This is a genomic window from Comamonas piscis, assembly GCF_014109725.1.
Classification (GTDB): domain Bacteria; phylum Pseudomonadota; class Gammaproteobacteria; order Burkholderiales; family Burkholderiaceae_C; genus Comamonas; species Comamonas piscis.
Window position 1 is genome coordinate 2,727,190 of sequence record NZ_CP058554.1, and the last position, 55,799, is coordinate 2,782,988.

At 62.9% G+C, this 55,799-nt stretch carries 54 protein-coding genes and 1 tRNA gene (2 of these 55 only partly in view); 25 read left to right on the forward strand and 30 right to left on the reverse strand.

Features of this window, described 5'->3' with window-relative positions; all coding sequences use genetic code 11:
- A protein-coding gene (locus HS961_RS12195; RefSeq protein WP_182322303.1) for a type I restriction endonuclease subunit R crosses the window boundary here: on the forward strand, positions 1-652 show its 3' end. It extends 2,657 nt beyond the left edge of the window; only the last 652 of its 3,309 coding nucleotides appear in the window; its start codon lies off the left edge, out of view; the stop codon is at positions 650-652.
- Between the two features lie 483 nt (positions 653-1,135).
- Here HS961_RS12195 and HS961_RS12200 read toward each other — a convergent pair.
- The 8 genes from HS961_RS12200 to HS961_RS12235 all read right to left on the reverse strand — a co-directional run bounded on the left by HS961_RS12200 (position 1,136) and on the right by HS961_RS12235 (position 9,541).
- A tRNA-Thr gene (locus HS961_RS12200) sits at positions 1,136-1,211 on the reverse strand.
- A 53-nt stretch (positions 1,212-1,264) separates the two neighbouring features.
- Positions 1,265-2,272, reverse strand: a complete 1,008-nt coding sequence (locus HS961_RS12205; RefSeq protein WP_182322305.1) for a class 1 fructose-bisphosphatase — start codon at positions 2,270-2,272, stop codon at positions 1,265-1,267.
- Between the two features lie 38 nt (positions 2,273-2,310).
- Positions 2,311-3,408, reverse strand: coding sequence for a hypothetical protein (locus HS961_RS12210; RefSeq protein ID WP_182322308.1), 1,098 nt, complete (start codon positions 3,406-3,408; stop codon positions 2,311-2,313).
- A gap of 11 nt (positions 3,409-3,419) precedes the next feature.
- Positions 3,420-6,158, reverse strand: a complete 2,739-nt coding sequence (gene pepN / locus HS961_RS12215) for an aminopeptidase N (protein WP_182322310.1) — start codon at positions 6,156-6,158, stop codon at positions 3,420-3,422.
- Positions 6,148-6,819, reverse strand: coding sequence for an HAD family hydrolase (locus HS961_RS12220; protein WP_182322312.1), 672 nt, complete (start codon positions 6,817-6,819; stop codon positions 6,148-6,150). The genes pepN and HS961_RS12220 overlap by 11 nt, the downstream gene beginning before the upstream one ends.
- A gap of 112 nt (positions 6,820-6,931) precedes the next feature.
- Positions 6,932-8,036, reverse strand: a protein-coding gene (prfB, locus tag HS961_RS12225; RefSeq protein ID WP_182322314.1) for a peptide chain release factor 2 whose coding sequence is annotated in 2 segments (ribosomal slippage) — positions 6,932-7,954 and positions 7,956-8,036 — 1,104 coding nt in all. Because the reading frame shifts where the segments join, the coding sequence is not laid out codon by codon here.
- Positions 8,037-8,183: 147 nt separating this feature from the next.
- A complete protein-coding gene (locus HS961_RS12230) occupies positions 8,184-8,855 on the reverse strand; it encodes an NUDIX hydrolase (protein WP_182322316.1) in 672 nt (223 codons plus the stop codon).
- Between the two features lie 158 nt (positions 8,856-9,013).
- Positions 9,014-9,541: a hypothetical protein gene (locus tag HS961_RS12235; protein ID WP_182322318.1), complete on the reverse strand. Its 528-nt coding sequence runs from the start codon at positions 9,539-9,541 to the stop codon at positions 9,014-9,016.
- A gap of 274 nt (positions 9,542-9,815) precedes the next feature.
- On the opposite strand from HS961_RS12235, the gene HS961_RS12240 reads away from it, so the two are divergent.
- The 3 genes from HS961_RS12240 (at position 9,816) to plsY (ending at position 12,236) form a co-directional block, all read left to right on the forward strand.
- A complete protein-coding gene (locus HS961_RS12240; protein ID WP_182322320.1) occupies positions 9,816-10,877 on the forward strand; it encodes an aldo/keto reductase in 1,062 nt (353 codons plus the stop codon).
- Positions 10,878-11,044: 167 nt separating this feature from the next.
- A complete protein-coding gene (gene ybaK, locus HS961_RS12245) occupies positions 11,045-11,536 on the forward strand; it encodes a Cys-tRNA(Pro) deacylase (protein ID WP_182322322.1) in 492 nt (163 codons plus the stop codon).
- Between the two features lie 67 nt (positions 11,537-11,603).
- Positions 11,604-12,236 carry a glycerol-3-phosphate 1-O-acyltransferase PlsY gene (plsY, locus tag HS961_RS12250; protein ID WP_182322324.1) on the forward strand — a complete coding sequence of 211 codons (633 nt, stop codon included), beginning with the start codon at positions 11,604-11,606 and terminating at the stop codon, positions 12,234-12,236.
- 101 nt (positions 12,237-12,337) lie between these two features.
- Here the strand turns inward: plsY and HS961_RS12255 are convergent, their stop codons facing one another.
- On the reverse strand, positions 12,338-13,027 hold the full coding sequence (locus HS961_RS12255) for a retropepsin-like aspartic protease family protein (protein WP_238347584.1): 690 nt from the start codon (positions 13,025-13,027) through the stop codon (positions 12,338-12,340).
- A gap of 462 nt (positions 13,028-13,489) precedes the next feature.
- Here HS961_RS12255 and HS961_RS12260 point away from each other — a divergent pair, with 462 nt between their 5' ends.
- Positions 13,490-15,631 carry a TonB-dependent siderophore receptor gene (locus HS961_RS12260; RefSeq protein ID WP_182322326.1) on the forward strand — a complete coding sequence of 714 codons (2,142 nt, stop codon included), beginning with the start codon at positions 13,490-13,492 and terminating at the stop codon, positions 15,629-15,631.
- A gap of 75 nt (positions 15,632-15,706) precedes the next feature.
- Here the strand turns inward: HS961_RS12260 and HS961_RS12265 are convergent, their stop codons facing one another.
- Positions 15,707-16,192, reverse strand: coding sequence for a YajQ family cyclic di-GMP-binding protein (locus HS961_RS12265; protein WP_182322328.1), 486 nt, complete (start codon positions 16,190-16,192; stop codon positions 15,707-15,709).
- Positions 16,193-16,257: 65 nt separating this feature from the next.
- On the opposite strand from HS961_RS12265, the gene murB reads away from it, so the two are divergent.
- Entirely contained in the window at positions 16,258-17,358 is a 1,101-nt protein-coding gene (gene murB, locus HS961_RS12270) for a UDP-N-acetylmuramate dehydrogenase (protein ID WP_182322330.1), read from the forward strand.
- Positions 17,359-17,395: 37 nt separating this feature from the next.
- Here the strand turns inward: murB and HS961_RS12275 are convergent, their stop codons facing one another.
- The 6 genes from HS961_RS12275 to HS961_RS12300 form a co-directional block, all read right to left on the reverse strand.
- Complete coding sequence (locus HS961_RS12275; RefSeq protein ID WP_182322333.1) at positions 17,396-18,625, reverse strand: MFS transporter; 1,230 nt, start codon at positions 18,623-18,625, stop codon at positions 17,396-17,398.
- A gap of 158 nt (positions 18,626-18,783) precedes the next feature.
- Entirely contained in the window at positions 18,784-19,560 is a 777-nt protein-coding gene (locus HS961_RS12280; protein WP_182322335.1) for an ABC transporter ATP-binding protein, read from the reverse strand.
- Between the two features lie 19 nt (positions 19,561-19,579).
- Positions 19,580-20,293 (reverse strand): ABC transporter permease, encoded by a 714-nt coding sequence (locus tag HS961_RS12285; protein WP_182322337.1) that lies wholly within the window; start codon positions 20,291-20,293, stop codon positions 19,580-19,582.
- Positions 20,290-20,976 (reverse strand): ABC transporter permease, encoded by a 687-nt coding sequence (locus HS961_RS12290; RefSeq protein ID WP_182322340.1) that lies wholly within the window; start codon positions 20,974-20,976, stop codon positions 20,290-20,292. The genes HS961_RS12285 and HS961_RS12290 overlap by 4 nt, the downstream gene beginning before the upstream one ends.
- Before the next feature lie 208 nt (positions 20,977-21,184).
- Positions 21,185-21,946 (reverse strand): transporter substrate-binding domain-containing protein, encoded by a 762-nt coding sequence (locus tag HS961_RS12295; RefSeq protein ID WP_182322342.1) that lies wholly within the window; start codon positions 21,944-21,946, stop codon positions 21,185-21,187.
- Between the two features lie 299 nt (positions 21,947-22,245).
- The gene (locus HS961_RS12300) at positions 22,246-22,725 is read right to left on the reverse strand and encodes a hypothetical protein (RefSeq protein ID WP_182322344.1); all 480 of its coding nucleotides are present in this window, start codon (positions 22,723-22,725) and stop codon (positions 22,246-22,248) included.
- 397 nt (positions 22,726-23,122) lie between these two features.
- Between HS961_RS12300 and HS961_RS12305 the strand changes: the two genes are divergently transcribed.
- The 3 genes from HS961_RS12305 to HS961_RS12315 all read left to right on the forward strand — a co-directional run bounded on the left by HS961_RS12305 (position 23,123) and on the right by HS961_RS12315 (position 27,539).
- The gene (locus tag HS961_RS12305) at positions 23,123-24,667 is read left to right on the forward strand and encodes an acetolactate synthase large subunit (protein WP_182322346.1); all 1,545 of its coding nucleotides are present in this window, start codon (positions 23,123-23,125) and stop codon (positions 24,665-24,667) included.
- A 49-nt stretch (positions 24,668-24,716) separates the two neighbouring features.
- Positions 24,717-25,145 carry a DUF2946 family protein gene (locus HS961_RS12310; RefSeq protein WP_182322348.1) on the forward strand — a complete coding sequence of 143 codons (429 nt, stop codon included), beginning with the start codon at positions 24,717-24,719 and terminating at the stop codon, positions 25,143-25,145.
- A gap of 219 nt (positions 25,146-25,364) precedes the next feature.
- Positions 25,365-27,539 (forward strand): TonB-dependent copper receptor, encoded by a 2,175-nt coding sequence (locus tag HS961_RS12315; protein WP_182322350.1) that lies wholly within the window; start codon positions 25,365-25,367, stop codon positions 27,537-27,539.
- 57 nt (positions 27,540-27,596) lie between these two features.
- Here the strand turns inward: HS961_RS12315 and HS961_RS12320 are convergent, their stop codons facing one another.
- Both HS961_RS12320 and HS961_RS12325 read right to left on the reverse strand, forming a co-directional pair.
- Entirely contained in the window at positions 27,597-28,067 is a 471-nt protein-coding gene (locus HS961_RS12320; protein ID WP_182322352.1) for a CopD family protein, read from the reverse strand.
- Positions 28,068-28,132: 65 nt separating this feature from the next.
- Positions 28,133-28,630 carry a flavodoxin family protein gene (locus tag HS961_RS12325; protein ID WP_182328248.1) on the reverse strand — a complete coding sequence of 166 codons (498 nt, stop codon included), beginning with the start codon at positions 28,628-28,630 and terminating at the stop codon, positions 28,133-28,135.
- A 117-nt stretch (positions 28,631-28,747) separates the two neighbouring features.
- Here HS961_RS12325 and HS961_RS12330 point away from each other — a divergent pair, with 117 nt between their 5' ends.
- Positions 28,748-29,173: a PaaI family thioesterase gene (locus HS961_RS12330; protein WP_182322354.1), complete on the forward strand. Its 426-nt coding sequence runs from the start codon at positions 28,748-28,750 to the stop codon at positions 29,171-29,173.
- Between the two features lie 19 nt (positions 29,174-29,192).
- Here HS961_RS12330 and HS961_RS12335 read toward each other — a convergent pair whose 3' ends face one another.
- Together HS961_RS12335 and HS961_RS12340 are read right to left on the reverse strand one after the other, a co-directional pair.
- A complete protein-coding gene (locus HS961_RS12335; protein ID WP_182322356.1) occupies positions 29,193-29,981 on the reverse strand; it encodes an enoyl-CoA hydratase/isomerase family protein in 789 nt (262 codons plus the stop codon).
- 51 nt (positions 29,982-30,032) lie between these two features.
- The gene (locus HS961_RS12340) at positions 30,033-31,022 is read right to left on the reverse strand and encodes a Bug family tripartite tricarboxylate transporter substrate binding protein (RefSeq protein ID WP_182322358.1); all 990 of its coding nucleotides are present in this window, start codon (positions 31,020-31,022) and stop codon (positions 30,033-30,035) included.
- Positions 31,023-31,231: 209 nt separating this feature from the next.
- Between HS961_RS12340 and HS961_RS12345 the strand changes: the two genes are divergently transcribed.
- Positions 31,232-32,026 carry a crotonase/enoyl-CoA hydratase family protein gene (locus tag HS961_RS12345; protein ID WP_182322360.1) on the forward strand — a complete coding sequence of 265 codons (795 nt, stop codon included), beginning with the start codon at positions 31,232-31,234 and terminating at the stop codon, positions 32,024-32,026.
- A gap of 15 nt (positions 32,027-32,041) precedes the next feature.
- Here the strand turns inward: HS961_RS12345 and HS961_RS12350 are convergent, their stop codons facing one another.
- Positions 32,042-33,490 (reverse strand): PLP-dependent aminotransferase family protein, encoded by a 1,449-nt coding sequence (locus HS961_RS12350; protein ID WP_182322362.1) that lies wholly within the window; start codon positions 33,488-33,490, stop codon positions 32,042-32,044.
- Positions 33,491-33,613: 123 nt separating this feature from the next.
- Here HS961_RS12350 and HS961_RS12355 point away from each other — a divergent pair, with 123 nt between their 5' ends.
- From HS961_RS12355 to HS961_RS12365, 3 genes are all read left to right on the forward strand, one after another.
- Positions 33,614-34,051, forward strand: coding sequence for a carboxymuconolactone decarboxylase family protein (locus tag HS961_RS12355; RefSeq protein WP_133857187.1), 438 nt, complete (start codon positions 33,614-33,616; stop codon positions 34,049-34,051).
- Between the two features lie 33 nt (positions 34,052-34,084).
- A complete protein-coding gene (locus HS961_RS12360) occupies positions 34,085-34,810 on the forward strand; it encodes an SDR family oxidoreductase (RefSeq protein ID WP_182322364.1) in 726 nt (241 codons plus the stop codon).
- Between the two features lie 61 nt (positions 34,811-34,871).
- Positions 34,872-35,507 carry an FMN-dependent NADH-azoreductase gene (locus HS961_RS12365; protein WP_182322366.1) on the forward strand — a complete coding sequence of 212 codons (636 nt, stop codon included), beginning with the start codon at positions 34,872-34,874 and terminating at the stop codon, positions 35,505-35,507.
- Positions 35,508-35,752: 245 nt separating this feature from the next.
- On the opposite strand, the gene HS961_RS12370 is transcribed toward HS961_RS12365, so the two are convergent.
- Both HS961_RS12370 and lexA read right to left on the reverse strand, forming a co-directional pair.
- Positions 35,753-36,295, reverse strand: coding sequence for a hypothetical protein (locus HS961_RS12370; protein ID WP_182322368.1), 543 nt, complete (start codon positions 36,293-36,295; stop codon positions 35,753-35,755).
- Positions 36,296-36,421: 126 nt separating this feature from the next.
- Positions 36,422-37,138 carry a transcriptional repressor LexA gene (lexA, locus tag HS961_RS12375; protein WP_182322370.1) on the reverse strand — a complete coding sequence of 239 codons (717 nt, stop codon included), beginning with the start codon at positions 37,136-37,138 and terminating at the stop codon, positions 36,422-36,424.
- A 114-nt stretch (positions 37,139-37,252) separates the two neighbouring features.
- Between lexA and HS961_RS12380 the strand changes: the two genes are divergently transcribed.
- Positions 37,253-38,272, forward strand: coding sequence for an asparaginase (locus HS961_RS12380; protein ID WP_238347585.1), 1,020 nt, complete (start codon positions 37,253-37,255; stop codon positions 38,270-38,272).
- 107 nt (positions 38,273-38,379) lie between these two features.
- Here the strand turns inward: HS961_RS12380 and adk are convergent, their stop codons facing one another.
- The 7 genes from adk to HS961_RS12415 form a co-directional block, all read right to left on the reverse strand.
- On the reverse strand, positions 38,380-39,036 hold the full coding sequence (adk, locus tag HS961_RS12385) for an adenylate kinase (RefSeq protein ID WP_182322372.1): 657 nt from the start codon (positions 39,034-39,036) through the stop codon (positions 38,380-38,382).
- A gap of 216 nt (positions 39,037-39,252) precedes the next feature.
- Positions 39,253-40,047, reverse strand: a complete 795-nt coding sequence (gene kdsB, locus HS961_RS12390) for a 3-deoxy-manno-octulosonate cytidylyltransferase (protein ID WP_182322374.1) — start codon at positions 40,045-40,047, stop codon at positions 39,253-39,255.
- Positions 40,048-40,191: 144 nt separating this feature from the next.
- Entirely contained in the window at positions 40,192-40,758 is a 567-nt protein-coding gene (locus HS961_RS12395; RefSeq protein WP_182322376.1) for a hypothetical protein, read from the reverse strand.
- A 189-nt stretch (positions 40,759-40,947) separates the two neighbouring features.
- Entirely contained in the window at positions 40,948-41,145 is a 198-nt protein-coding gene (locus tag HS961_RS12400; RefSeq protein ID WP_182322378.1) for a Trm112 family protein, read from the reverse strand.
- 8 nt (positions 41,146-41,153) lie between these two features.
- Positions 41,154-42,272, reverse strand: a complete 1,119-nt coding sequence (lpxK, locus tag HS961_RS12405; protein ID WP_182322380.1) for a tetraacyldisaccharide 4'-kinase — start codon at positions 42,270-42,272, stop codon at positions 41,154-41,156.
- 42 nt (positions 42,273-42,314) lie between these two features.
- Complete coding sequence (locus HS961_RS12410; RefSeq protein WP_182322381.1) at positions 42,315-42,731, reverse strand: ExbD/TolR family protein; 417 nt, start codon at positions 42,729-42,731, stop codon at positions 42,315-42,317.
- A 19-nt stretch (positions 42,732-42,750) separates the two neighbouring features.
- Positions 42,751-43,371 carry a MotA/TolQ/ExbB proton channel family protein gene (locus tag HS961_RS12415; protein WP_182322382.1) on the reverse strand — a complete coding sequence of 207 codons (621 nt, stop codon included), beginning with the start codon at positions 43,369-43,371 and terminating at the stop codon, positions 42,751-42,753.
- 625 nt (positions 43,372-43,996) lie between these two features.
- Between HS961_RS12415 and xseA the strand changes: the two genes are divergently transcribed.
- From xseA to HS961_RS12465, 10 genes are all read left to right on the forward strand, one after another.
- A complete protein-coding gene (gene xseA, locus HS961_RS12420) occupies positions 43,997-45,358 on the forward strand; it encodes an exodeoxyribonuclease VII large subunit (protein WP_182322383.1) in 1,362 nt (453 codons plus the stop codon).
- 218 nt (positions 45,359-45,576) lie between these two features.
- On the forward strand, positions 45,577-46,158 hold the full coding sequence (locus HS961_RS12425) for a superoxide dismutase (protein WP_182322384.1): 582 nt from the start codon (positions 45,577-45,579) through the stop codon (positions 46,156-46,158).
- Positions 46,159-46,387: 229 nt separating this feature from the next.
- Positions 46,388-48,640, forward strand: a complete 2,253-nt coding sequence (locus HS961_RS12430; protein WP_182322385.1) for a TonB-dependent receptor — start codon at positions 46,388-46,390, stop codon at positions 48,638-48,640.
- 28 nt (positions 48,641-48,668) lie between these two features.
- The gene (locus HS961_RS12435) at positions 48,669-49,235 is read left to right on the forward strand and encodes a sigma-70 family RNA polymerase sigma factor (protein WP_182322386.1); all 567 of its coding nucleotides are present in this window, start codon (positions 48,669-48,671) and stop codon (positions 49,233-49,235) included.
- Positions 49,236-49,245: 10 nt separating this feature from the next.
- A complete protein-coding gene (locus HS961_RS12440) occupies positions 49,246-50,229 on the forward strand; it encodes a FecR domain-containing protein (protein WP_238347586.1) in 984 nt (327 codons plus the stop codon).
- Positions 50,230-50,345: 116 nt separating this feature from the next.
- Positions 50,346-52,871: a TonB-dependent siderophore receptor gene (locus tag HS961_RS12445; RefSeq protein WP_238347587.1), complete on the forward strand. Its 2,526-nt coding sequence runs from the start codon at positions 50,346-50,348 to the stop codon at positions 52,869-52,871.
- A gap of 124 nt (positions 52,872-52,995) precedes the next feature.
- Positions 52,996-53,184 (forward strand): TonB-dependent receptor, encoded by a 189-nt coding sequence (locus tag HS961_RS23760; RefSeq protein WP_238347588.1) that lies wholly within the window; start codon positions 52,996-52,998, stop codon positions 53,182-53,184.
- A gap of 568 nt (positions 53,185-53,752) precedes the next feature.
- Positions 53,753-54,358: a hypothetical protein gene (locus HS961_RS12455; RefSeq protein WP_182322390.1), complete on the forward strand. Its 606-nt coding sequence runs from the start codon at positions 53,753-53,755 to the stop codon at positions 54,356-54,358.
- A gap of 289 nt (positions 54,359-54,647) precedes the next feature.
- Positions 54,648-55,628 (forward strand): protein-methionine-sulfoxide reductase catalytic subunit MsrP, encoded by a 981-nt coding sequence (msrP, locus tag HS961_RS12460; RefSeq protein WP_182322392.1) that lies wholly within the window; start codon positions 54,648-54,650, stop codon positions 55,626-55,628.
- 9 nt (positions 55,629-55,637) lie between these two features.
- Positions 55,638-55,799, forward strand: partial view of a sulfite oxidase heme-binding subunit YedZ gene (locus tag HS961_RS12465; protein ID WP_182322394.1) — the start only. 477 nt of this gene lie beyond the right edge of the window; only the first 162 of its 639 coding nucleotides appear in the window; the start codon lies at positions 55,638-55,640; the stop codon falls past the right edge of the window.

A 55,799-nucleotide genomic window follows, 5' to 3' on the forward strand; every position in this document is an offset into this window, starting at 1 on the left:
CGCACTGACCACGGATGGTCAGCCGCCTGCATTTGTGGCGAATCAGGCTCCAAAGCGCTATAACTTGTCGAAAATCAACTTTGAGCGGCTGAAGGCTGAATTCGCAAAAACAAAGCACAAGGCTGTGGCAGTGCTGAATCTGCAGGAGCAACTGGAGAAGCGTTTGGCAGCGATGCTCGCTGTTAACCCGATGCGGGTTGACCTGTATGAGCGCTACCAAAATATCATTGCTGAATACAACCGGGACAAGAGTGCGGTTGAGGTTCAGAAGGTCATGGATGACCTGTTTGCACTTAATGACAAGCTCAATGACGAAGAGAAGCGTTATTTGCGCGAAGGGCTTGATAACGACGCCCAACTGGCTGTGTTCGATTTACTGCAAAAGGACGATTTGACCAAGAGTGATCGCGACAAGATTAAGAAAGTGGCTAAAGACTTGTTGGACACGCTGGCCAACGGAAAGCTGCAAATTGACCACTGGCGGGAGAAGGCAGCAGCCCAAGCGCAGGTGAAGGCCGAGATCATCAAGCATTTATGGGCCAACTTGCCTGGTGGCGCTTATGAGGCTGAGGAGATTGATGCGAAGGCGGGCGCTTTGTTTGCCCATATCTTCACAACCTCGGGCGAGGGTGGCGCGCCTTTTTATCACTGATTCAGCGTTGAAAGCCAAATGGCGGTGCACGTTCCCGCAGCGTAGAGCATAAAGTCTTGGGCCCATAGCCCGTTTGAACATTAGTTGCGAGTGGCTGCTTTTGTCTGCTTTTGGCGTTCGCGATCTTGCGCGGAGTGCCCGTTAATTCACGCTTTCGAACTTTTCGCGTTGATCGCGCGCTGTTGTGAGTTGTCGGGATTCGGTGCATGTGCACCAGATTGAGCAGTCATCTATCGCATTCTGAAGTCCACGAAGGGGTCAGCCTCAAGGTACTGGGTGGGTAAGAGGGCATGCGGGTTTGTTTAACCCTCATGCATTCCATAGTTGCAAACTTTGGAAATGAGTTTGCCAAATTTGCAAACTGCTTTCACCACGCTGTGAAGACAGCCCGATGGAACGGAAAACTGAGGAAAAGTGGCTACATGGTGGCTACTAGTAAAAGAAAAACCCCGCTATCTTTAAATAGCGGGGCTTCTTTACTGTTGGTGCCGGAGAGATGAATCGAACACCCGACCTTCTCATTACGAATGAGCTGCTCTACCGACTGAGCTACACCGGCGTTAGAGAGAAATTATAGCGTGAAATTTCAGCCCTAAGATCAAGTTGCGGAATTTATGCTTCCGTGTGGTAGCGGGTGACGCGTTCGACCTCGTTCTTCGAGCCCAGGACCACGCTGACGCGCTCGTGCAGCTTGGTGGGTTGGATGTCGAGGATGCGGTCGCGGCCGTTGGTGGCGGCGCCGCCGGCTTGTTCTACCAGCCAGGCCATGGGGTTGGCTTCGTACATCAGGCGCAGCTTGCCGGGCTTGTTGGGTTCGCGCTTGTCCCAGGGGTACATGAAGACGCCGCCACGGGTGAGGATGCGGTGTACGTCAGCGACCATGGAGGCGATCCAGCGCATGTTGAAGTCCTTGTTGCGGGGGCCTTCCACACCGGCCAGGCATTCGTCCACATAGCGCTTGACGGGGGCATCCCAGTGGCGCATGTTGCTCATGTTGATCGCGAATTCCTTGGTGTCCTCAGGGATGCGCACGTTCTCCTGGGTCAGCACAAAGCTGCCTTGCTCGCGATCCAGGGTGAACATGGCCACGCCGTCGCCAAAGGTCAGCACCAGGGTGGTTTGTGGGCCGTAGACGCAGTAGCCGGCGGCCACTTGCTGGGCGCCGGCTTGCAGAAAGTCGTTCTCCGTCACGCCAGGGTGGCCTTCGGGCTTTTTGAGCACGCTGAAAATGGTGCCAATGGACACGTTCACGTCGATGTTGGACGAGCCGTCGAGCGGGTCGAACATCAGCAGGTATTCGCCTTGCGGGTAGCGGTTGGGCACCAGGTAGATGCTGTCCATCTCTTCGGAGGCCATGGCGGCCAGGTGGCCACCCCATTCATTGGCTTCGATCAGCACTTCGTTGGCGATGATGTCGAGCTTTTTCTGCACTTCGCCTTGCACGTTCTCGCTACCGGCGGTGCCCAGCACATCGCCCAGCGCGCCTTTGTTGACGCTGTGGCTGATGCGCTTGCACGCGCGGGCCACCACTTCGATCAGCAGGCGCAGCTGGGCGGGGATGAGGCCGTCTACGCGTTGCTGCTCGACAAGGTAGCGGCTGAGGGTGATGTTTTTCTTCATGGGTTGAACTCCTTCAAACTTGGTCAATCTGGGTGGGCTCAGCGCTTGGGCTGGCGCGGGGGCTGTTGGGGTGGCTGCTGGGCTGGCTGTTGCGCTCGCTGTGGCGCTGGTGGCGCTGCCTCGCGGCCGTTCAGCTCGTCGCGCAGTTGTTGGGCGCGGGCCAGTTGGTCGCTGTGCCCTTGGGCGCGGGCATATTGCTCGTAGGTGCTCAGCCACTGATGCGCTTGCTGCGGGTCATTTTGTTCATGGGCCAGCACCATCAGCTGGAAGTAGCTGTCGTACACAGTGGCATGGTCGCCAGCGCCCAGGGCGATTTGCAGGCGCTCTTGCAGGTACTTGCGGGCGGCGTCCATCTGGCCGAGCTTGTAGCTGTTTTGTGCCAGGTTGGCCAGCAGGCCGCGCAGGCGCGGGGTCTCGCCCAGCGCTTGCAGCCGCTCGCGCGCTACCGGCAGCAGCCACTGGTTGGTCTGCAGGGCCTGGCGGTACTGGCCTTGCTCGTGCAGCACATAGCCCAGGTCTTCGTACACGCCCAGTATCTGCAGCTGGGTGGGGTAGTCGGCCGGCTGCGGGGTAGGGCCGCTGTTGTCCCAGCGCATTTGCGTGGGCAGTTTGGCGATTTGCGACAGCGGGTACTGCACGGCGAGGGCCTGTGCCGGTTTCAGCGCCGCCTCGTAGCGGCCGCTGTCCGCCAGCCAGCGGATGCTGGCGATGCTCAGCTCCAGGTGCTGGTAAGCCCATTGCGGATCGCTGGGCTTGGGCATTGCCACCAAGGCTTTTTGTGCAGCCTGGCCGGCGTCGTCGGTCATGCCACGGCGGTTGAAGATCGTGGCCTGGGTGTAGTACAGCCGGAAAAAATCCAGCGGCGGCGCCTTGGTGCGCTTGAGTATCGGTTCAAGCGCCTGCAAGTCGGCGCTCATCGCGCTGCCGCTAAAGCGACCGCCTTCGCTGAACACGGTAGCGTAGAGCGGCGCAAAGCGCTTTTCAAAATTGTTGCTGGCGGTGGTGGGCAGCGCATCAGCCGAGGATGAGGCGGCCGCTGGGGCATTGCGGCCCGTTTGCGCGTGGGCCACGATGGGCATGGCTGCAGCCAAGCCGGCCAGGGCAGCGATGCCCTGGGCCAGCAGCTGGTGGCGCATGCCGGGTCGCATCAGTCGGCCATGGCGCGGGTGATGACCTCGCGCACATCGTTGCTGAGCTTGGGCTTGGCGGCGACCTTGGCGATGGCGTCGCCTGCCGCTTGGCGGTAGGGCTCGGCCAGCTTTTTCCAGCGGTCCAGCGAACGGGCGAGGCGGGCAGCGACCTGTGGGTTGATGGCGTCGAGCGCAATCACCTGGTCGGCCCAGAAGGCGTAGCCAGCGCCATCGGCGCGGTGGAAGCCACCGGGGTTGCCGTTGCAGTAGCTGAAGATCACGCTGCGGGCGCGGTTGGGGTTTTTGATATTGAAGTCGGGCTGCTTCATCAGCGCGCGCACGGCGGGAAGGGCGCTGCCGTTGATGTCGGGTGCGCCGGCCTGCAGTGCAAACCACTTGTCCAGCACCAGCTCGTCGTTCTTGAACAGCTGGTGGAAGCTCTGGATCGCCGCGTCGGCCAGTGGGCTGCCGCTCACCACCAACGCGCTCAGGGCGTTGTAGCGGTCGGTCATGTTGCCTGCGTCCTTGTAGCGCTGCAGGGTCTTGCCAGGCCAGACCTGGTCGCCCGATGCACGTGCGGCCACGCAGAGCATCAGCAGCGCATGGCCGGCCAATGCGCGCTTGCCGGCGCTCACCGCATCGGGCACATAGGCGCCGGTGTTGCTGCATTCGTCATAGGCCCAGGCCCAGTCGGCTGCCAGCTCGGTGGCCAGTTGCTGGCGCATGGCTTCGCGCACGGCGTGCACGGTTTGCGGGTCTACCGGGTCGAGCTGCTCGGTGATGTAGGCCTCGGACGGCAGGGTGACTGCCAGGTCCTTGAAAGCGGCGTCCAGTTGCGGATCGCGCAGCACGTCGCGCATGGCTTGCACGAAGGAGGCGGGCAGCAGATTGGCTTGCAGTGCAGGCGCATCGGCACCGGCAGTGCTGCGTGCGGCAATGGCTTGCAGTGCAAAGCGCAGGCCCAGGCGTTGGCCGGCTTCCCAGCGGTTGAAGGCGTCTTCGTCGTGGGCCAGCAGGTGCAGGAGGGCGTCGTCGCTCTCTTCGATCTGCAGTACCACGGGCGCGCTGAAGTTGCGCAGCAGCGATGGGGCAGGGGCTTGCTCGACACCGTCGAAGACGATGGTGTGCGATGCCTCGGTCAGCACCACAGTGTGGTTGGTGGCGCTGTGGGCGATGCTGCTGAGCGCCTGGCTGGGGCGAATGGTCAAAGGCAGGCTGCGGCCGTCGTCTGCCAGCAGGCCCAGGGTGACGGGGATCACAAACGGCTCTTTGCCAGGCTGGCCCGGGGTGGCGGGGCAGGACTGGGTGAGGGTCAGGGTGTAGGTCTGCGCTTCTGCGTCGTATACGCCTTGTGCAGCCACGCGGGGCGTGCCCGATTGGCTGTACCAGCGCTTGAACTGCGGCAGGTGCTGGGCCAGCGGCGAGTCGGGGTTGGCATCGGCGATGGCCTGGGCAAAGTCGTCGCAGGTCACGGCCTGGCCGTCATGGCGCTCAAAGTAAAGCTTCATGCCCTTGGCAAAGCCTTCGCGGCCCACCAGGGTGGACTGCATGCGCACCACTTCCGAGCCTTTTTCGTAAATGGTGACGGTGTAGAAGTTGTTGATTTCGAGGTAGCTGTCCGGGCGCACCGGGTGGGCCATGGGGCCGGCGTCCTCGGGGAATTGCACCGTGCGCAGCACACGCACATCGTCAATGCGCTTGACGGCGCGGGCCGAGGCGCTGCCGGCCATGTCCATGCTGAACTCCTGGTCGCGGAAGACGGTGAGGCCTTCCTTGAGCGAGAGCTGGAACCAGTCGCGGCAGGTGACGCGGTCACCCGTCCAGTTGTGGAAGTATTCGTGGCCCACCACCGACTCAATATTGGCGTAGTCAGCATCGGTCGCGGTGGCCTGGCTGGCCAGCACGTACTTGGTGTTGAAGATGTTCAGGCCCTTGTTTTCCATCGCGCCCATGTTGAAGTCGCCGGTGGCGACGATCATGAAGCGGTCCAGATCCAGGCTCAGGCCAAAGCGGGCTTCGTCCCAGGCGATGGAGGCCATCAGCGAGTTCATCGCGTGCTCGGTCTTCTCCAGATCGCCGGGGCGCACAAAGACCTGCAGCAGGTGCTCATTGCCAGCGCGGCTTTTGATCTTTTGCTCGCGGGCGACCAGGTTGCCGGCCACCAGTGCAAACAGGTAGCAGGGCTTTTTGTGGGGATCGACCCACTTGGCAAAGTGGCGGCCTTCGTTGCCCGGGCCTTGCAGATCCCCTTGCTCAACCAGGTTGCCGTTGGACAGCAGCACCGGGAACTGGGCCTTGTTGGCGCGCAGGGTAACGGTGTACATGGCCATCACATCGGGACGGTCGAGGAAATAAGTGATGCGGCGGAAGCCCTCAGCCTCGCACTGCGTGAAGAACGAACCACTGCTGGTGTACAGGCCCATCAGCTTGGTGTTCTTCTCGGGCATGCAGGTGGTGAAGATCTCCAGGTCCACCGGGTCGCTGCCCTCGGGCAGGTTCTCCAGTACCAGGTCGGAGCCATCCATCTTGAACGAGGAGGCGGCGCCGTTGACCATCACGCGGGCCAGGTTCAGCTCATCGCCGTTCAGGTGCAGCGGCTGGGCTGGCACATCGGGGTTGCGGCGCACGCGCATCTTGTTGAGCACGCGTGTCTTGGCCGGGTCCAGATCGAATGTCAGGTCGACCGTATCAATCCACCATGCGGGTGCCTGGTAGTCGGCGCGGTACACGGTGTGTGCTTGTCCTTCACGCATCATGGAGCTTCTCCAAAAATTGGTTGTTGATCAGGGTCGAAAAATTGGGCGCCCATGCCAAGACATGGGGGCCGCTCAATTGCAGGGCATCGTGCGTGGTGCCAATGCCCACCGCACGCATGCCGGCGCGCCGCGCCGCTTCAATGCCGTGCGGCGCATCTTCAAACACGATGCAGGCAGCGGGGTCGATCGCCAGGCGCTCGGCTGCCTTCAGAAAAATATCGGGGTGGGGCTTGCCGGGCAGGCCCTCGTCACCACGGGCAATCGCCTGGGCGGGGGGCTGCATCTGCAGGTTGTCCAGCACAAAGCGCACGTTATCTTGGTCGCCTGCGGTGCCAATAGCCACTTTGAGGCTCATTGCTCGTGCCTGGGCCTGAAAGCTGGCAAAGCCATCGACCGCACTGAAGTTGGCGGCGAACAGCTCGCGGTAAATGCCTTCCTTCTCTGCGGTGATGCGCTCGCTCTCGTCGGCGCTCACCGTGCGGCCCATCAGCGCGCAGGCGCATTCAAAGGCATTCTTGCCGGTGGTTTGGGCCATAAAGGCCGGCACATCCAGATCCATGGCATGGCGGCGTGCGTATTCCACCCAGGCCTGCGTGTGCCAGGGCATGGAATCGACCATGGTGCCGTCCATGTCAAAAATCAGCGCTTCGATCGCGGGCATGGGCTTGTCTTCCGGTTCGGATCAGCTGGGAGGCCCAGCCCATCGACAGATTGGCTGTGGCCAACCGCATGCGCGGCTTGGAGGGCGCGCTGCATGGGGTGGGCCACAGGTTTTAAACGCCTTGCTTGAGCGAGGCTTCGATGAACACGTCCAGGTCGCCGTCCAGCACCTTTTGGGTGGCGGAGACTTCGACGTTGGTGCGCAGGTCCTTGATACGGCTGTTGTCCAGCACGTAGCTGCGGATCTGGTGGCCCCAGCCCACATCGGTCTTGGTGTCTTCCAGCTTTTGCTGCTCTTCCATGCGCTTGCGCATTTCGAAGTCATAGAGCTTGGAGCGCAGGCGCTGCCAGGCCACATCGCGGTTGCTGTGCTGGCTGCGGCCATCCTGGCACTGCACGACGATGCCGGTGGGCATGTGGGTCAGGCGCACGGCCGAGTCGGTCTTGTTGATGTGCTGACCACCCGCGCCGGAGGCACGGTAGGTGTCGGTACGCACATCCGAGGGGTTGATGTTGATCTCGATGGAGTCATCAATCTCGGGGTAGACAAACAGCGACGAGAAGCTGGTGTGGCGGCCACCCGACGAGTCAAACGGGCTCTTGCGCACGAGGCGGTGCACACCGGTTTCGGTGCGCAGCAGGCCAAAGGCGTATTCGCCTTCGATCTTGATCGTGGCGCTCTTGATGCCGGCGATGTCGCCCGGGGTTTCTTCTTCGACCGTGGCCTTGAAGCCCTTGCGCTCGGCGTACTTGAGGTACTGGCGCAGCAGCATGCTGGCCCAGTCGCAAGCCTCGGTGCCACCGGCGCCGGCCTGGATGTCGACAAAGCAGTTGAGCGGGTCGGCCTCATTGCGGAACATGCGGCGGAACTCGAGCTCCTCGATCAGCGGGCGCAGCTTGGCAGCCTCGGCCTCGATGGTCTCCAGGCCCGCTTCATCGCCTTCTTCCTTGCTCATCTCGAAGAGCTCGGTGTTGTCGGCCAGCTCGCTATTGAGCTTTTGCAAGGTCAGCACGACGGAGTCGAGTGCCTTCTTTTCCTTGCCCAGCTCCTGGGCCTTTTTAGGGTCGTTCCAGACGCTGGGGTCTTCCAGCGAGGCGTTTACTGTGCGCAGTCGTTCGTACTTTGCATCGTAGTCAAAGATACCTCCGAAGCTCTGCTGTCCGGACGGACAGGTCTTCGAGGGTGTTACCGATTTGGTTGATGCGTTCTGCTTCCATGTCACTGCGTCCTATTATTGGGGTCTAGCCCGCTATTGTCTCATGCGGGAAGGGGCTGCCCGGCCAGTGGTGCTTTAGGGCATATGCTTGATAAATAATGTTTTTGCTCCGGCTGCACCGCGTTTATGGCGCTGGTCGGGCCGGGGATTACTTCCAGGCAAACCGGGGCTGGTCAAAATGCGCCACGCGGGTGGGCTGCCCCCGCAGGCAAACCTCGCGAAACTGGTAGAGAAACGCCGCCGTCGGCGCCGCCACCCAACTCTGGCCCATGGGCATGCGCAGCACCGGGTGCGGCGAGGCGGGCGTTGTCTCCAGCATTGGGGCATCGGCGCGCAGCAGCTCGGTCAGCGGGATGCGGTGCACGCTGGCCACTTCATCAGGATTAGGTTGCAGCTGGGCGGTTGCGCCGGCCCACACCACGACCGGGGTGATGACAAAGCCTGATCGCGTCGCGTAATCATCCAGACAGCCCAGCACCTGGCTGGGCGGCAGCAGCAGGCCGGCTTCTTCATGCAACTCGCGCAGGGCCGCCTGCTCAGCCGTCTCGCCTGGCTCGATGCGGCCCCCGGGCAGCGCCCATTGGCCGGGGTGGTTGCGCATATGCAGCGCGCGGCGCGTCAGCAGCAGCGCCGCTGCATCACTCCACACGTCTGGTGCCTGCATGCCTTCCAGGCCCGCGCCCGGGCCTTCATCGAGCAGCACCAGCGCGACCGCAGCCCGGGCCTGGTCGCTAGGCGCCATGCGTTGCACATCAAAGTGCTGCAAGCGGTGGTGGATGCGCGAACGCAGCGCGTCGCTCAGGGTTAGGCGGTCGGTCATAAGGCTGCTGCATTGTAGAAGCGGCCCGGCAGCCGCAGGGGCACCGGCGAGACAGGGGTCAAAGGATCTTCTTCAAACCGCTCTTCAAGCGGGATGTATGCGGATTGCCCGAGTCCGCGTTCAGGCCACGGCAGGGTGTTTTGCAGAGGATCCCTGGATCAATTCGACCGGCTTTGTTGGCGTGCGCAGACCTGGAACATTAGGCCAAAAGCCGCATCCGGCCCGAACTGGGCGGGCAGGGGCTCGCCCTGCGCAAGCAGCAGCTGGCCGTGCATGACGCCAGCGCGGTTGGGCTGAGAGGTGACAAGGATCTGGGGGCCGGAGCCGCCCGGCAGCAGCACCCGCAGGATCTGGCCCTGGCGGTAGCGGCTGGGGCCCTGGATTTCAAAAATAAGCCGGACGGTGCCATGCGCATGGCCGCTGGTGTCGCAGAGCATGCAATCCACGATGCCGTAAGCAGCGGCTACGGCCTGGTGACGGGAACGTGCCGTGTCGCTGATTTGGTAGCCGCTCTGCCGCATTCCGCTGGAAGCCTGGGCAAGGCTGCCCGAGGGCGGGCACTGCTGGCAGTCGCTGCTGGTGCAGGGGGTCGGCGTACTTTTACCGATCTTCAGCGCGATATCGCGCAATTTATTGGGCCGGGGCAGCGGGGGAGGGTGGCTGTGGGGATTGGAGGGTTGGAACATCGGGGGATACAACGGTATTGAATGGATCGAAGATATCGATAGCTTTTTGCAAATGGTAAGCAGTGAAGCTTCGATAGAACTTACGGACCGTTGGCGACGAATGCAGATCGAAGACTGCGTAACTCGGCTTGACAGGCTTTGAAGCGCTCAATCAGCAATTGCCGCATCGGCTAGTTCAAGCTGTGGATGGAAGGCATATGGCGGCCATGGCCAGCGAGGTGTCAAAAAATGCTTTTACACTTGGTTTTTTGACCGACACCGCTGAATTTTTCTTATGCAAGACATCCTCCTTGGCCGCAGTGATTTGAAGGTTTCGCCCATTTGCCTGGGCACGATGACGTTTGGTGAGCAAGTGGGCGAAGCCGATGCGCACGCCATGCTCAGCTACTCACTGGAGCGCGGCGTGTACTTTTGGGACACGGCAGAGATGTACTCGGTACCCGCGCGCGCCGAGACCTTTGGCGCTACCGAGACCATCATCGGCAACTGGTTCAAGGCCAACCCCGGCCAGCGCGACAAGGTGGTGCTGGCCAGCAAGGTGGCCGGCCCATCGCGCAGCATGCCCTGGGTGCGCGAGGGCAAGGGCATGACGGCGGCCGATATCGTCGCCTCGTGTGAGGCGAGCCTGCGCCGCCTGCAGACCGATGTGATCGACCTCTACCAGATCCACTGGCCAGAGCGCCATGTGCCGGCCTTTGGCAATCTGTACTACGACCCGAAAAAGGAAACCAGCGAGACGACGATTGGCGAGCAGCTGCAGGCGTTGGCGGGCTTAGTCAAGGCAGGCAAGATCCGCCACATTGGTCTGTCGAATGAAACGCCTTATGGCGTGCATGAGTTTGTGCGTCTGGCTGAGCAGCATGGCCTGCCGCGCGTGGCCAGCGTGCAAAACCCGTACTGCCTCATCAACCGCTGCTGGGAAAACGGCCTGGACGAGACCTGCGACCGCCTGGGCGTGTCGCTGCTGGCCTATTCGCCGCTGGCCTTTGGCCTGCTGACCGGTAAATACGACGACAGCGGCATCACCGGACCCCAGGCACCGCAAGGCGCACGCATTGCCAGCTATGAATCGGTGCGTAAGCAGCGCTGGGGCCGCCCCGAGGCGCTGGATGCCGCCAAGCGCTACAACCAGCTGGCACGCGACGATGGCATGACCCCCACTGCCTTGGCACTGGCGTTTTGCTACAGCAAATGGCAGGTGGCCAGCACCATCATCGGCGTGCGCACCATGGCGCAGCTGGACGAGGACCTGAACATTTGGGGCACGCAGCTGTCCGAAGCCTTGCTGCAAGAGATTGATGGCTTGCGCTGGGCGCTGGGCGATCCGGCGCAATAAGCTTGTGGCTTCCTTCGGGGAGCTGGTGGACGCTATGACCCGCAGGCCCTGGTGCAAACCAGGGCTTTTGGCGTTGCGAAGGCCGCTATGCTTGGCGGCGCCCCCGCCTATTTTTTCGAGACAATAGGGGCAGATTTTGCGCGGCGCCTGCCGCGACCTCTCCAGCCATGAGCAAAAAAAACCATATCAGCGAAACGCCAGCCACCCAGTTCTTGAAGGCGCACAAGGTGGCGTTTACCGAGCATCCGTACGACTATGTGGAGCACGGCGGCACGTCCGAGTCGGCCCGCCAGCTGGGGTTGGATGAGCATGTCGTGGTCAAGACCCTGGTGATGCAGAACCAGGATGCCAAGCCGCTCATCGTGCTGATGCATGGTGACTGCAAGGTATCGACCAAGAGCCTGGCGCGCCAGATTGGCGCCAAGAGCGTGGAGCCCTGCACGCCCGAGGTGGCCAGCCGCCACAGTGGCTACCTGGTGGGCGGTACCTCGCCGTTTGGCCTGCGCAAGGCCATGCCGGTCTATATCCAGGAGACGATTCTGGACTTACCCCGCATCGCCATCAACGGCGGGAGGCGTGGTTTTTTAGTGCAGATCGATCCCAAAGCCTGCGTTGAGGTGCTGGGTGCCCAGGCAGTACAGTGCGCACTGGCAGAATGACGCCTGCATTTAACCAACATCAACCAGCTTGCGCCCGCCGCTGGGGCGCGCAGGCAAGGGGAGCAATTTGACTACCGTTTATTCCATCCTGGCCACCATCCTGGCCTACCTCATCGGGTCGCTGTCGTTTGCGGTGATTGTCAGCCGCACCATGGGGCTCAATGACCCGCGCACCTACGGCAGCAAAAACCCCGGCGCCACCAATGTGCTGCGATCGGGCAGCAAGGCCGCAGCGGTGGTCACCTTGCTGCTGGATGCCGCCAAGGGCTGGTTGCCCGTCGCGCTAGTGGCCTGGTTTGGCAAGCCTTATGGGCTGGAAGAGGGCACGATTGCGCTGGTCGGCATTGCGGCATTTCTGGGCCATCTCTGGCCGGTGTTCTTCAAGTTTGAAGGCGGCAAGGGTGTGGCCACCGCGCTGGGCGTGCTGCTGGGCTTTAGTGGCTGGCTGGGCTTGCTGGTTTTGCTGACCTGGGTAGCCGTGGCCGCCATCTGGCGCTATTCGTCGCTGTCGTCGCTGGTGGCAGCGGTGCTGGCGCCCGTGTTCTACATCCTGATTGGCGGCGAGCTCTGGGACTTCCACGCCGAGATTTTTAGCGCCGTGCTGCTGATGTCGGCCTTGCTGGTCTACCGCCACAAGCTCAATATCCAGCGCCTGGTCGAAGGCAAGGAATCCAAGCTGGGCCAAAAGAAAACCAAGTGATGCACTGCGCGAAGGCGCAGACGAGCGGATAAGCCAAGGGCTGAACACCATCGCGGGTTCAGCCCTTTTGTTTGGGCAGCGTTCAGCGCTGCAGCGGGATGCTATTTGATCCGGTCCAGGGTCATCTGCGGGCCGGCGCGCTTCATCTCAAAGGCATTGAGAAAGCTGTTGCCCAGCAACACAAAGGGCATGTCGGATGAGGTGACCACGGCATCGACATTGCGCAGCTCCACATCGGAGATGCGCACGCTGCTGAGCTTGAGCATCCAGCCCTGGCTCACGCCATTGGCGGTGCCCATGCGCACCGGGCGGCCCTTGCTGAAGTCAATGCCGAGCTTGCGCGCTTCGCTGGCGCTCATGCTGACGGTGGTGGCGCCCGTGTCGACCAGGAAGCGGGTGGCTTTGCCATTGATCATGCCGGCCGTCATGAAGTGGCCTGTGGCGTCCGCCGCCAAGACGATGCGCCCGGTGGTGCTCACCGGCAGGGCCGCATCGGCCACGCTGACCGGCGACTCACCCATGCGCAGGCTATGCGCCGCGCCGGCGATGCGTACCTGCGCCTGCCCGTCCTTGACGCTGATGACCTGCACCTGCTGGTAGCTGCTTCCCACTGCCACGGCCTTGGGGGCACGGCCATCGATGACCAGCAAGGCCTTGTCGCCCAGAATGCCAGCGAGCGCCACCGAGCGGGGGCCTTCGGTCGCCTCTTGCGCATGGGCTGCCCAGGCAGCGCTGGCGCACCAAGCCAGGGTCAGCGCCAGGCGGCGCAAGCGGCTAGGGATGCTCTGCAAAACCCTCGCCAAGCGGGATGGACGCGGATCGGGATGAGCCGCAAGGCGTCTTCTGCAGTCAATAGCCGTAGCTATTGACAAGGAAGACAACGCAGCGGATCGCCCGAGTCCGCGTTCAGACCACGGCAGGGAGTTTTGCAGAGGGTCCCTAGGTGCCGGGCAGGGCTTGGAAAGCGAAGGGGTCATAGGTGCAGGGGAGGCTCTTTGAAGGTGTATGCCGATAGGGTTGACCGAGTCTAGCGGGGCCGGGTGCCGGCCGATAGCTTTACATCCTAATGCAAGCGGTAACCCGCAAATACAGCTATTTATTTTTTGCGCCAAAAGTCTAGCCCGTTGTTTTTTGGGAAAAGTAAGCGCCCGCTGAAGGTTAATGTATTGCTATTGATAATCGTTATCATTAGCATCCCTGACTCAAATTTACAAGCTGTTTACTCAGCGGAATTATTGTTTCAGGAGTTTTCAATGATCCAAGCCCTTCGCAGCGAGACCCTCGCGCGTACAAGAGGCGAGCGCGCCAGCCTGTCGGTGGCGGCGCTGTTGATGCTGGCCTATGTGCCAGCTATCGCACAAGAGCACACCCTGCCAACGGTGCAGGTGTCTGCCGACCAGTTCGACCCCGATGATGTGCGCCCCGAAGGCGTGACCACGGCGACCAAGACCTATATGGCGCCCAAGGACATCCCGCAAACCATCGACACCTTGGAAGTCAACAAGTACAAGAGCTATGGCATCAATGACCTGTCGGTGATGCTCGATGGCGTGCCGGGCGTCAACACCAGCTACGACATGCGCGGCGAGGGTGTGATGATTCGCGGCTTCAATGCCGACAGCGGCGATATCTACCGCGATGGCGTGCGCGAATCCGGCCAGGTGCGCCGCAGCACCGCCAATGTGGAGCGCATCGAGATTCTGAAAGGCCCGGCCTCGGTGCTGTACGGCCGTGGCGCCGGCGGCGGCGTGGTCAACATGGTCAGCAAGCAGGCGCGTTTTGATGGCGTCAGCAGCGTGACTGTGCGCGGCGGCTCTTGGGAGAACGTGGGCGGCACCATCGACATCAACCGGGTGATCAGCCCCAACGTGGTCATGCGCCTGACGGCTGACCGCGAACAGGCACATAGCTTTCGCAGCGGCATCCGCAACCGCAATGAGATGGTCTCGCCCAGCATCCTGGTCGACACCCGCACGGGCCTGCGCTGGACGGGGCAGTACACCTATGACAATGTCTGGCGCGTGCCGGACCGTGGCCCCACCTACGAGCAGATGCCGCCAGGCATGTCGCTGCGCCAGGGCTTTGCCCAGCCAGGCGATTTTGTCGAAGACCGGCTGCGCGTGCTGCGCTCGGACCTGTCGTATGAGTTCAACCCGGCCTGGAGCGTGCGCTGGGTGGCCAGCAAGCGCGAGGCCAGCCAGGATTTTGACCACTACTTTGCCGGCACCTATTGCAACCCCCAGGGCCTGACGCCTGCAGGCGCCAAGTGCGCCAACCCCGGCCTGCTGCGCCAAAGCTATGCCTGGCAGCAAACCGAGAACCGCACCACCACCCACACGGTGGATCTGACCGGCAAGCTCAACCTGGCCGGCATGCGCCATGAGTTGCTGCTGGGCGTGGAGCACAGTGAGGAAGAGCGCGCGCCGCGCCTCTTCAGCACCGCCAACAGCAATGGCTATATCGACCCGAACAACCCGGTGTTTGATGCCGTGCGGCCACCGCAAGGCACGCCATCGCAGCACAACCTGCACAAAGGCACGGCCCGCGCGCTGTATGTGCAGGATCTGGTCAGCCTGAGCGACCAGTGGAAGCTGCTGCTGGGTGCGCGCTACGACAACTTTGACTTCAACAGCACCAACCAGCTGACCAATGCCAGCCGCAGCACCGACGGCAATTCCGTCAGCCCGCGTGCCGGTCTGGTCTGGCAGCCGGTGCGCGAGCACAGCGTGTATGCGTCCTGGAGCCGCAGCTTCTCGCCCTATGGCGGGCGCGGCACCTTGTCGGTGGATACCGGTGCTGGCGCGGTGCTGGACGATGAGCCCCAGCATTCGCAGCAGTACGAGATGGGTGTCAAGAGCGATTGGCTCGATGGCGCGCTGTCCACCCAGCTGGCCGTCTACCAGCTGGAGCACTACAACATCCGCTACCGCCCCGATCCGGACAACGACCCCTTCACCTGGGCGGTGCGTGGCAAGGAGCGTTCGCGCGGTATCGAGTTCAGCGCGGCAGGCCGTGTGGCACCGTTTTGGTATGTGCGCGGCGGCGTCGGCATCATGGCGGCCAAGGTCACCGAGAACAAGTCCAACCCCGCGCTGGAAGGCAATTACCTGGCCAACACCGCGCGCCGCAATGGCAATGTGTTCCTGCGCTATGCGCCTGCGGGCACCTGGTATGCCGAGCTGGGTGTGACCCACACCAGCGCGCGTTACACCAATGACGCCAACACCGCGCGCGTGCCCGGTTACACCCGCTGGGATGGCCTGGTAGGCTGGCGCGCTGCGCCATGGACCGTCACCCTGGCGGTGTCCAACCTGACCAACAAGGAATACTGGCGCAGCAGCAGCATGCCGGGTACGCCGCGTGGTGCCTTGCTGAGCGCGAACTACCAGTTCTAAGCTAACTTGGCTCGATAAAAAAGGCCGCGCTGCATAGCTTGCAGCGCGGCCTTTTTTCCAGGCGACTGGCTGGGATCAGTCGCGGAAGTTGTTGAACGAAATCGGCACGTCGGTCACGTCCTTTTTCAGCATCGCCATCGCCGCTTGCAGGTCATCGCGCTTGGCGCCAGTGACGCGCACGGCATCGCCCTGGATGGCAGCTTGCACCTTCATCTTGCTGTCCTTGATGAGCTTCTGGATCTTCTTGGCCAGCTCTTGCTCGATGCCATTCCGCACCTTGATCACCTGCTTGACCTTGTCGCCGCCGACCTTTTGCACATCGCCCTTGTCCAGAAAGCGCACATCCACATTGCGCTTGGTCAGCTTGTTGCGCAGGATGTCTTCGACCTGCACCAGCTGGAACTCGGCATCGCCGAACATGACGATCTCTTTATCCTTGAGCTCAATACCGGCCGAGCTTCCCTTGAAGTCGAAACGGGTGCCAATTTCCTTGGCGGAATTCTCAACAGCGTTTTTCACCTCGACGAAGTCGGCTTCGCAAACCGTGTCAAACGATGGCATAAATACTCTCCTTGCAGGCCAGGCTGAGCGCCTGAGTGGGTCGCGACAAGTGCGACAATCTAGCGATGTTAGTCGAGAAAAATGCCCCGCTGCAGCAATACAACACCTTTGGCATCATGGCGCGGGCCATGAACCTGGTGCGCGTGCAGTCCCCACAAGATATCCCTGATTTTTTGGCGCAGCCCCCGCTGGGCGCCAGCCGCCAGGTGGTGGTGCTGGGGGGAGGTAGCAATATCGTCATCACCGGCGATGTCGAGCCCACCGTCTTCAAGATGGAAATCATGGGCAAACGCCTGGTTGAAGAAACCGACAAGCACTACATCATTGAAGTGGGTGCTGGCGAGGTGTGGCACGAGGTAGTGGCCTGGAGCCTGGCCCAGGGCTACCCGGGACTGGAGAACCTGGCGCTGATCCCCGGTACCGCCGGCGCCGCACCGGTGCAGAACATTGGCGCCTATGGCGTGGAGCTGCAGGACCGCTTTGATTCGCTCGACGCGATCGACCTGAGCAATGGCCAGCATTTCAGCCTGCAGGCCGCGCAGTGCGCATTTGGCTACCGGGATTCGGTCTTCAAGCATGCGCCGGCCGAAACCATGCCGCTCACGATGATCGCCCGCGCCACTGGTGTGGCCGAGCCCCGGGGCATGGGGCTGGCGGGCCGCGCCGTGATCACCCATGTGCGGCTGCGCCTGGCCAAGGATTGGAAGCCGGAGCTGGGCTATCTGGACCTGGCCCGCAAGCAGGCAGAAAAAGGCATTGAACATCCCAGCGCTCAGGACATCTTTGACTGGGTCGTCGAGATTCGCCGTGCCAAGCTGCCCGACCCGGCGCAGATCGGCAATGCCGGCAGCTTTTTCAAAAACCCGCAGGTGAGCGCCGACCAGTGCGAGGACATCATTGCGCGCGAACCCAAAATCGTGCACTACCCCATGCTGGATGGCAGCATCAAGCTGGCAGCGGGCTGGATGATCGATGCCTGCGGCTGGCGAGGCAAGAGCATTGGCAAGGCCGGTGTGTATGACCGCCAGGCCTTGGTCCTCGTCAACCTGGGTGATGGGGAGGGCAGCGTTACCGGTGGTGAGGTAGTCACGTTAGCGCGTGCGATCCAGACCAGCGTTTATGAGCGCTTTGGTATCCAGCTGGAGCCGGAACCGGTGGTTTGGTAGGCGCTAACGCCTATCTGCAGTGATAGGTGCGCGCGGCTCAGCGCTTGGCAGGCGGTATCCAGCGCGCAAGCGCCGCAGCCGCCCCCCAGGCCACCAAGCCGATGCAGGCAATGCCGCTGGCCAGCGACAGGCTGCCGGCCAGAAACGACAGCAGCGCCGGCCCGAGCGAAGACCCCAGATCAGCCGCCAGGCGCCATAGCCCCAGAAAATGCGCCCGCGCATGGCGCGGTGCATGGTCGGCGCCCAAGGTCATGATCAGGCCCGAGCCGATGCCATTGCCAAAGCCCAGCGCCATGGCGGCCAGCAGCAAGGTCGTTACCGTGCTGGTCAGGGGCATCAGCAGCATCGCGGCGCCCATCACCAGCATCGATGGCACGGCCACCCAGCGCCGGCCTTTCAGATCCATCAGCCTGCCGGCGGGGTAGAAGACCAGCATGTCGATAGCGCCCGCCAGCCCGTAGACCAACGAGGCCGCAGCAGGCGCCATGCCCAAATGGTCGGCCCACAGCGGGATGACTACCTGGCGCGATGCGCGCACCGCGCTGACCAGCAGCACGCCCAAGCCGAGGGTAAGGAACAGCTGGTGGTGTGCGCGCAGGATGCCGGCGATGGAGGGCGCTTCGGTCGGCACCGCCTGGCCTGGCAGTGCGGAGGGCGCCGCAAGATCGGGCACACGCAGGCCAATGGCTGCCGCGCAGAGCACCCCCACCATGCCCACCGCAAAGGCGGCATGCAGGCCCCAGGCATGCATGGCCCAGGCGCCGATAAAGGGGCCGATGAACATGCCGATGCGCATCACCCCTCCCAGGGTGGACAGCGCACGCGCGCGGAAGTGCACGGGCACAGCCTCGGTCAAATAGCTTTGCCGCGCCAGGTTGTAGACCGCCTGCGACATGCCCACCATCAGGCAGCCCAGCGCAAACAGCCAGAGCTGCTGGGTGAGCATGCAAATGGCCATGCCCAGCGCGCTCCACAGGCCTGCCGCCACAATCGCCCAGCGTTCGCCCCAGCGGGCGGTGATCAGCGAGGCCGGAATATTGCTGAGCAAGGAGCCGATGCTGACCAGCCCCACCACCAGCGCTGCGATGGACACCGAAGCGCCCAGCTCCCGCGCCATCAGCACAATCACCGGCAGCACCGCACCTTCGCCAATACCGAACAGCAGCGAGGGGCCAAAGGCCGCCACTGCTATGCGGCGCAGCGAGAATTCGGCGCTGCTGTCTGCGGCCGAATCGGAGGCGGGGGGAGGGGAGCAGGGCGTGCCCATGGTGGCGGGGGAAGGGTATCGGGTCTGGGCTGAGGGGCCGGTTGGCGCTTGGCTGACCGAAGAACCTTGTCCAGATCAGCAGCGACCGGCCTTATTTTGCGCCTGCCCGGCGCTCGGATGGCGCTGATCCTGTCGCGGGCAGAACTCGGCTTGGTCGTCTACTTGAGGCTGCCGGAGAGGAAGCGCGCCAGACGTTCGCTCTTGGGGTTGGCCAGCACCTCGCGTGGCGGGCCCTGCTCTTCAATCAGGCCTTGGTGCAGGAAGATCACATGGTTGGACACCTCACGGGCAAAGCCCATTTCATGGGTGACCACCAGCATGGTGCGGCCTTCTTGCGCCAGCACCTGCATCACGCGCAGCACTTCGCCGACCAGCTCGGGGTCGAGGGCGGAGGTGGGCTCGTCAAACAGCATCACCTCGGGCTCGACCGCCAGCGCACGGGCAATGGCCACGCGCTGCTGTTGGCCGCCGCTCATGTGGTTGGGGTAGCTGTCTTCCTTGTTCTCCAGGCCCACCAGCTTGAGGTATTTGCGGGCGCGGGCGACGGCCTCGTCCTTGCTGATGCCCAGCACATGCACCGGCACTTCAATGATGTTCTGCAGCACGGTCATATGCGCCCAGAGGTTGAAGTGCTGGAACACCATGGCCAGCATGCTGCGCAGGCGTTGGAGCTGCTTGGGATCCACCGCATCCAGCGCGCCATTGCGGCCCGCGCGCAGCTGCAGCGCTTCGCCAGCGACGATGATCTGGCCTTGCTGCGGTTGCTCCAGCAGGTTGATGCAGCGCAGAAAGGTGCTCTTGCCCGAGCCGGAGCTGCCGATGATGCTGATCACGTCGCCAGCGCAGGCATTAAGCGAGACGCCCTTGAGCACCTGGTTGCTGCCATAGCTCTTGTGGATGTCCAGCGCCTGCAGTTTGTAGTTGGATGCGTTCATATCTCGATGCTCGAATGTCTTAGGCCTTGCGCGGGGCCAGATAGCCCAGGAAGCGGCGCTCGGCGAGGCGGAAGATGCCAATCAGGATAAAGGTGATGCAGAGGTAGATCACCGCTGCCGCGATATAGGCTTCAAACGGCAGGTAGTAGTCGGAGTACACGCGGCTGGCGGCGCCGGTCAGGTCGACCAACGACGGCACGATGGACGCCAGGCTGGTCGAGTGCAGCATCATCACCACCTCGTTGCTGTAGGCGGGCAGGGTGCGGCGGATGGCGCTGGGCAGCACAATGCGGCGCATCAGCTGCCAGCGGCTCATGCCCATGGAGCGCGCGGCTTCTACCTCGCCCTTGTAGGTTTCGCGGATGGAGCCGGCCAGCATCTCGGCCGTGTAGGCGGCGGTGTTCAGCGTGAAGGCCAGGAAAGCGCAGAAGAACGGCTCTTTGAAATGGGTCCAAGGCCAGACGGTGTCCCAGCGGGCCTGCACCCATTCGAGCTGCGAGAAGCCGTAGTAGATCAGGTAGACCTGAATCAGCAGCGGCGTGCCGCGCATGAAATAGGTGAAGGCACCCACGGTTTTGCGCAGCAGCCAGGAGCGGCTGACCAGCGCCAGCGCGCCCAGCAGGGCCAGCACGGCGCCAATGGCCAGGCTGGACAGCAGCAGCTTGAGGGTGGTGACCAGGCCTTCGCCGTACAGCGCAATGGTGTCCGGCTGAAAAATGACTTCCCAGTTCATAGCTGCACCTTTTCGGTTCCCAGGCTGTAGCGGGCATTGAGGCGGCCCAGCGCCCACAACGATACCGATGTGTAGACCAGGTAGAGCGCAGCGGTGAACAGGAAGAAGATGAAGGGCTCGCGCGCCGCGGCGCTGGCCTGCTTGGCCAGGTAGGTCATGTCTTGCAGACCGATCAGGCTGACCAGCGCGGTGGCCTTGATCAGCACCAACCAGTTATTGGTAAAGCCGGGCAGCGCATAGCGCACCATTTGCGGCAGGGTGATGCGGAAAAAGGTTTTGAACGGACCCATGCCAAAGGCCCAGGCCGCTTCCATCTGGCCCTTGGGAATGGCCAGGATCGCGCCTCGGAAGGTTTCGGTCATGTAGGCGCCGTAGATAAAGCCGATGGTGAAGGAGCCGGCGACAAAGGGGTTGAGGTCGACCGAGCTTTGGCTGCCCATCTTCTCCAGCAGGGTATTGAGGCCGATGGCGCCGCCGTAAAAGATCAACAGCATCATCACCAGCTCGGGGATGCCGCGCACGATGGAGGTGTAAACCGTTGCCAGCACCACCAGCGGGCGGCGGCCCGAGAGCTTGGCGCTGGCGCCCAGCAGCCCCAGCACCGTGGCAATGGCGGCCGATGCCAGCGAGACCGCTACTGTCAGCAGCGATCCCATCAGGATCGATTGAAAATAATCACTCATATTGTTTGGCCTTAGGCGCTGGTATCGCGGTGTGCAATAGCGCTGGTGGATGGCCTGGTGGTTGCCTCTGAGGGCGCTTGCAAAGTGGGCACGGCACCATGGAATTGCGGCGCGTTCCAGTATGAAGACTCTGGTGCACCGCGCCGCTTGGTGTTAGCCCTGATCAAAAGCCTCGCCGCACCGGGAGTGCGGCAGGGCTCTGCACAGATCAGTTGCCGTAGGGATCGAAGTCGAAGTACTTCTTCGCAATCGTGGCATAGGTGCCATTGCTGCGGATGGTCTTGATCGCTTCGTTGATCTGCTTTTTCAGATCGCCCTGGTTCTTGCGCATCGCAATGCCGATGCCGTCACCGTAGTACTTGGTTTCGTACTGGTCCGGGCCCTTGTAGCCGTAGTCGGCACCTTCGGGCTTGCGCAGGAAGCCGCCATTGACTTCGACCTTGTCAGCCACGGTGCCATCGAGGCGGCCGGACTTCACATCCAGGTAGACCTGGTCCTGGGCTTCGTAAGGCACGATGGTCGCGCCAGCGGGCTTGAGCTCGCCCAGCGCCCACTTCTCTTGGGTGGAACCCTTGAGCACGCCAATCTTCAGGCCCTTGGTGGAAGCGGGGCCCTTGTACTCCACGCTCTTCTTCAGCACGACAGCGCTGGGGGTCTTGTAGTAACGGTCGCTGAAATCGACCACACGGCGGCGCTCGTCGGTCATCGACATAGAGCTGACGATCACGTCATATTTCTTGGCTTGCAGGCCGGGGATCATGCTGTCCCAGACCTGTTCGACAAACACGCACTTGCGCTTGATCTGCTCGCACACTGCCTTGGCAATGTCCACATCAAAGCCGGTGACTTCGCCTTGGGGCGTCTTGTAGGTAAACGGTTCGTAGGTCGGGTCGACGGCTACTTTCAGGTCTGCAGCAAATGCGGGGGCTGCGATAGCGGCCACTGCCAGTGCGATCAAGGTTTTACGCATAGTGAATCCTCGGATCCTAATGTTGATAAGGTGGCTAGCATGCTAGTGCTTTTGCTGCCTGCCGTCGGGGTCTCAAAACGGCTTGTGGCGACCCGGCGACAGCTCTTGGCGCTGCCTAAAGCAAAGCGGCGAGCTTGTGCGCATTATCACCAGCCTAAACGGCTGGTTGGCGCAAAAATCGACGTTGAACCGTCAATTTTTACGCCCTATCCAGGGAAACACTAATAAGTATTGGTTGTGACAGACGTTTCGATCATCTATTTTGTCGAAACGTTTGTGTGGACGACGTATACAGGTGCTTACTTCTTCCAGTAGCCAGGGCGGATCAGCAGGCTGTGCACGCGGTAGGGCGCTTTTTCCTCAATGCCGATGTCCATGGGCACATAGGCCTTGTCGCATTGCAGCAGGTAGCTGGTGATGTACGGGGTGGGGCTGGTCATCTGGGCGCCCACCTTGCAGCTGCCCACGCTTTGGCGCACATCATTGAAGACTTGCTTCATCTGGTCAGCGGTGACTTGCTTGTTGAAGTCTTCGGTAAACGCTTTGGAATCTGGCAGCGCGGCCTTGCCGTCAAATGCCGCCAACAGCGCTTGGAAGCGCTGGGCCAGTGCCTTTTCTGCAGCGGGGTTGGGGGCGGGGGCCTGCGGCGCTGCCTCTGCGGCGGGTGCAGCCGTAGGAGCAGGTGCAGTTGGGGCTTCCGGCGTGCTTTGGGCCTGGGCGGCCATGGCCGCGCAAGCGAGTGCGGTAGACAACAGGGCGTGGCGAGACAGACGATTCATGCGGTTTTCCTTGGTGTGGTGGTGCATCGGGCCATCCTAGGCGCTGTAGGCGCGCTGGTGGTAACACTTGGTGTGCGGATGCGGGGGATCAAAAGCGGCACGGCGACGGCGTATACCAGCATATATGCGCCATGCCAAAAACGACCTTGGTACAGGTGCCCGTACCAGCGCTCGGCGTATTTCTAGACTGTGCAACACCAGCGAGATGGGCGAGGCCAGCCAAGGCCGTAAGAGGCTCTGAGAATTAGCCTACACAGTGCGTGCATGCAAAAGCCCCATGCAAACATGCCAGTAGCGGTGCCGGATACCGCCGCTGGTCGGCTTTCCTGTTGGCGACCCGGTTTTGGTGGCATTGGCGCTATGGTGTCGCGCAATGCAATCGAATGAGGAGTGAGAGATGAATGGCGCACACAGTCTGGTCAAGACTTTGCTGGCGGCAGGTGTGGATACCTGCTTTGCGAACCCTGGCACCAGCGAGATGCACTTTGTAGCAGCTTTGGACCAGATCCCCGGCATGCACTGCGTGCTGGGCCTGCAAGAGAACGTCGTGACCGGCATGGCCGATGGTTATTACCGCATCGCGCGCAAGCCGGCCTGCACCTTGCTGCATTGCGGCCCGGGCCTGGCTAACGGCCTGGCCAATTTGCACAATGCCCGGCGCGCGCGCAGCGGCATCGTCAATATCGTGGGCGACCAGGCCACCTACCACCGGCCCTACGATGCACCGCTGACGGCAGACACCGATGGGCTGGCGCGCACCGTATCCGGCTGGGTGCACACCAGCACACAGAGCGCGGAGCTGGGCCAGGATGCCGCGATGGCCGTGCGCGCGGCATCAACCTTTCCCGGGCAGGTTGCCAGCCTGATCTTGCCGGCCAATGTGTCCTGGGACGAGGGCGGTGTGGTGGCGCAAGCGCTGCCGGTGCCCGCGCCGCCTGCGGTGGATGGCCATGCGATTGACGAAGTGGCAAAGGTGCTGCGCCAAGCGGGTGGCAAGGCGCTGATCCTGCTGTCCGGCGCGGCAGTCTTTGCCCCGGCACAGGCGCTGGTGTGGCGGCTGGCGCAGGCCAGCGGCGCTGCCGTGTTGGCCGAGTATGGCGCATCGCACCTGCAGCGCGGCCAGGGCCGCATGGCGCTGGAGCGTGTGCCCTATGGCATGGAGGCCGCCATCAAAACCCTGGCCAAGTTTGAGCACATCATCCTGGTGGGCGCCAAGCCGCCAGTGGGCTTTTTTGCCTACCCCGGCCTGCCATCCACCCAGTACCCGGACAGCGCCCAGCTGCATGTGTTGACGCGCCCCGAGCAGGAGCCGCTGACCGCATTGCAGGCCCTGGTCGATGCCCTGCAGGCACCGCAGGCCGCCATCCCCGATGCGGGCCCCCGGCCCGAAGGGGCCACCGGCGCGCCCACGCCTGAGGGCCTGGCCCGCACCGTGGCGGCGCTGATGCCCGAGGGCGCCATCGTCTCAGACGAAAGCATCTCTTATGGCCGGGGTTTTTACCCGCACACCCATGCTGCACCAGCGCATGACTGGCTGCACCTGGCGGGCGGCGCGATTGGCGATGGCATGCCGGTAGCAACGGGCGCGGCCATTGGCGCGGGCAAGCAGCGCCGCGTGATCAACCTGCAGGCCGATGGCTCTGCGATGTACTCGCTGCAATCGCTGTGGACGCAGGCGCGCGAGCAGCTGCCTGTCACCACCATCGTGCTGAACAACAGCCGCTACAACATCCTCATTGGCGAGTACAAGGGCGTGGGCGCCACGCCGGGTGCCACTGCCATGCAGATGCTGGACCTGGGCAACCCCTCCATCGACTGGGTAAAGCTGGCGGGCGGCATGGGCGTGGAGGCTGAACGCGCCACCAGCATGGAGGAATGCGCCAGGCTGATGCAGGCCAGCTTTGCACAACCCGGGCCATTTTTGATTGAACTGATAATTTAATAAATTCTGAAAGTTCAGGTTTGGAAGTCACCTACACTGCTGCCTGACCATGCTCCAACGCCTGCGCAGCCGCCCCCGCTTTTCCGCCGTTATCACGGCGGTTTTTGCGTTGCTGTTGCTGGTGGCATCGTTGGCGGGTGTGCAGGTGCGTGTGCTGGCGCAGCCCATGGCCGCCGTGCTGGCGGCCGATATCTGCAGCGTCAATGCACCGGTGCAGGATGTGGCACGGGTCCATGCCGATCATTCGATTGCCGATGATCTTTTGCCTGAGGGCCGTGATAGCCATTCCGACCACGCGGCTCACGGAGCGGACTGCGTGCTGTGTATCGCGATGGCGCTGCCGCTGGCATTTGCTGCCGATGTGCACAGGCCGGCTGCCCCTGCTTTCCACCAGCAGTGGCAGGCCCAGGCAGCGCATAGCCCGCTAGCGCCGGGCGCACCCTTGCCCGCGCGCGGGCCACCTCTCATCTTTGTCTAAATGTTGATGCCGCAGTGATGCTGCAGCTGCTCCCTGTGCCATTGCGCACAGGGCAGCGCTGCATCGCCTGTGGCCCCATCGGCCTCGTCGTTATGCGTTTCGTGCCTGCTTTGGCCGCTTGAGTTGCGGACCAAGTGGGCAGCGGCATGGCTACGTGTGCCCGCTCCACACATTTATGCAAGCCGCTGCGCACTGCAGCGCTTGCTGCGAGAGACATCCATGACTTCTATCCTTTTTGCGGCAGCGCCTGGCCTGCGCCTGCCAGCCCCGCCGCGCCTGTGGCCCCAGCGACCGCAGATGGCCTTCTCCGTCCTGGTCTTGGCAATGACATCCGCTGGAGCACAAGCTTCGGCCGCCCTGGATACTGCTGCGGCCAGCGCACCAGAAATCAGCCTGCAAGAAACGGTGGTGACGGCCGTACACGAGCATTCCCCGCTGCAAGTGGTAGCCGATCCCAAGCAGCCGCGCCAACCGGTGCCGGCCAGCGATGCCGCCGACTACCTTAAAAGCATTCCGGGCTTCTCTGCGATCCGCAGTGGCGGCTCCAACAGCGACCCGGTGTTCCGCGGCCAGTTTGGCTCGCGCCTGCCGATATTGACCAATGGCCAAACCTTGCTGGGCGCTTGCCCGGCGCGCATGGATTCGCCCAGCTCCTATATCTCGCCGGAGACCTACGATGTGCTGACGGTGGTCAAGGGCCCGCAGACGGTGATCTGGGGGCCAGGGGCATCGGCCGGTGTGGTGCGCTTTGACCGCGAACGGCCCGCATTGGGCAGCGGCCAGGTGCGCCTGTCTGCCAGCCTGCAAGGTGGCACAGCGGCGCGCAGCGACCAGAACATCGACCTGCTGGCCGGCAATGCCGCGTACTACGTTCGCCTTACTGCCAACCATTCGCAAAGCAAGGACTACCGCGACGGCGATGGCCAGCGCGTGCCTTCGCACTGGGACAAATGGAACACCGATGTGGCGATTGGCTGGACGCCCGATGCCAACACCTGGCTGGAGCTGAGCGCCGGCCAAGGCGATGGTGAGGCGCGCTATGGCGGCCGGGGCATGGACGGCACCCAGTTCAAGCGCGAAAGCTATGGCCTGCGGCTGGAGAAAAAGAACCTGAGCGAGGCCTTGACCAAGCTGGAAGCGCAGCTGTACTACAACCGCGCCGACCATGTGATGGACAACTTCAGCCTGCGGCCTTTTGTGCCGGAGGGGGGCATGTCCATGCCGATGGCGGCCAATGTGCGGCGCACCACCACCGGCATGCGCGTGGCCACCACTTGGCAGCTAGGCCCGCACACCGAAGCGGTGCTGGGCGTGGATGCCATGGGCAGCCCGCACGACAGCCGATCAGGCACGGAGATGCAGCCCTACCGCAACAAGCCCTGGGCGCGGGATGCGAAGTTCAGCAACCAGGGTCTGTTTGCGCAGGCCACGCAGCACCTGGGCAGCGAGGACAAACTGGTGGCCGGCCTGCGGCTGGACCGGGCACAGGCCTGGCGCTACCCCAGCGACAGCGGCATGGGCGGCATGGATGGTATGGGCGATATGGGCACGATGGGGGGCATGCAGGCCATGGCCGGCATGGAGGGCAGCATGGCCGCCACCGCTAGCAACCACCGCAAACGCAGCGCCATGCCCAGTGGCTTTCTGCGTTGGGAGCGCGCCCGCGCCGATGGCAGCACGCTCTATGCCGGTATTGGCCATGTGCAGCGCTTTCCGGATTACTGGGAGCTGATATCGCCCAGCAACAGCGCCGCAGACCAGGGTGATGCCTTCAACCGCCTGCGGCCGGAGAAGACCACGCAGCTTGATGTGGGCGCCAGCTGGAAGGGCGCGGACTGGCTGCTCTGGACCTCCGCCTATGTCGGCCAGGTGCAGGACTATCTGCTGTTTGACTATGCCGGCATGGCCTCCAATGTGCGCAATGTGCAGGCGCGCACCGCTGGCGCCGAGCTGGGTGGCAGCTACCAGCTGAGCCCCAGCCTGACCGCCCAGGCCACCCTGGCCTACAGCTGGGCCCGCAACCGCAGCGATGGCAAGCCCTTGCCGCAGCTGCCACCACTGGAGGCCAAGCTGGGCCTGGATTACCGACAAGGGCCCTGGAGTGCCGGCGCGCTGTGGCGCTTGGTTGCTGCCCAGCACCGCTATGCCATTGGTCAGGGCAATGTTGTGGGCCAGGATCTGGGGCCGAGCGCCGGGTTTGGGGTGCTGTCGCTCAATGCCGGCTACAAGATCAGCGAGCAGCTGCGCCTGACTGCCGGTATCGACAATGTCTTTAACAAGACCTATGCCGAGCACCTGAACCTGGCCGGCAACGCGGGCTTTGGCTTCCCCGGCGGCGTGCGCATCAACGAGCCAGGGCGCACTCTGTGGCTGCGAGGGGATATGAAGTTCTGATGCGGGCCAGCGCCCCTGCCGGGCAGGATCCGGTGGCGGCGCTGCGGCTTCGAGTTCTTACAGCGGGACGCGCAGAAAAAGCACAATCACCGTGCCCAGCGCCAGGTTCAGTGCGACGAGCTGGCGAATCTGGCCCAGGGCCTTGCCGCCGGCCGGCCAGTCTTTGGCATTGACGGCCTTGTCCAGCCGCTTGAACAGCGCAAAACGGATGTGGCCAAAGACGGCCATCATCGCCAGGCCCAGCACGGCCATCACCATCCAGGAGACGGGCATGCTGAACTTGGCCCCCGCCTGCGCGGCCATCTTATGGACCAGGCCCATCATGCCGATGCCCGACAGCAGCACGGCGGCGATGATCACCATCACCACTGCAAAAAAGCGCTGAAGCACATCGCGCATCAGCATCAGCCGCTGCGGTGGCTCCAGCTGTTGCAGGGCGGGGCGCAGAAAGAAATGGGCAAAGGCCATGCCGCCGAGCCAGACGATGATGGACAGCAGATGGACGGTTTTGAGAATGATGTAGAGCATCGGGGGGCGCCGTTTTATGGTGTGGGGGTGCGCGTATGGTACGCGCCAATCCAGCCATGCTGGGCTTAGAAAATCCCCATGGCCAAACCCGCCGCCATCGCTTCGCCTAGTTCGCGGCAGCGCTGCAGATCGTCCGCGCCAATCTGCTTGGTCGCTGCAATGGCCTCGGGCGTTTGTGCATGGGTGCAGACAATCAGCGGCTCTGCGATGGGCTTGAGCCGCCACCCTGTCGCTATGCGGGCAATCTGACGCGCCGCGTTGCTGCCATCGCTGCCGGCGCAGACAACGCTGGCATAGGGGCGGCCCTGAATGCGGTCGAGTGCTGGGTAGTAGCAGCGGTCAAAAAAGTCCTTCATCAGCCCGCTGATCGATGCCAGGTTTTCGGGGCAGACAAAGAGGTAGCCGCTGGCGGCCAATACGTCGGCCGGGCCGGCATCGGGTGCGCAGAGCAGGCGCACTTGCACACCCGGCTGGCTGGCGGCCGCCGCGCGCGCGGCCTCGGCCATCTGGCGGCTGCCGTCGGTATGGCTGTGGTACACGATCAGGAGTTGGGGGCTGTCCATGGCCGCCAGCATAGTGGCAAAGGCGGCTGTCATGTGCAGGACGCGGGGCCGCGCCATGGGCTGCGCTGCATGCTAGATTGCCCCATCACTACCAAACCATGGCTCCAAGGCACCACCATGAACGACCTGTTTGAACGCATCTCCACCAGCTTCCATGCCCAAGGGCTGATGCAGACCCTCGGCGCAAGCTTGCTGTCGGTGGCGCCGGGGGAGGTGCAGATTGCGCTGCCCTACCAAAAGACGCTGTCGCAGCAGCATGGCTTTTTGCATGCGGGTGCCGTCAGCAGCGTGGTCGACAGTGCGGCGGGCTATGCCGCGCTGACGGTGGCGGCAGAGGGCTACGAGGTGGTGACGGCCGAGTTCAAGATCAACCTGATGCGCCCGGCCATTGGCGAGCGCTTTGTCGCGATTGGCAAGGTGGTGAATGCCGGCAAGTTGCTGACGGTGTGCAGCGGCGAGGTGTTGGCCTATGGCGCAGATGCGGCAGTGCCACCCAAGGTGGTGGCGCTGCTGCAGGCAACGATTGTCAATGTGAAGTACTGATGGGGCTGCGCGCAAGCGCTTAGTCTTGCCACTGGAACAGCGGCGGCTGCTTGCCCACAAAGCGGGCAATCGCCTCCTGGTGGAAGGCGCTTTCGCGGCACAAAGTCTGGGCCAGCGCCTCTTGCTGGTAGATCTCGTCGCGCTGGGTCTCAAAGGCGCGGTTCATCACGCGTTTGGTGTAGCCCATGGCCTCGGTCGGTGCGCTGGCAAAGCGCTCGGCAAAGGCCAGTGCATCGGTCAAAACATCTTCGCTGCCGATCTTGTAGACCATGCCCATCTGCTGCGCCTCAGGGGCGGCAACCACGCGTGCGGTAAAGGCCAGCTCCTTGGCCGCTTGCAGGCCCACCAGGCGCGGCAGCAAATACATGCCGGCCAGATCGGGCACAAAGCCGATCTTGGCAAACACGCAGCAGAACTTGGCAGAGGGTGCGGCCAGCACAAAGTCGCCCGCCAGCGCCAGCGACAGGCCGGCGCCAAAGGCGCTGCCCTGCACGGCGGTGATGACGGGCTTTTCCATGTCCAGCAGCTCGTCAAACCAGCGGTGCAGGCCCAGCATGCGGTTGCGGCTGTCAAACACATCCTGCTTGCCGGCGACAGCGGCCTGCATGCTCTTGATATCGCCACCGGCGCAGAAATGGCCGCCGGCCCCCGTCAGCACCACCGCCTTGATGGCGCGGTCATCGCGCACCTGCGGGATCAGGCGGCTGAAGTCCTCGCGCATATGCTCGTCGAGTGCATTGCGGGCCTGGGGGCGGTTCATCGTCAGCACGGCAGTGGTGCCATGCATGCTCAGGGTCAGGGCGGTCATAACGGTCAGTTCTAAAAATAAAGCGTTGAGGTGGCCAGGAGAAGGGCCCGGCTAGTCGGCGCGGATGCCCAGCTTTTTGGCGACCGGTATCCAGCGTTCGCGCTCGGAGGCCATAAATTGCCCCCATTCTGCGGTGCTGGCTGCAATCGGCTGCGCACCTATGCGACGCAGGCGCTCTTGTACCTCCGGCTTGGCGAGGGACTGGTTGACCGCCTGCGCCATGCGTGCCACGGCGTCGGCCGGCGCGCCGATGCGGGCCACCAGGCCAAACCAGGCGCTGGCGTCGGTATCGCCAAAGCCCAGCTCGGCCAAGGTAGGGACCTGGGGCAGCGCTGCAAAACGCTGCTTGTCCAAAATCGCCAGTGGCACAATGCGCCCGCCGATCGCCTGCTGCATGCAGGAGGGCAGGGCGTCGAACATGATGTCCACATTGCCACCCATCATGCTGGTGATGGCTGGCGCACTGCCGGAGAACGGCACGTGGGTGACCTGGAAACCCATGCGCTCGCTGGCATATTCGCCCGCCAGGTGGGTGATATTGCCGCTGCCAGCTGAGCCCATGCTGAGCGTCTTGCCTTGGCGCTGCGCCTGCTGGGCCAACGTGATCAATGCGGGCAGATCATTGGCGCCCAGGTCCTTGCGGGTGACCAGCAGCAAAGGCGCCTTGCCCAGGCCCGCGACGGGCACAAAATCCCTGACGGGGTCATAGCTCATCTTGGCGTAGATGGCGCTGTTGATGACCAGCGGCGCATTGGAGCCGACAAAGAAGGTCAGCCCATCGGCGGGCGCGCGCAATGCCGTCTCGGCCGCAATCATGCCGGCCGCGCCGGCCTTGTTCTCGATAACGATGGGCTGGCCGCTGCTCTGGCCTACATCCTGGGCGACGATGCGCGTGATCTGGTCGGCAGCCCCGCCTGCGGGGTAGGGCACGACCCAGCGTAAGGGGGCATCTGCCGCACGTGCCAGCCAGGGGCTGGCCAGGCTGGCGGCCGCGCCCCATTGCACAAGTCGGTGGCTGAAATGGCGTCGGGATATGGGCATCAACTGTCTCCTAGGCAGCATGTAGTTATAGGCATGTGGGGCACTGCCTGCCCCAGCATCCATGCAGGCTAGGGCCGTTTTTGGACAGCGTCCAATACCAAATTGCACTCAGCTGATATGCAGGCGCATGCGGTCTTTCCCCGTATGCTGGCGCATCAGGCGCACAGCGCTGACTGCATCAAGACCTACCGGAACCAGGAGCCCCATCCATGACTGCATTTTTGAAATACGAACAGCAAGGCCATGTTGTCACCCTGACGATGAGCCAACCCGAGCGCCGCAACCCGCTGACCGGCAACACGGCGGTGGCCGAGATTCTGGCTGCCTGCGAGACGATTGCGGCTGACAGCAGCGTGCGTGCGGTCATCCTGACGGGCGAGGGCCCCGCGTTCTCGTCAGGGGGCGACATCAAAACCATGCAGCAGCAGTCCTTTGGCGAGGTGGATGGCATGCGCATCCGCGATGACTACCGCCGTGGTATCCAGCGCCTGCCGCTGGCGCTGTTCAACCTGGAAGTACCAACCATCGCGGCCATCAATGGTGCGGCGGTGGGCGCGGGGCTGGATCTGGCCTGCATGTGCGATCTGCGCGTGGCCTCGGACAAGGCCAAGTTTGCCGAGAGCTTTGTGAAGATGGGCATCATCCCCGGCGACGGCGGTGCCTGGCTGCTGCCCCGGGTGATTGGCATGGCGCGCGCGGCTGAGCTGTCGTTGACTGGCCGCATGATCGATGCTGCCACCGCCCTGCAATGGGGTTTGGTGTCGCAGGTGGTGCCGCCCGAGGAGCTGTTGAACGCCGCCAATTCCTTGGCCAGCGAGATTGCGGCCAACCCGCCCCAGGTCACCCGCATGACCAAGAAGCTGATGCGCGAAGGCATGCACCAGAGCCTGGCCTCGTTGCTGGAGTTGTCGGCGGCCTACCAGGCGCTGGCGCACCAAACGGCCGACCACCGTGAAGCCGTGAGCGCGTTCCTGGAAAAGCGCACGCCTGAATTCAAGGGCTAAGTCACCGTTTGCCCGCTAGCCGAAGGCTTGTTGGATCTGGCGGGCCAGCTGCAGCGCCTGCGCCTCGCTGCTGATATTGGCAAAGCCCATCAACAGGCCTTGGCGCGGCGCGGCATCGATATACCAGCGTGACAGCGGATGCGTGGCCAGGCCCAACACGCGTGCGCGCTGGGCCACGAGGCTGTCGTTGTCGCCGTCCTGAATCTGGCCGAGCAAGTGCAGACCGCCGGGCTGCAGGTCAATGCGCAGGCGATCGCCCAATACCTGCTGAAAACTGCGCTGTGCCACCGCGCGGCGCTCGGCATACAACAGCCGCATCTTTTTGAGATGGCGCGCAAAGTGGCCCTGGGCCATAAAGTCGGCCACGCTGGCCTGCAGCAGATAGGGGCAGCCGGCATTGAGGTTGGAGCTGACGGCCTGAAAGCGTGGCACCACCTCCAGTGGCACAACGGTATAGGCCAGGCGCAGACCAGGAAACATCACCTTGCTGAAGGTGCCGGCGTAGATCACGCGGTCCTGCCGGTCCAGGCTTTTGAGGGCGGGCAGGGGCCGGCCTTGGTAGCGGAACTCGCTGTCGTAGTCATCCTCGATGATCCAGCTGCCGGCCTCGCGGGCCCAGTCCAGCAGCGCCATGCGCCGCTCCAGCGACAAGGTGACGCCCAGCGGGCTTTGGTGCGAGGGAGTCACCATGGCAAATTTTGCGTAAGGGCTCAGCTGCCGGCCCATATCGACCTGCAGACCTTGCGCATCCACCGGCACCGGCACGATTTGCACGGCCGCATTCTGCAAAAAGGGACGCGCCAGGATGTAACCCGGGTCCTCAAACCAGAAGGCATCGCCGGGGCTGGCGAGGCTGCGCAGGCTCAGCTCCAAGGTGTTGCGCAGGCCGGTGGTGATAAACACCTGCTCGGGCACGCAGGTGACGCCGCGCGACACCGCCAGATAGGCCGCTATGCGTTGGCGCAACTCTTCGTCGCCCTGCGGGTTGGGGTAGGCCAGACGGTAGGGCTCGCTGCTGCGCAGGCGGTGGGTGACCAGCCGATTCCAGACCTTGCGCGGAAAGGCATCGATCGCCGGCAGCCCCAGCTGCAGCGGGCGCGGCTGCAAGCCGTCGTGGTCCACGATATCGGCGGCCGGTGGCTGAGCGATGGCTTGTGGCGCAGAGGCTTTAGCGGCTTGGGGCAGGCTCGGGGAGATGACCGTGCCCGCCGCCCCGCGTACCTGGAAATAGCCTTCATCGGCCAGGATGCGGTAGGCCAGATCGACGGTGCCCCGGGACAGGTTCAGCGCGGTCGCCAATGCCCGTGCCGCAGGCACCCGGTCGCCCGCACGCAGATGGCCTTGTGCAATGGCGGTCTTGAAGCGCTGGCAGATCTGCAGGTACATGGGCAGCTGCAGGCTGCGGTCTACCTGCAATTGCAAGGCTTGTACGGGATCGATGTGGGCGCGGGCGGGGTCGGGCATCATGGCATTCCAATCTTGGCCTAGTCATTTTTGCATTTCTTGGCTCTTTTGGCTTGGCCAAGACAAACGCATACTCGCTAACAGCAACGGAATTCACCGGCGCAACCTTGGATGGAGCTTGATATGCAAACCCGACTCGACTTCTACACCGCTGACCCCGCCATCATGAAAGTACTGCTGGGCGTGGAAAATCAGATTGCCAAAGGCAGCCTGGACATTTTGCTCAAGGAACTGGTGCGCCTGCGCGCCTCGCAGATCAATGGCTGTGCCTTTTGCCTTGACATGCATGTGACTGACGCTGTGAAAGCCGGCGAATCCAGCCGCCGCCTGGCGACTGTGGCCGCTTGGCGCGAGACCCCCTTCTTCAGCGACCGTGAGCGTGCCGCGCTGGAGTGGACCGAGGCACTGACCCTTGTCTCGCACGACCATGTTCCCGATGCTGTCTGGGAAGCTGTGCGCCCCCACTTCACCGATGCCGAGCTGATGGAGCTGACGGCCGTGATCACCTCGATCAACAGCTGGAACCGCTTTGCGATTGCCTTCCGCAAGATGCCCGTTTAAGAAGCTAGCTCCCGGCACGGCGCAAGGCGGCCTATGAAAGTCCTGGTTCTGGGCGGCTGCAAGCCGCTGGGCGAGAAGGTGGTCAGCAATCTGCGGCAGCTGGGTTACCCAGTGGTCGCGGATGCGGACCCCAGGCAGCCGGCTGCGCTGCATGGCGTTGAAGTGTTGATTGATGTGCGCGAGCCTCCTGTGATCGACACGGTTGATGCGCTGGAGGACTGGGCGCGTGCATGCCGGCAGTTGAATGCCGCCATCGCCGCTGCCGCTGTGGCACACCACATTGCGCTGTCTGCGTTGGGTGTGCAGCGCTTGCAAGGCAGCAGCTACTACCAGGCTATCGCGTTGCGAGAACAGCTGATCCAGGCAGGCCGCACGCCTTATACGGTGCTGCGTGCGGCACTCTTGTACGAAAGCCTGGCGCAGCTGGCACACAACGGCACAGCCGCTGCCGAGCTGGCGATGCCCGTGGCCCAGGTGCAGCCGATGGCGGCCGAGGACTTGGCGATGCTGGTGGCCGACGCCGCGCTGGCGCGGCCTTTACAGGGCTGCATGGACGTGGCCGGCCCGCAGAAGATGGCGATGGCCGACTGGGTGCAGCAGTACCTGCGCTTGCGAGGCGATCCGCTCACGGTGCTGAGCGATGCCGATGTGCCTTACCGGGGTGCGCTGCTGGACGATGACTGCCTGGTCCCGGTGGGGCCAGCACGCCTGGGGTGGACGACGTTGGCCGCCTGGGTCGGCAAATCCAGGGCAGCTTGATACCGCCGAACTTGGCTGAACTAGCCTTTTTGGCCTCACTACTCAAACGATTGGACGAACGATGACCCGTACCTTGCTCTTGAACTGTGGCCCACACGGCCAAGCCAGCCATGGCTACCAACTGGCGACCGACATGCTGGCGGAGCTGGGCCTTGCGCAGCAGCCGCTGCTGGAACGTGATCTGGTGGCGACACCCATACCGCCTATCGGCCGCGACTATGCGCTGGCCATCACCTCAAACGCGGGCGCTGATGCTCCGGCGCTGGCCTGGTCGGAAACGCTGATTAAGGAACTGGAAGACAGCGATCTGCTGCTGATCGTGACGCCCATGCACAACTTTGCGGTGCCGGCCACGCTCAAGCTCTGGCTGGATCAGGTAATCCGCATCCACCGCAGCTTTGCAGCCACGCCCGAAGGCAAGATAGGTCTGATGAAGGACCGGCCCACCTTGGTGCTGGTGAGTTCCGGAGGCTTCCATGCAGGGCCAAAGGCGCGTCAGGAGGACTTTTTGACGCCTTATTTGCGCTATGCGCTGGCCTCCATCGGCATCCGCAATGTGCATTTTGTGTTGCTGCAAGGCCTGGTGTTTGGGCCGGACGCGGTGGCATCTGCAGTGGGCAGCGCCCGAGACGCACTGCGCGAGCAATTGGCGCCGTTCAAGCGGCAGGCGCAGGAAGCGGCTGCAGTAGTGCGTTGAGCGACAGACACATAAGAAAAAGCCAACGGCAATAGCGGATGGGTGTCAGCGAACTGTGGTTAACGGCTGAGCACTGAAGGCGCCAGGTTGGCACCTGCCCAGCGTCCCGGTATCGACCGATGCGTTCAGCGCTTGCCTTGCCGCAGCATGCCGATCCTGCAGTCCGCATTCCTGAAGCCATCGACGGCAGCCATGCAGCGACCAGCAGGCTGGCCACAACGCACCAGCCTGGGCTTGGCTCCGGCTTACACCGCGTGCAGGTGTTCCAGCCGCTCCAGGCGTTCCAGCTCGGCACAGATGTCGGCCATGCTGCCCGACATGGCCCAGCGCATGCCCTTTTGGCGGTGCAGGCTGGCCGGCTGGGCCCAGTACATTTTGATAGGGGCATCGTTGGCGGCCTGGGCGCTGCAGCGCTGTACCGACAGAAAAGGGCGTGCGGGAGACTGGATGCCGGCAGAGAGGCGGCGGCGCGCTGCTGGTTTGCGCGGCAGGCGAATGCGGTCGATGGGGCGTTGTGCGGGGGCCTCATCGGCAGGGCTGTCCACGCCTGGCTGAGCGCTGGGGTCATCAAGCAAACTCAGCTGCTGCGCGGCACCACGCTGTGCAGCAATGGAGGATGCAGCGACAAAGCAGTGCACCTGGGCAGCATGCTGACCGTCATTGGCGGCGCCATGGCCGGGCTGGCGCCGGCGGCCGCGCACAATGGCGCGTTGGATGGACTGGAACCAGGGCAGGCCGGCGACGAGGGAAAAAGGCGCAAGCGCGCGCAATGCATCTGCTACGAGCATAGGAAAGTCCTTGGTGTACGGGTAACAGCAGGATTGCGCTAGGGCGAGCGCATCCCCAGGGCTGTGGGCCGGGTGCCCACAACGCCCGCTACCTGGGGTTGCGCAGAGAGGGGTAAGGCGCTGGGCCTAGTTCAGCATCGTGTTGCGGATCAGGCCGACGGCGATGCCTTCGATCTCGAAGGGCTCGCCGGGCTGCACGATGATCGGCAGGTAATCCGGGTTTTCGGCCAGCAGCTCGATGCCATCCTTGGTGCGCTGCAGGCGCTTGACGGTGACGTCATCACCCAGGCGGGCGACGATGATCTGGCCATTGCGGGCCTCGCGGGTGGCTTTGACGGCGAGCAGGTCGCCATCGATGATGCCGATGTCGCGCATCGACATGCCGCGCACCTTGAGCAGGTAATCGGGCTGCTGCTGGAACAGGCCGCCTTCGACGGTGTAGGTTTGGTCCACATGCTCTTGCGCCAGGATGGGCGAGCCAGCGGAAACGCGGCCAATCAGCGGCAAGGCCAGCTGGGCCAGCTCTTGCACCACACGGCCCACGCCCGCGGTGGCGTTGGATACGCCCGCCAGCGGCGACGAAAAGCGAGTGCCACGTGCGGCATTGATAGAGCGCACGGTATCGCTTTGCAGGCGGATACCCCGGGAGGTGCCGCTGACCAGCTCAATCACGCCTTTGCGGGCCAGCGCCTTGAGGTGGTCTTCTGCCGAATTGGCGGATTTGAAGCCCAGCTTGCTGGCGATTTCGGCACGGGTTGGCGGGGCGCCGGTGCGCGAAATGGCGGTCTGGATCAGGTCCAGAATTTCTTGTTGGCGTGCGGTGAGTTTGGGATGGTCTCGCATAAGATCTCCGTGTGATCTGCGGCGCTGGGCACTAGCAAAGCTATTGCGCGTTCCAACACCTGTATATCAATCCAGTACCTGTATTTTTAACCAGTTTTTTGCAGGAGGCAAGCCTTGCAGCCAAAAATTTTGATCATTGGCACCGGTGGCACCATTGCCGGCATGGCCGATGACGCCGAGAAACCCGGCCAGTACCGCGCGGCTGCGCTGTCGATTGCGTCACTGTTAGCGGGAGTGAGCGGTATAGAGAAGGCCGCTGCAGGCCCGCTGGATGCGATACAGATAGCGCAAATTGATAGCAAGGATATGAGCGACACCGTCTGGCATGCACTGCTCAAGGCCTGCGATGCGGCGATGCGCGATGACGGGGTGCGTGGTGTTGTTATCACCCACGGTACCGATACCCTGGAAGACACGGCCTGGTTTTTGCACTGCGTATTGGGGCGCTTGCCCAAGCCGGTGGTGCTGACCTGTGCCATGCGCCCGGCCAATGCGCTGATGCCCGATGGGCCGCAGAACCTCAAGGATGCCGTCGCTGCTGCTGCCGCCTTGGATGCCGAAGGCCAACCGCTGCTGCGCGAGGTGGTGGCTGTGACCGGCAGCGGCGAGCTGCACAGTGCGCGCTGGCTGCAAAAGGTGCATCCGCACCGCTTGCTGGCCTTTTCATCGGGCGAGCAGGGGCCTGTGGGCTGGGTGGACGGCAGTGCGGTGCAGCTGCGCCATGGCTACGCCCCTGGCTGCGTCGTCGCAGCGGGCAGCTATACCGGCAGCGAATGGCTGGCGGTGCTGCCAGATCCAGTGCAACAGGCCTGGCCCTGGGTGGAGATTGTCACCAGCCATGCGGGGATACGGCCCGGTTTGGTGGATGCCTTGCTGGCCCAAGGCCTGGAAGGCCTGGTGCTGGCCACTACCGGCAATGGCACGGTACACGAAGTGCTGCTGTGCGCGGCAGACCGGGCGCGCCAACAAGGGGTGGCGGTATGGCGCAGCAGCCGCTGCAGCGAGGGAGTGATCAGTGATGCCGTGCTGCCTGGGCCGCAACACCTGGCCGCAGACTTGGCGGTGGCGCTGACGCCCTGCAAAACCCGGGTGAGCCTGCAGCTGGTCTTGGCGCAGGCGCAAACGGCGGTCTGACCTTGCCCACTGCTGCCGCTATGCGCTGCACTCGTGCTGCAACGCCTTCGCCATGAAAAAAGCCACTGTCCATAAGACAGTGGCTGTGCAGCTAGCGCGTTGTGCGATCAGGCCTGCAGGGCGGCCATGGCGCGCTGGGTGATCTCATCGACCGAGCCCATGCCGCTGATGGCGCGGTACTTGGGGGCGGCGGCGGGGTCTTGTTCGGCCCAGCTGCTGTAGTAGTCGACCAAGGGGCGGGTCTGGTTGCTGTAGACGTCCAGGCGCTTCTTGACGGTTTCTTCCTTGTCGTCCTCGCGCTGCACCAGCGGCTCGCCGGTCTCATCGTCCAGGCCTTCGGTCTTGGGCGGGTTGAACTTGGTGTGGTAGGTACGGCCAGAGGCGGGGTGGCTGCGGCGGCCGCTCATGCGCTCGATGATGGCGTCAAACGGCACATCGATCTCCAGCACATAGTCGAGCTTGACGCCTGCGGCCTTCATCGCGTCGGCCTGAGGAATCGTGCGCGGGAAGCCGTCAAACAGGAAACCGTTGGCGCAGTCGGACTGGGCAATGCGTTCCTTGACCAGATTGATGATCAGGTCGTCGCTGACCAGCTGGCCGGCATCCATCACGGCCTTGGCCTGCAGGCCCAGCGGGGTGCCAGCCTTGACGGCAGCACGCAGCATGTCGCCGGTGGAAATCTGGGGGATACCGTATTTTTGGCAGATGAAGGCAGCTTGTGTACCTTTGCCGGCGCCGGGTGCTCCCAAAAGAATTAATTTCATGGCGGTCCTTGGAGAATAAAAAACTTGCACGGCAAAAGCGGGCATCAAAGCCCGCTTCTACACAAAAAACTGGGCTTGAGCATATCACGCATCGGGGGAGGGTCAGCCGACTGCAAGGCAATGCGCTGTCTCGGGGGCGCAATCGGGCATCCTGCGCCTTTTAGCTTACGGAGCGCTTGCAGCGTATCGAGTGGGTGGAGGGCCATCTGCAGCAGCCTACATGGTCGCGCCGAGCAGCTGTCGCACACGCACCAGGTCTTCGGGGGTGTCCACGCCCGAGCCCGGAATTTGCCGGGTTACATGCACTGCAATGCGGTGGCCGTGCCACAGCGCGCGCAGCTGCTCCAGCATCTCTATCTGCTCGGTAGGGGCCTGGCTGAGGGTCGGGAAGGTATGCAAAAACTGGGCGCGGTAGCTGTAGATGCCCATGTGGTGGAGTGGCGCAAAACCAGGCGTGCCGGTGGTGCCTGGGTTCTTCCACCAGGTGACATTGACAAAGTCACGCCCCCAGGGGATGGGCGCACGGCTGAAATAGCTGGCCATGCCTTTGGCATCGAGCACCACCTTGACCACATTGGGGCTGAGCAGGGATTCCAGATCCGCAATCGGGTGGGCGACGGTGCCCATGCTGGCCTCGGGGCGTTCGCTCAGCAGCGCGGCAACTGCATCGATCAATGCCGGCGCAATCAAGGGTTCGTCGCCTTGCACGTTGACCACGATGTCATCGCCACCCAACTGCAGCAAGCTGCAGGCTTCGGCCAAGCGATCGCTGCCGCTGGGGTGATTGGCCGAGGTCATCAGCGCTTGCACGCCATGCTTTTTGCAGGCCTCGACGATGCGCTCATCATCGGCGGCCACCACCACCCGCTGGGCTGCGCTTTCTTGCGCGCGCTTGGCCACGCGCACCACCATAGGCAGGCCGGCAATATCAACCAGGGGCTTGTTGGGCAGGCGCGATGAGGCCATGCGCGAAGGAATCAGGACGGTGAACGGCGCGGGAGCGGATGCCATGGTGTGCTAATAAATGAGAGTGGGCCCGGCGGGAATTGTAGCCAGCCCAGGCGGTTTGGCGGGCGGGCAGAGCCCAAGGCATACAGACACAGGCCGTCCGCGCGGGCAGTTGACCGCCATGGACTGCGCTATCGGGCTGAGGGATCAGGGGGCTGGTTTGACCGGGGTGCTGGCCTCGTGGGGTCCAAACAAGATGGCCTCGATGGGGCGCAGTTTCTTGGCGTCGATCACCTCGCGCAGCTTGGGTAACACCGCCACGAGGCCGTCGTAGCCCTGCGCTTTTTCCAGTTGCAACTGCAGGCGAAAGCCCTTGAGCCCCAGCCCGCTGACCAGCTGGCTGGCGGCGGCATAGGCTTTGATATAGCGCTCGCCGGGATCGCTGATGGTGGCAGGTGCGGCTACAGCGGCCGCTGGTGGGGCGGTCGGTGCAGGTATTGCCAGGCTGTCGATGAGTTCGTTGGTGCTGGCGGCGAGCTGGCTGGCATCGCCGCTGCGCAGCAACTCCAGCAGACCTTGTTGCAGCAGTTGCTTGATGTCTTCCAGCACCTGCAGCTGGCCGCCCGCAGACGTTGACAGCGCCATCACCTGCTCAATGCTTTTCTGGCCATCAAACATGATGAAAGCAGGGCGCATGCGGTGGGGCAGAGCGGGGTCTCGGGCGCGCAGCGCCTCCATGCCTTTGTCGGTTTTCTTGAGAATGAGGGTATGCATGGCAATTTGCTGAAAGGGATGGATGCAATCCAACAGGCTTGCCCTGAGGACATGTGTCAAGACCATGTCGCGCAGGGTAAATGCCTAAATTTTCAGCAAATTGTGTCTGTTTTTTACAAAGCTGCTATTGGGGTTTGCCTGTGCGGACGCACCCTGTTGGTGCGCTGCGCCCCGTCTTGGCGCAGATTTTTAATCTGCCGCAGACAAAGCTTCAATTTCCTCATCGCTGAGCGTCCGTGCCTCGCCTTCCAGCATGATCGGCATGCCGTCACGCACGGGGTAGGCTAGGCGGGCACTGCGCGAAACCAGCTCTTGGCGTTCACGGTCATAGCGCAGGGGGCCTTTGGTGACGGGGCATACCAGCAGTTCGAGCAGTTTCGGGTCCATAGCGGCAATCAGTCTTTCTTGATAAGGGAGAGGGCGGCCTGGCGTTGGCGCAGCAATGTATGGACATGCGCCCCAAAAGCGGGGTCAATCGCCACCTCCAAGGGGACGGCCAGGGCCTGCGGGGCAATGCGCCAGAGCTTGTGCGCATCCTTTTCGGTGCACAGCAGCACGGGGGCATCCGCAGCGGCTATTGTAGGTCCGCTGCTTGCAGCAATCCCCAAGCTGGCCAGCCACTGCGGATCGTCCAGCGGCGCATGGTCGGGCAGCGCATCGCTGCGCAACAACTGCAGGCCTTGGGCTTGCAGCATCGCAAAAAATTCTTGCGGGTACGCAATAGCGGCCAGTGCATGCACCGGTCGGTCGCGCAGGTCGGCCAGTGCATGGCGGCGTCCATCCTGCCCCACGGCATAGGGGGCTAGGCTGCGCTGCAGTGGCCAAGTGGCCGCTCCCGTTGCGGCCAGGTGTTGGGGCGGCTGGCCGGCATACAGCACCATGTCCAGCCGTTTTGGCCAGGGCTCCCTCAGCGGGCCGGCGGGCAACTGCCAGCCATTGCCAATGCCTTGGGCGTTGAAGACGGCAATTTCCACATCGCGGGCCAGCGCCAGGTGCTGCAGGCCATCATCGCAGACCAACACATCCACGTCAGGATGGGCCTGCAACACTGCCTGGGCCGCAGTCGCGCGCCGGGCGGCCACATATACGGGCACGCCGCTGCGCTGGGCCATCAGCAGGGGTTCGTCCCCCACCAGACGCGGATCGCTATGGGGCGTGGCGGCAAGGGCTTGGGGTTCTTTGCTGTTCTCGCGCCCATAGCCGCGCGAGATGATGGCAGGCCGCCAGCCCTGGGCTTGCAAGGCCTGCACCAGATGCAAGGTGACGGGGGTTTTGCCGGCACCGCCGGCGATCACATTGCCGACCACCACCACCGGCACGGGTGCGCGGTAGGACTTGCACAGGCCTAATCGATACAGGCTGCGGCGCATGGCGCCCAAAGCGGCATAGGACCAGGACAGCGGCAGCAGCACAAGCGCCAGTGGCCCTCTGTGCTGCCAGGCTGCGGTGATGCGCGCCGACCAGGGGCGTGTTGCAGCGGGCGGCGGCTGCGATGGGGAAGGGGATGCGGTCATGCAGGCTGCATGCTAGCACTGCCCAGGCACGCGGCCTGGGGTTTACTGCGCAGCGGTCTGGGTGGCGAAGGTGATTTGCTGCAGGCCGACGCGGCGGGCGGCTTCCATGACCGAGACCACCGACTGGTGCGGCGCCAGCGCATCGGCGCTGATGATGATGACGCTGTCCTTGCCAGCGGTGGCGGCACTGCGCAGCGCCTCGGCCATGTCGGCAACGGTCTTGCCTTCCAGTGCCTGCTTGCCAACGGCATAGCGGCCATCGGAGGCGACCGAGACGATGATCTCCTTGGGCCGGTCGCGCAATTGCTCGGCGTTGGCCGTAGGCAAGGTCAGCTGCAGCTCGGTGAATTTGCTGTAGGTGGTCGAGAGCATCAGGAAGATGAGGACCACCAGCAGCACATCGATAAACGGGATCAGGTTGATCTCGGGCTCGGTGGTGGTGCGGGGGCGAAAGTTCATGCTGGCTCCTGCCCGGCGATCAGCTGCGACGCAGCTTGTTCAGGTGGCGCAGGAACTGCTCGGCCGACAGCTCCAGCGTGAGCAGGTAGCCATCGACCTGGCTGCGGAAGTAGCGCCAGAAGATCAAGGCAGGAATTGCCACCATCAGACCGAAGGCCGTGTTGTACAGCGCAATCGAGATGCCATGGGCGAGCATGCTGGGGTTGTTGCCACCACCGCCTTGCGAGCCAAAGATCTCGATCATGCCGATCACCGTGCCCAGCAGGCCCAGCAAGGGGGCTGCGGATGCAATGGTGGCCAGTGCGGTGAGGTATTTCTCCAGTTTTTGGGCTTCGCGGCGGCCGGTACTCTCCAGCGTGGCGCGCAGATCGGCCTCGGAGATGCGGGGCTCCAGCGTGATGGTGCGCAGGCCGCTGGCCAGCACTTCACCCAGGGCAGAGTTCTGGCCCAGCTGGTTGACCACTTCGGCACTGGGCACGCCATTGGCAGAGACGGATATCGCTTCTTGGAGCAAATTGGCCGGGGCGACCTTGGCGGTTTTCAGCGCCAGAAAGCGCTCAACAATCAGGGCCAGGGCCAGGATGGAGCAGGCGATCAGAGGCCAGATCGGCCAGCCTGCGGCTTGGATGATGGAAAACAAAATTCTCTCTCCGCTCGTTCTTTTTTCAGCGGCCATTATGGCCCAAGGCCACCGCCGAACCACCTAAAATGCGGCCAGGCGCTGCGTTCAACCCACAGTCCCTGGCATGCCGAAGAGGCCCAGTCATCCACAGAAAATGTGGATAACTTTGTGGGTAATGTGTCATCAGTTGGAAAAATTGCCCAATTTACGCGGCTTTTCTTAGATTGCTTAAAAAATAAGCTGATAAAAATATTTAAAAATCAAAAGCTTGTACGTGGGTTCAATATTTTGTGCTACAGAGTATGACGTATGCATGACGCTGTCACAGAGCCGCTTTCTTGTGGACTAATGCGGCACCAAGGTGTGAGAAACTGTGCGTTGTGTGACGCGCTGACCGGGCGTATGTCGTTGCTGTGACGGGAAAAAATGCCCGTGTCGGTTGGTTGCATTGGCAGCTAATTGGAAGCTGGATATTGGCCTTGCGCCGTTGATTTCGCCATCCTCGGCGCTGCATGCTGTGCCTGTATCGATCATGCCGCTACCATGTCTGCCGGAACCTCCGCCGCGCCGCACTGACGGTCCCGGATACCGTTTTTGACTCTCTGCCTTGCCATCCCAGCCGTTTTGCCAGCTCGCCGTTTTTATGGACACCTCGCCTCATCCTTCGCCCAGCTCGGTCAGCCCCGCCTCCAGCCCCAGCGCCCGTATCTGGGAGGTGGGGGCGCTGTGCCGAGCTGTGGCCGATGCGCTGGCCGCCCGCTTCAACCCGGTGGAGGTGCGCGGTGAGCTGAGCGGTTTCTCCCGCGCCGCCAGCGGCCACTGCTATTTCAACCTCAAGGATGCGAACGGCCAGGTGCGCTGTGCGATGTTCCGTCGCTCCGCGCAGGCGTTGGACTTCAACCCCCGCGATGGCGAGCTGGTCGAAGTCGTCGGCAAGCTGGGGGTCTATGAGCAGCGTGGTGACTTGCAGCTGATCGTCGAAGGCATGCGCCGCGCAGGGCAGGGGGCCTTGTTTGAGCAGTTCTTGCGCCTCAAGGCGCAGTTGGAGTCCGAAGGCCTGTTCGACACGGACCGCAAACGCGCTTTGCCGCTGATGCCGCGCGGCGTTGGTATCGTCACCTCGCTGGGCGCTGCCGCACTGCATGATGTGGTGACGGCGCTGCGCCGGCGCGTGCCGCACCTGCCGGTGGTGCTGGTGCCCGCGCTGGTGCAAGGCGCGCAGGCCGCACCATCGATGGTGGTGGCGCTGCAAAAGCTCTACCGCATGGCAGAGGCCCAGATCGCCTACGACGCAGGCCTCGGCATTGACGCACCAGCCGTGGCCATCGACACCATCTTGCTGGTGCGCGGTGGCGGTTCGTTGGAGGATCTTTGGGCCTTCAATGACGAGCAACTGGCGCGCACCGTGGTGCAAAGCCCGGTGCCACTGGTGAGTGGCGTGGGGCATGAGACCGACTTCACGATCGCCGATTTTTGTGCCGACTTACGCGCCCCCACGCCCACCGCGGCAGCCGAGCTGGTCTGCCAGCCGGGCGATGTGTGGCTGGGCGCGTTGGACCTGATGGAGCAGCGCCTGGCCGATGGCGTACAGCGCCATCTGGACCGCCAGCTGCAGCGCCTGGATATGGCGGCGCGCCAGATTGGCCGGCCTTCCGGCTCGGTGCATGGGCAGCAGCAGCTGCTGGACCGCCTGGGCCGGCGCCTGCAAGCGGCCGCGCAGAGCCAACTGCACAGCCAGGACAAGCGGGTGCAGCACCTAGCCAGTGTCTTCCCTGTGGGCACGGCCCGCCATCTGGAGCGCAGCGAGCAGCGCCTGGCGCAGTTGCATGCGCGGCTGGAGCTGCTCAACCCGCGCCAGGTGCTGTCGCGCGGCTACGCCTTGCTGACCGATATGCAGGGCCAGGTGGTGAGCGCCGTAACCCAGGCGACACCAGGCAAGGCCCTGCATGCCGAGCTGGCCGATGGCAGTGTGGATGTGGTGGTCACCCAGCGCTTGCTGGTGTAGGGCAAGCGCTGGCCATCCAAGCCATTGGCGGCGCTTTCTGACGCCGTGCTGCCTGGCTTGCATGCTATCGTCGCCATAGTAAATGGGCGGAACCCGTATTCATAAACGGGTCGATTTTCCTTTTTACAATCGACCACTGCAGCCGCTGCCGGGCATGTTGCTTGCCAACACCGCCCAGCCCCGGCTTTGCAACCTATACCAACCACGAGGAAACCACGATGGAACGCACCCTGCCACCCCTGCCCTACGCAATCGATGCCCTGGCACCGGCCTATAGCCAGGAAACCCTGGAATACCACCACGGCAAGCACCACAAGGCCTATGTGGACAAGCTCAATGAGCTGCAAAAGGGCACCGAGTTCGAGAACCTGGAACTGGAAGCCGTGATCAAGAAGGCCAGCGGCGGCATCTACAACCAGGCAGCCCAAATCTGGAACCACACCTTCTTCTGGAACTGCATGGCTCCTAACGGTGGCGCTGAGCCTAGCGGCGCGCTGGCCGATGCCATCAACAAGAAGTGGGGCAGCTACGCCGAGTTCAAGAAGGCCTTCCAGGCTTCCGCCGTGGGCAACTTCGGTTCCGGCTGGACCTGGCTGGTGAAGAAGCCTGATGGCTCGGTCGACATCGTCAACACCGGCGCTGCTGGCACCCCGCTTACCACCGACGACAAGGCACTGCTGACCGTTGACGTCTGGGAACACGCCTACTACATCGACTACCGCAATGCCCGTCCGAAGTTTGTCGAAACCTTCTTCGACAAGCTGGTGAACTGGAAGTTTGCTGAAAGCAATTTCGCCTGATAGCGGTTGCCCGGCCTGGTTGCCGGGCATAGACGATCAGACAAAGGCCGGATGGTGCGCTGCACCGCATCCGGCCTTTTGCTTTTGGGGAAGGGCAGCGCAACGGCGCCAAAGTTGTCACCTACAGGCAACACTTGCCTCTGGCAAAGCCCCTGATTTGTGCCAGTTTGCCGGGGCGCTTGGATGCATGATTGATAATCAGTCTCATTTGCTTCTTGGCTGGTTTTGTATGCTTATTCGTTCTCGTTATGCGCTGCGCCCTGTGGCGGGCGCCGTGGCTCTGCTTGTTTCCGTGGCCTGCGCGCCCGCTTTGGCCCAAACCCAGGAGGACGCTGCTGCAACAGCCCCCGCCAACGCTGCAGCGGCCCAAGCTGCGACCGAAGACAGCGTGTTGCCCACCGTCACGGTCAGCGCCAGTGCCGATGCGTCGGCGCAAGGCTTGTCCAAGGCGTTTGCAGGCGGCCAGGTGGCGCGCGGTGGCCGGGTGGGCATTCTGGGTACCGAGGACATCATGAACACGCCGTTTTCCACCACGGCCTACACCCAGGATCTGATCCGCGACCAGCAGGCCCGCAGCGTGGGCGATGTGCTGCAAAACGATGCTTCGGTACGGGTGTCGCGTGGATTTGGGAACTTCCAGGAATCGTATTTTGTGCGCGGCTTTGTGCTGGGCTCAGACAGCATTGCCTACAACGGTTTGTATGGCCTGTTGCCGCGCCAGTATGTGTCGGCCGAACTGTTTGAGCGGGTGGAGCTGCTGCGTGGCGCCAGCGGCTTTTTGAATGGTGCCTCGCCCGCTGGTGACAGCATTGGCGGCGCCTTGAACCTGCTGCCCAAGCGCGCTTCGAACGAGCCGCTGACGCGGGTCAGCGTGGGTGGCTCCAGCGGCGCGCAGGGCTATGCAGCAGCCGACATCAGCCGCCGCTTTGGCCCGGACCAGGCGACGGGCCTGCGCCTCAATGTAGCCAAGCGCAAGGGCGACACAGCCATTGATGGCGAAAAAGTGGACTTGAGCGTGGTGTCGCTGGGTATGGACTGGCGCTCACGCGACCTGCGCCTGTCGGCCGATGTGGGCTACCAGAGCCACAAGCTGACGGCACCGCGACCCAACGTGACCTTGAACGCAGCGGTCACCCAGGTGCCCAGCGCCCCAGACAACAGCAAGAGCTTTGCCCAGCCCTGGAGCTACTCGAACGAGCGCGACAGCTTTGGCTCGGTGCGTGGCGAATACGACATCAACAGCCAGGTCACCGCCTGGGTGGCGGGCGGCGCGCGTTTTGGGCGCGAGCGCAATTCGCTGGCCAACCTGACCTTGAACAACGGCAGCACCGGCACGGGCACGCAAGCACGCTTTGACAACACCCGCGCCGACGACATCTACACCGGCGAGGTAGGCCTGCGCGGCAAGATGACGACGGGCAGCATCGGCCACAGCCTGGTGCTGGCGGCATCGACCTTCTCGGACAAGCGCAAGAACGCCTTCTACTCGCAGCCAGCGGCCAGCGCCTTTGCCACCAACCTGTACAACCCGGTGTATGGCGTGGCACCCCCGCTGGGCACCAGCTCGAACGACCTGGACGACCCGGCACTGCAAGCGCGCATCAAGCTCTCCAGCCTGGCCTTGTCGGATACTTTGTCGATGCTTGACGAGCGCCTGCTGCTGACCGTGGGCTTGCGCCACCAGACTATTGAGACGCAAACCTTTGCCTACAACACCGGCATCGCAGCGCCCAAGGTGGACAAGAGCCGCACCAGCCCGATGGCAGCGGTAGTGTTCAAGCCGGCAGAGCGTCTATCGCTCTACGCCAACTACATCGAAGGTCTGACCCCGGGCGAGATTGCTCCCGCGCTGTCGGGCGGCCTGCTTGTCGCCAATGCCGGTGATGCGCTCGCGCCCTATGTCTCCAAACAAAAAGAGCTGGGCCTGAAGTGGGATGGCGGCGATATCGGTGCCGGCCTGGCTTGGTTCACGACCGACAAGCCGCGCGTGTTCCGCAATGCCGTCTCCGGCGTGTATGGCCCGGAGGGCACGGACCGCCACCGTGGCCTGGAGCTGAATGTGTTTGGCCAGGTGACGCGTGGCCTGCGGGTGCTGGGCGGCGTGACCTGGCTGGACGCCAAGCAACTGGCCGATGGCAACAACCCCAATGCCGGCAAGCGCGTGATTGGTGTGCCCCGCCAGCAAGGCAACCTGGGCCTGGAATGGGATGTGCCAGGCGCCAACGGCCTGACCCTGGATGCGCGCGCCGTGGCTACCGGCAGCAGCTATGCGAATGCGACGAATACCTTGCAGGTGGCAGGCTGGACCCGCTTTGACCTGGGTGCCCGCTACCTGACCGAGATCGATGGCCGCCTGGTCACCTTCCGTGCCCGGGTCGAGAATGCTGCGAACCGCAATTACTGGGCATCGGTGGGCTCCACCGGTTACCTGGTGCTGTCCAACCCGCGCACCTTCACGGTCAGCGCCAGTGTGGATTTTTAAGCCTGAACTGCTGACCGTGGTTTGAGCCATGTCCGCATCCCGTTCTCTGCCAGAGCTTGCCAGCGCGCCCGCTGCGGCGCAGCCGGATATTGCGGCACTCTACCTGAACCACCATGGTTGGCTGCAGGGCTGGCTGCGCCGCCGGATCGGCGATGCGCACCAGGCGGCTGACCTGGCGCAGGACACCTTTGTACGGCTGCTGACCTCATCCGTTGGACGCGGCGAGGCCACAGCAGCAGCGCAGTCGGCCACTGGCTTGCGCGAGCCCCGTGCCTACCTCGCCACCGTGGCCAAGCATGTGCTGGTCAACCACCTGCGCCGCCAATCGCTGGAGCAGGCCTACCTGCAGGCGCTGGCGGTGTTGCCGGAGCCCGAAGCCTTGTCGCCCGAGCGGCAGCTGATGGTGCTGCAGGCCCTGCAGGAGATTGATGCCATGCTGGATGCGCTGCCACCCACGGTGCGGGCGGTGTTTATCCTCTCGCAGATCGACGGCCTGACTTACGCGGAGATTGCTGATTCACTGGGCGTGGGCCTGCGCTCGGTCAAACGCTATATGGCGCAGGCCATGGCCGAATGCATTTTGCTGGCGGACTGAGGTGCCAGAGGTGACCGCCTGGAGCCAGGGGCCAGCGCCCATCATCACCCGCGAAGTAGCGATGCAGGCCGCCGAATGGTTTGTGCGCCTGCAAGAGGAGGCAGGCAGCGCTGAGGCCCAAGCCGACCTGGCGCTTTGGCGAGCGCAGTCGCCGGCGCATGAGCGGGCCTGGCAACGGGCGATGGCCGTCAGCCTGCAGGCGGGGTCCATCCCTGCGTCCGTCGGATCCCCTGCCTTGGCCCGGCCACAGCGCCGGCTGACACGGCGCGAGAGCGTGCGGGCGCTGGCGCTGCTGATCACCGCCGCCCCTGCGGTCTGGCTGGCCTGGCGCATGGCCCCCGTACAGCAGTGGACGGCCAGCCACAGCACTGCAACCGGCGAACGGCGCAGCTGGACCCTGGCCGATGGCAGCCGCCTGGTGCTGGATACCGCCAGCGCGGCCGATGTGCAGTTTGATGCGCAGCAGCGCCGCATCCATCTGCGCGCGGGAGCCATTTACGTAGAGACGGCGCCCGATCCGCAGACCAGTGCCAGGCCCTTTATCGTTACCACCGAGCAGGGCGAAGTACGCGCACTGGGCACACGCTTTAGCCTGCGCTGTGGCGATGGCTATACCGATGTGGCCGTGCAGCAAGATGCGGTGGAGGTGCGCGTACGCGGCGATGCTGAACCCCTGCGCTTGCAGGCCGGCCAGCAGCTGCGCTTTGGCGGCAGCGAAGCGGGGCCGGCGCAAGCGGCAGCGCCCGCATCAAGCCAGTGGGTGCAAGGCGTGCTGGCGGCTGACAACATGCGGCTGGATGCCTTTTTGGCCGAGTTAAGCCGCTACCGCAAAGGCTGGTTGCGTTGCGACCCGCAGGTGGCGGCGCTGCGCATCTCGGGCGCGTTCCAACTGGCGGATACCGATGCGGTGCTGGCCAATCTGGCCCAGCTGCTGCCAGTGCAGATCAGCGCCCGAACCCCGTACTGGATAACGGTGCTGCCCCTGCCGCACTGAGCTTTACACAGCACTTTATAAAAATTTTTCCGTGATGTTGGCCCCTTTGGGCGCGGTCGGCTGTCTTGCATAGGGATAGCGAACTTATGTGTACCGACCCAACTGCAGGAACCCTTATGCCAACCCTTTCTTATCGTCCTCATGCCGCCCCAGCGGCTGCGCAGCCGATGCCATCTACGCTGGCCCGCGCAGTACAGGCCGCCATCCTAACCATGGGCGTCGGTGCCATGCTGGGGCTGGCCCTGCCGGCCCATGCCCAAACGGCCGAGCAGGCCGCTGCACAAGCGGGCGCGGCGCCATCCCTGCAGGTTCCGGCCGGGCCGCTGCCTGCGGCGCTGGTCGCTTTTGCATCACAGACCGGCGTCAGCGTCAGCGGTACGCCCGAGCTCGTCAGCGCCGCGCAATCGCCCGGCGTGCGCGGCGCTTTGCCGGTGGCCCAGGCGCTGCAGCTGCTGCTGGCTGGCACGGGGCTGGAGGCGGTGCCTGCCGGCGACCGCTCCTATGTGCTGCGCAAGCGCGCGGAGGCCGCCCCGGCACCTGTAGCAGGTGAGATGCTGCTGGCGCCGGTGGTAGTGCAGGCCCAGGCTGACCGGGTGGCGGCCTCGGAGCATTCGGGCTCTTACACGGCGGGCGAATCCAGTACCGCGACGCGCATGGGCTTGTCCTTGCGGGAGACGCCGCAGTCGGTGACGGTCATCACACGTCAGCAAATGGACGATCAGGGCTTGAGCAACCTGCCCGAGATTTTGGACAAGGTGACCGGCATCATCGTGGGCCGCAATGACAGCGAGCGTGCCACTTTCTATTCGCGCGGTTTTACGGTCGAGAACTTCCAGTTCGACGGCATGCCCAACACGATGGATTCGGCCAGCCAGTACACCACGTCGTTGGCGGACAGCGCGATCTATGACCGGGTGGAGGTGGTCAAAGGCGCCACCGGTTTGCTCACGGGCGCGGGCAACCCGGGCGCCGTCGTCAACCTGGTGCGCAAGCGGCCGACCAAGGAGTTCCAGGCATCGCTGGAAGGCGGCTTTGGATCTTGGAGCAAGCAGCGCGGTGTGGCCGATGTATCGGGCCCCTTGAACGCCGATGGCAGCCTGCGTGCCCGCATGGTGGCCGCCGCGCAGAATGCTGATTCGCATGTGAACTACTACAGCCGCGACACCCGCAACCTCTACGGAATCATCGAGGCTGATTTGGCACCGCGCACCACCGCAGCGCTGGGCATTGACTATATGCAGACCCGAGCCGATGGTGCCAGCTATGGCCATCTGCCGCTGTTCTTCTCGGATGGCAGGCAGACGCATTTTCCGACCTCGCTCAACCCTGCTACCCGCTGGTCGTACTGGAACAATGACAGCACCAACCTGTTTGCCGACCTGAAGCATGTGTTTGACAACGGCTGGAAGCTGGAGCTGGCCGGCAGCCATCTGCGCCAGAGCCGCGATGTGCAGGTGGGTGTGGCGGCGTATGGAGAGCTCGATCCGCTGACGGGGCAGGGCATCAACCGGCTCTCGGTCAAAATCCCTACCAACGCGACCACCGACTCGCTCAACGCCGTGCTGTCGGGCCCGTTCGAGCTGCTGGGCCGCAGCCATGAGCTGACCTTGGGGGCGGGGTGGTCGCGCGGGCGCCGTGGTGCGCCGGGCTACACCTCCAGCTTCGACCCCGTGGACAATTACTTTGACTGGCAAGGCAATGCACCGGTGCCGCAGTTCGATCGCATCAGCGACCGCGAGACGCGCATCACCGAGAAGGGCGCTTTTGGCGCGGTGCGCTTGCGGCCTACCGATGCGCTGTCGGTCATCCTGGGTGCTCGGGTCAGCTGGTACCACTTGGTCGATGGCGACACCGATCTGCAAACCGGCGCCTACACGCTGAACGACAAGCTGAAGGTGACCCACAAGCTGATTCCCTACGCCGGTGTGGTGTATGACTTCAGCAAGCAGTGGTCGGCCTATGCCAGCTATACCGATATCTTCAACCCGCAGACCTATTACAAAGATGCGGGCAGTGCCGCCCTGCCGCCGCTGACGGGCAAAAGCCAGGAAATCGGCATCAAGGGCGCGCTGTTGGATGGCAAGCTCAACACCTCGATAGCGTTGTTCCACACCCAGCAAAACAACGCGGCGCAGTATGTGGATTCCAACCCCGCCACTGGTGAAGAGATCTATATCGCCGCCAAGGGCGTGAAAAGCAAGGGTGTGGAGATGGAGGTGTCCGGCCAGGTGACCCCTGCCTGGAACCTGTATGCCGGCTACACCTACCGTGAGTCCACCCTGGGCTACCAGCCCGATGTAATTCTGAGCGCGGTCAACACCAACCAGCCCAAGCACTTGGTCAAGCTCAGCACTAGCTACCGTCTGCCCGGGCAGTGGAGCCCCGTGACCGTGGGCGGATCACTGAGCTGGCAGAGCGAAACCTACTACCAGCAAGCGGGCGACACGCAGTGGCGCGCCACCCAGCCTGCCTACACCTTGTTGGGCCTGATGGCCCGCTGGGATGTGGATTCGCACCTGTCCGTCGCACTGAACCTGAGCAATGTGCTGAACAAGACCTATATGCCTGGCTTGGGCTCGTATGGCACGGGCGTGTATGGGGATCCGCGTAGCTATTACCTCTCTGCACGCTACAAGTTCTAAACCTTGTGGGCATGAAGGAGGGCAGGGCTCAACAGGCCCTGCCTGCGCGCGGTTGAAAAGCGCGCATTTTGATGGGAATGAGAATTCTTCTCAGTGCAGCGCATCCGCGCTTTGCCATTGCAGCGTGCAGCCCGCCTTCTGGGTGCTGGACCTGATGGCGCGCTACCAGGTCAACCAAAAGCTCAGCGTCAACTTGAACATCCGCAACGCGCTGGACAGTAGCTACTTTGCCGGCATGCGCGATTTTGGTCGGGTGCAGTACACCTGGGGCGCGCCTCGCAGTGTGACGGCGAGTGTGCGTTACGACTTCTGAGCGGCGTTTTTATAGGCGCCAAGCGGGGCGTCGGGGCTTGGCCCAAAGCCAAGCCCTGGTTTGCCGCTAGCAATATGGGGGCACCTGTTTAAAGAGGCGATAGCATCGATCGCTGGTGATTACTGCATTGCTGGGTATTGGGTTCGGCCTGGGTAAGGTTATCGATCTTCGATGGCCACTTTGTCAATGCTGTCATATATCGAAAATTATAAGTAACCGAGTTTTTTGTATGCCATGAATGATCGAATTTACGCTTGTGAAGAATGGCTGCGGTGTTGAAGCCTGTGCTGAAATTTTAGTGTTTGATTTTAAAGAAAAATTCTTCTAATGGAGGCTGTGTGAAAAGTTCAGGCATATTATATTTATAGAAGTTTTTTCTAAAACTATTAAATAATATATTGCTGTGAACAATGTCAGTTTATAGTTTGGATGATTGATGATTTGGTGGTATTTCAATTCTCTACAAATCACGCGCGTTGGATGAAGGTGTATAGCCTATTATTAAAATGCCGTTGATGATAGGCATCAAGGGTATTTATTAATGTCTTGGTTATACAGGAGAAAATGTATGTTTATCCGTTCCATCACTACGACCGCGATTATGTTGGCAGGCAGTGCTGCCCATGCACAAGCGGGCAACCCCATCGCAGACCCGCCCTCGCGCAATACCTTGAATGCACGCAGCCACTTTGGCTCAGCCGAACCCAGCCCACATGCGCAGCAGCCCGATGCATCCCTCCAACGCAGTGCGGCGGAAGAACGCTCCCAGGCTGGGCGCGGGTTTTCTCAGCGCCCCGAAGAGGCATTCCCGCAGTTCAGCGCTTCGTTACCCCCGTTGGGCTTGTACCGCGAGGCTGATATCGATCCAGCCGTGACCCGCTATTACGACCCTGCCTCGGACGTCCCAGCCCATGTCGCGCCTCCCATCTTTTATCCGCAAACGCAGTCCTATACGGAGCCTGACCAGCACAGGGATCCACCGTTCGGTGCCATCACGTACAAGGAATTGCCTGCCAAGGCGGATCCATTCAGTCCTGGTTATGCCGCTAGCCCGTCATTGACTACGCCTTTCCCAGGAGATCACCGTGCCTGGTCATGCATCGCCATCAACGGACGGGAATGCGCACCCAGCTTGCACCAAGCCGCTTTTGCGTTTGGTCCTGCCCGGGTATAACGGGGATCTGCATCTTGTAGCGCTTGTCTGATAGCGCAAGCCGCTGTGGCCATCTCAGAATGGGATGGCCTTTTGCCGTAAGCTGTGTGCCGCTTGGGCTATTGTCTCTGTCGATCTAGCCGCAAGAGGCTTAGTCAGACCCAGGCCTCTGACCATTTATAACTTTTTGTTTAACAAATACTGAGCAGCGCTTGAAATCTTTGCGCCGCAGATGGTGTCTATTAGAGGTTACCGAGGCAGGCCCGCAGGCCTGCCTTCTCTGCATCTACCCACTTCAGGAGCGATACCCATGCTGATACGCACCCACAACGCTGGCTTTGACCACGGCAGCAGCAGCGACATCACACCGCAGCACCTGTACATGAGCCGGCGCGAGTTGCTCAAACTCGGGGCGGCAGGCGGCTCGGCATTGGCCGTTGGCGGTGCCTGGGCGCAAGCGGCCAAGTCCGATGGCACGCAGCCGATGAGCACGGTCCGCTCCACAGTACCAGGCGCCATATCGATGGAGACGCCCACCTCGTTCCAGGATGCCAGCACCTACAACAACTACTACGAGTTCGGCCTGGATAAAAGCGACCCCGCCCGCTACGCCCACACTTTGCAGACGCGCCCCTGGACGGTGAAGGTGGAAGGTTTGGTCAACAAGCCCAAGACCTTTGATATTGAAGAGCTGCTCAAGCTCAGCGCCCAGGAAGAGCGCATTTACCGGCTGCGTTGTGTCGAGGGCTGGTCGATGGTGATTCCCTGGGTGGGCTATTCGCTGTCCAAGCTGCTGGCCCAGGTGGAGCCCCAAGGCAGTGCCAAGTATGTGGAGTTTGTCACCTTGGCAGACAGCAAGACCATGCCTGGCCTGCGTAGCGGTGTGCTGGACTGGCCCTACACCGAAGGCTTGCGCATGGACGAGGCCATGCACCCGCTGAGTTTGCTCACTTTTGGCATGTACGGCAAAACCTTGACCCCGCAAAATGGCGCGCCGGTACGCTTGGTGCTGCCATGGAAGTACGGCTTCAAAAGCGCCAAGAGCATCGTGACCATCCGCGTGGTCGAGAAGCAGCCTGGCACCGCCTGGAACAAGGCGGCGCGCAATGAGTACGGCTTTTACTCCAATGTGAATCCCGATGTGCCGCATCCCCGCTGGAGCCAGGCAACCGAGCGGCGCATTGGCGAAGGTGGCCTGTTTGCCAAGCGCCACAAGACCCTGCTCTTCAATGGCTACGAGGCGCAAGTGGGACAGTTGTACGCTGGCATGGATCTGCGCAAAGACTACTGATACCTGCCCATGCCCAACACCTCGCGTTTCTCGGCCAAGTCCGTACAGCGGCTGCTGCTGCATCTGCTGTGCCTGGTACCCGCCGCCTGGCTTTTTTACCTCGCGGCAACCAATGGGCTAGGGGCCAATCCCGCAGAGGCATTGCTGCGCTCGCTGGGGGATTGGGCCATC

What these genes read in the sequence shown, in the direction of transcription:
- HS961_RS12330 (WP_182322354.1), top strand. Translation starts at nt 28,748, where the DNA reads ATGAACGACCTGTTTGAACGCATCTCCACCAGCTTCCATGCCCAAGGG.
- HS961_RS12265 (WP_182322328.1), bottom strand. Translation starts at nt 16,192, where the DNA reads ATGCCATCGTTTGACACGGTTTGCGAAGCCGACTTCGTCGAGGTGAAA.
- HS961_RS12240 (WP_182322320.1), top strand. Translation starts at nt 9,816, where the DNA reads ATGCAAGACATCCTCCTTGGCCGCAGTGATTTGAAGGTTTCGCCCATT.
- adk (WP_182322372.1), bottom strand. Translation starts at nt 39,036, where the DNA reads ATGAAATTAATTCTTTTGGGAGCACCCGGCGCCGGCAAAGGTACACAA.
- HS961_RS12295 (WP_182322342.1), bottom strand. Translation starts at nt 21,946, where the DNA reads ATGCGTAAAACCTTGATCGCACTGGCAGTGGCCGCTATCGCAGCCCCC.
- HS961_RS12230 (WP_182322316.1), bottom strand. Translation starts at nt 8,855, where the DNA reads ATGACCGACCGCCTAACCCTGAGCGACGCGCTGCGTTCGCGCATCCAC.
- HS961_RS12340 (WP_182322358.1), bottom strand. Translation starts at nt 31,022, where the DNA reads ATGCCCATATCCCGACGCCATTTCAGCCACCGACTTGTGCAATGGGGC.
- msrP (WP_182322392.1), top strand. Translation starts at nt 54,648, where the DNA reads ATGCTGATACGCACCCACAACGCTGGCTTTGACCACGGCAGCAGCAGC.
- HS961_RS12220 (WP_182322312.1), bottom strand. Translation starts at nt 6,819, where the DNA reads ATGCCCGCGATCGAAGCGCTGATTTTTGACATGGACGGCACCATGGTC.
- HS961_RS12425 (WP_182322384.1), top strand. Translation starts at nt 45,577, where the DNA reads ATGGAACGCACCCTGCCACCCCTGCCCTACGCAATCGATGCCCTGGCA.
- HS961_RS12235 (WP_182322318.1), bottom strand. Translation starts at nt 9,541, where the DNA reads ATGTTCCAACCCTCCAATCCCCACAGCCACCCTCCCCCGCTGCCCCGG.
- pepN (WP_182322310.1), bottom strand. Translation starts at nt 6,158, where the DNA reads ATGATGCGTGAAGGACAAGCACACACCGTGTACCGCGCCGACTACCAG.
- HS961_RS12455 (WP_182322390.1), top strand. Translation starts at nt 53,753, where the DNA reads ATGTTTATCCGTTCCATCACTACGACCGCGATTATGTTGGCAGGCAGT.
- ybaK (WP_182322322.1), top strand. Translation starts at nt 11,045, where the DNA reads ATGAGCAAAAAAAACCATATCAGCGAAACGCCAGCCACCCAGTTCTTG.
- HS961_RS12365 (WP_182322366.1), top strand. Translation starts at nt 34,872, where the DNA reads ATGACCCGTACCTTGCTCTTGAACTGTGGCCCACACGGCCAAGCCAGC.
- HS961_RS12345 (WP_182322360.1), top strand. Translation starts at nt 31,232, where the DNA reads ATGACTGCATTTTTGAAATACGAACAGCAAGGCCATGTTGTCACCCTG.
- HS961_RS12290 (WP_182322340.1), bottom strand. Translation starts at nt 20,976, where the DNA reads ATGAGTGATTATTTTCAATCGATCCTGATGGGATCGCTGCTGACAGTA.
- HS961_RS12430 (WP_182322385.1), top strand. Translation starts at nt 46,388, where the DNA reads ATGCTTATTCGTTCTCGTTATGCGCTGCGCCCTGTGGCGGGCGCCGTG.
- HS961_RS12310 (WP_182322348.1), top strand. Translation starts at nt 24,717, where the DNA reads ATGCTCCAACGCCTGCGCAGCCGCCCCCGCTTTTCCGCCGTTATCACG.
- HS961_RS12435 (WP_182322386.1), top strand. Translation starts at nt 48,669, where the DNA reads ATGTCCGCATCCCGTTCTCTGCCAGAGCTTGCCAGCGCGCCCGCTGCG.
- HS961_RS12305 (WP_182322346.1), top strand. Translation starts at nt 23,123, where the DNA reads ATGAATGGCGCACACAGTCTGGTCAAGACTTTGCTGGCGGCAGGTGTG.
- lpxK (WP_182322380.1), bottom strand. Translation starts at nt 42,272, where the DNA reads ATGACCGCATCCCCTTCCCCATCGCAGCCGCCGCCCGCTGCAACACGC.
- HS961_RS12275 (WP_182322333.1), bottom strand. Translation starts at nt 18,625, where the DNA reads ATGGGCACGCCCTGCTCCCCTCCCCCCGCCTCCGATTCGGCCGCAGAC.
- HS961_RS12210 (WP_182322308.1), bottom strand. Translation starts at nt 3,408, where the DNA reads ATGCGCCACCAGCTGCTGGCCCAGGGCATCGCTGCCCTGGCCGGCTTG.
- HS961_RS12410 (WP_182322381.1), bottom strand. Translation starts at nt 42,731, where the DNA reads ATGAACTTTCGCCCCCGCACCACCACCGAGCCCGAGATCAACCTGATC.
- HS961_RS12370 (WP_182322368.1), bottom strand. Translation starts at nt 36,295, where the DNA reads ATGCTCGTAGCAGATGCATTGCGCGCGCTTGCGCCTTTTTCCCTCGTC.
- HS961_RS12300 (WP_182322344.1), bottom strand. Translation starts at nt 22,725, where the DNA reads ATGAATCGTCTGTCTCGCCACGCCCTGTTGTCTACCGCACTCGCTTGC.
- HS961_RS12285 (WP_182322337.1), bottom strand. Translation starts at nt 20,293, where the DNA reads ATGAACTGGGAAGTCATTTTTCAGCCGGACACCATTGCGCTGTACGGC.
- HS961_RS12400 (WP_182322378.1), bottom strand. Translation starts at nt 41,145, where the DNA reads ATGGACCCGAAACTGCTCGAACTGCTGGTATGCCCCGTCACCAAAGGC.
- HS961_RS12315 (WP_182322350.1), top strand. Translation starts at nt 25,365, where the DNA reads ATGACTTCTATCCTTTTTGCGGCAGCGCCTGGCCTGCGCCTGCCAGCC.
- HS961_RS12355 (WP_133857187.1), top strand. Translation starts at nt 33,614, where the DNA reads ATGCAAACCCGACTCGACTTCTACACCGCTGACCCCGCCATCATGAAA.
- lexA (WP_182322370.1), bottom strand. Translation starts at nt 37,138, where the DNA reads ATGCGAGACCATCCCAAACTCACCGCACGCCAACAAGAAATTCTGGAC.
- xseA (WP_182322383.1), top strand. Translation starts at nt 43,997, where the DNA reads ATGGACACCTCGCCTCATCCTTCGCCCAGCTCGGTCAGCCCCGCCTCC.
- kdsB (WP_182322374.1), bottom strand. Translation starts at nt 40,047, where the DNA reads ATGGCATCCGCTCCCGCGCCGTTCACCGTCCTGATTCCTTCGCGCATG.
- HS961_RS12445 (WP_238347587.1), top strand. Translation starts at nt 50,346, where the DNA reads ATGCCAACCCTTTCTTATCGTCCTCATGCCGCCCCAGCGGCTGCGCAG.
- HS961_RS12395 (WP_182322376.1), bottom strand. Translation starts at nt 40,758, where the DNA reads ATGCATACCCTCATTCTCAAGAAAACCGACAAAGGCATGGAGGCGCTG.
- HS961_RS12360 (WP_182322364.1), top strand. Translation starts at nt 34,085, where the DNA reads ATGAAAGTCCTGGTTCTGGGCGGCTGCAAGCCGCTGGGCGAGAAGGTG.
- HS961_RS12325 (WP_182328248.1), bottom strand. Translation starts at nt 28,630, where the DNA reads ATGGACAGCCCCCAACTCCTGATCGTGTACCACAGCCATACCGACGGC.
- HS961_RS12320 (WP_182322352.1), bottom strand. Translation starts at nt 28,067, where the DNA reads ATGCTCTACATCATTCTCAAAACCGTCCATCTGCTGTCCATCATCGTC.
- HS961_RS12205 (WP_182322305.1), bottom strand. Translation starts at nt 2,272, where the DNA reads ATGAAGAAAAACATCACCCTCAGCCGCTACCTTGTCGAGCAGCAACGC.
- HS961_RS12350 (WP_182322362.1), bottom strand. Translation starts at nt 33,490, where the DNA reads ATGCCCGACCCCGCCCGCGCCCACATCGATCCCGTACAAGCCTTGCAA.
- murB (WP_182322330.1), top strand. Translation starts at nt 16,258, where the DNA reads ATGTTAGTCGAGAAAAATGCCCCGCTGCAGCAATACAACACCTTTGGC.
- HS961_RS12335 (WP_182322356.1), bottom strand. Translation starts at nt 29,981, where the DNA reads ATGACCGCCCTGACCCTGAGCATGCATGGCACCACTGCCGTGCTGACG.
- HS961_RS12260 (WP_182322326.1), top strand. Translation starts at nt 13,490, where the DNA reads ATGATCCAAGCCCTTCGCAGCGAGACCCTCGCGCGTACAAGAGGCGAG.
- HS961_RS12280 (WP_182322335.1), bottom strand. Translation starts at nt 19,560, where the DNA reads ATGAACGCATCCAACTACAAACTGCAGGCGCTGGACATCCACAAGAGC.